Annotated in this window: 54 protein-coding genes and 3 pseudogenes (1 of these 57 only partly in view); 21 read left to right on the forward strand and 36 right to left on the reverse strand. The window is 61.9% G+C overall.

Annotated features, from left to right (window positions below; all coding sequences use genetic code 11):
- The 5 genes from KG698_RS00005 to flhA all read right to left on the reverse strand — a co-directional run.
- The coding region (locus tag KG698_RS00005; protein WP_213683539.1) for a hypothetical protein at positions 1-398 on the reverse strand (398 nt) is incomplete at its 3' end.
- A gap of 9 nt (positions 399-407) precedes the next feature.
- Positions 408-1,130: a sigma-70 family RNA polymerase sigma factor gene (locus KG698_RS00010; RefSeq protein ID WP_213683540.1), complete on the reverse strand. Its 723-nt coding sequence runs from the start codon at positions 1,128-1,130 to the stop codon at positions 408-410.
- Complete coding sequence (locus KG698_RS00015; protein WP_213683541.1) at positions 1,130-1,930, reverse strand: P-loop NTPase; 801 nt, start codon at positions 1,928-1,930, stop codon at positions 1,130-1,132. Before KG698_RS00015 ends, KG698_RS00010 begins: the two co-directional genes overlap by 1 nt.
- A gap of 35 nt (positions 1,931-1,965) precedes the next feature.
- Complete coding sequence (locus tag KG698_RS00020; RefSeq protein ID WP_213683542.1) at positions 1,966-3,282, reverse strand: hypothetical protein; 1,317 nt, start codon at positions 3,280-3,282, stop codon at positions 1,966-1,968.
- Position 3,283: 1 nt separating this feature from the next.
- Positions 3,284-5,413 carry a flagellar biosynthesis protein FlhA gene (flhA, locus tag KG698_RS00025; RefSeq protein ID WP_213683543.1) on the reverse strand — a complete coding sequence of 710 codons (2,130 nt, stop codon included), beginning with the start codon at positions 5,411-5,413 and terminating at the stop codon, positions 3,284-3,286.
- A gap of 278 nt (positions 5,414-5,691) precedes the next feature.
- Between flhA and KG698_RS00030 the strand changes: the two genes are divergently transcribed.
- The 5 genes from KG698_RS00030 to KG698_RS00050 are packed head-to-tail and all read left to right on the forward strand — an operon-like array spanning position 5,692 to position 8,764.
- A complete protein-coding gene (locus KG698_RS00030) occupies positions 5,692-6,261 on the forward strand; it encodes an LPP20 family lipoprotein (RefSeq protein WP_367113998.1) in 570 nt (189 codons plus the stop codon).
- 11 nt (positions 6,262-6,272) lie between these two features.
- Entirely contained in the window at positions 6,273-7,400 is a 1,128-nt protein-coding gene (locus tag KG698_RS00035) for a flagellar assembly protein T N-terminal domain-containing protein (RefSeq protein ID WP_213683544.1), read from the forward strand.
- Positions 7,401-7,411: 11 nt separating this feature from the next.
- Positions 7,412-8,116: a flagellar basal body P-ring formation chaperone FlgA gene (flgA, locus tag KG698_RS00040; protein ID WP_213683545.1), complete on the forward strand. Its 705-nt coding sequence runs from the start codon at positions 7,412-7,414 to the stop codon at positions 8,114-8,116.
- Between the two features lie 35 nt (positions 8,117-8,151).
- Positions 8,152-8,451, forward strand: a complete 300-nt coding sequence (gene flgM / locus KG698_RS00045; RefSeq protein WP_213683546.1) for a flagellar biosynthesis anti-sigma factor FlgM — start codon at positions 8,152-8,154, stop codon at positions 8,449-8,451.
- A 7-nt stretch (positions 8,452-8,458) separates the two neighbouring features.
- Positions 8,459-8,764: a hypothetical protein gene (locus KG698_RS00050; RefSeq protein ID WP_213683547.1), complete on the forward strand. Its 306-nt coding sequence runs from the start codon at positions 8,459-8,461 to the stop codon at positions 8,762-8,764.
- Positions 8,765-8,958: 194 nt separating this feature from the next.
- Here the strand turns inward: KG698_RS00050 and KG698_RS00055 are convergent, their stop codons facing one another.
- The 3 genes from KG698_RS00055 to KG698_RS00065 form a co-directional block, all read right to left on the reverse strand.
- A complete protein-coding gene (locus KG698_RS00055) occupies positions 8,959-9,609 on the reverse strand; it encodes a sel1 repeat family protein (RefSeq protein ID WP_213683548.1) in 651 nt (216 codons plus the stop codon).
- The gene (locus KG698_RS00060) at positions 9,606-9,995 is read right to left on the reverse strand and encodes a hypothetical protein (protein WP_213683549.1); all 390 of its coding nucleotides are present in this window, start codon (positions 9,993-9,995) and stop codon (positions 9,606-9,608) included. The genes KG698_RS00055 and KG698_RS00060 overlap by 4 nt, the downstream gene beginning before the upstream one ends.
- A gap of 104 nt (positions 9,996-10,099) precedes the next feature.
- Complete coding sequence (locus KG698_RS00065) at positions 10,100-10,603, reverse strand: DUF1566 domain-containing protein (RefSeq protein WP_213683550.1); 504 nt, start codon at positions 10,601-10,603, stop codon at positions 10,100-10,102.
- A gap of 196 nt (positions 10,604-10,799) precedes the next feature.
- Between KG698_RS00065 and KG698_RS00070 the strand changes: the two genes are divergently transcribed.
- The 3 genes from KG698_RS00070 to fliD all read left to right on the forward strand — a co-directional run bounded on the left by KG698_RS00070 (position 10,800) and on the right by fliD (position 14,516).
- Complete coding sequence (locus tag KG698_RS00070) at positions 10,800-11,561, forward strand: MotA/TolQ/ExbB proton channel family protein (protein ID WP_213683551.1); 762 nt, start codon at positions 10,800-10,802, stop codon at positions 11,559-11,561.
- Positions 11,562-11,594: 33 nt separating this feature from the next.
- Positions 11,595-12,830, forward strand: coding sequence for a flagellar motor protein MotB (locus KG698_RS00075; protein WP_213683552.1), 1,236 nt, complete (start codon positions 11,595-11,597; stop codon positions 12,828-12,830).
- A gap of 72 nt (positions 12,831-12,902) precedes the next feature.
- Positions 12,903-14,516, forward strand: coding sequence for a flagellar filament capping protein FliD (gene fliD, locus KG698_RS00080; RefSeq protein ID WP_213683553.1), 1,614 nt, complete (start codon positions 12,903-12,905; stop codon positions 14,514-14,516).
- A gap of 7 nt (positions 14,517-14,523) precedes the next feature.
- Here fliD and KG698_RS00085 read toward each other — a convergent pair whose 3' ends face one another.
- Entirely contained in the window at positions 14,524-15,573 is a 1,050-nt protein-coding gene (locus tag KG698_RS00085; protein WP_300982721.1) for a sigma-54-dependent Fis family transcriptional regulator, read from the reverse strand.
- Positions 15,574-15,589: 16 nt separating this feature from the next.
- Here KG698_RS00085 and KG698_RS15370 point away from each other — a divergent pair, with 16 nt between their 5' ends.
- The 7 genes and pseudogenes from KG698_RS15370 (at position 15,590) to KG698_RS00115 (ending at position 22,860) form a co-directional block, all read left to right on the forward strand.
- Positions 15,590-15,724 (forward strand): hypothetical protein, encoded by a 135-nt coding sequence (locus KG698_RS15370; RefSeq protein ID WP_300982722.1) that lies wholly within the window; start codon positions 15,590-15,592, stop codon positions 15,722-15,724.
- Positions 15,725-16,330: 606 nt separating this feature from the next.
- Entirely contained in the window at positions 16,331-17,917 is a 1,587-nt protein-coding gene (locus tag KG698_RS00090) for an ABC transporter substrate-binding protein (RefSeq protein WP_300982723.1), read from the forward strand.
- A gap of 82 nt (positions 17,918-17,999) precedes the next feature.
- A complete protein-coding gene (locus KG698_RS00095) occupies positions 18,000-18,986 on the forward strand; it encodes an ABC transporter permease (protein ID WP_213683555.1) in 987 nt (328 codons plus the stop codon).
- A gap of 10 nt (positions 18,987-18,996) precedes the next feature.
- Positions 18,997-19,930 (forward strand): annotated as a pseudogene (locus KG698_RS00100) (ABC transporter permease).
- Positions 19,930-20,915: pseudogene (locus KG698_RS00105) on the forward strand (ABC transporter ATP-binding protein). The pseudogenes KG698_RS00100 and KG698_RS00105 overlap by 1 nt, the downstream one beginning before the upstream one ends.
- Positions 20,908-21,904: pseudogene (locus KG698_RS00110) on the forward strand (ABC transporter ATP-binding protein). The pseudogenes KG698_RS00105 and KG698_RS00110 overlap by 8 nt, the downstream one beginning before the upstream one ends.
- A gap of 179 nt (positions 21,905-22,083) precedes the next feature.
- Positions 22,084-22,860 carry a hypothetical protein gene (locus tag KG698_RS00115; protein WP_213683556.1) on the forward strand — a complete coding sequence of 259 codons (777 nt, stop codon included), beginning with the start codon at positions 22,084-22,086 and terminating at the stop codon, positions 22,858-22,860.
- On the opposite strand, the gene KG698_RS00120 is transcribed toward KG698_RS00115, so the two are convergent.
- Genes KG698_RS00120 through KG698_RS00140 form a run of 5 tightly spaced genes read right to left on the reverse strand, consistent with a single transcriptional unit; the run spans position 22,861 to position 27,888 of the window.
- Entirely contained in the window at positions 22,861-23,865 is a 1,005-nt protein-coding gene (locus tag KG698_RS00120) for an Ldh family oxidoreductase (RefSeq protein WP_213683557.1), read from the reverse strand. It lies immediately after the preceding gene.
- A gap of 5 nt (positions 23,866-23,870) precedes the next feature.
- The gene (locus tag KG698_RS00125) at positions 23,871-24,548 is read right to left on the reverse strand and encodes a DUF3726 domain-containing protein (protein WP_213683558.1); all 678 of its coding nucleotides are present in this window, start codon (positions 24,546-24,548) and stop codon (positions 23,871-23,873) included.
- Positions 24,545-26,245, reverse strand: a complete 1,701-nt coding sequence (locus tag KG698_RS00130) for a hypothetical protein (RefSeq protein ID WP_213684235.1) — start codon at positions 26,243-26,245, stop codon at positions 24,545-24,547. The genes KG698_RS00125 and KG698_RS00130 overlap by 4 nt, the downstream gene beginning before the upstream one ends.
- Positions 26,246-26,255: 10 nt before the next feature.
- On the reverse strand, positions 26,256-27,239 hold the full coding sequence (locus KG698_RS00135) for a membrane dipeptidase (protein ID WP_213683559.1): 984 nt from the start codon (positions 27,237-27,239) through the stop codon (positions 26,256-26,258).
- A 55-nt stretch (positions 27,240-27,294) separates the two neighbouring features.
- A complete protein-coding gene (locus tag KG698_RS00140; RefSeq protein ID WP_213683560.1) occupies positions 27,295-27,888 on the reverse strand; it encodes an HPF/RaiA family ribosome-associated protein in 594 nt (197 codons plus the stop codon).
- A 133-nt stretch (positions 27,889-28,021) separates the two neighbouring features.
- Here KG698_RS00140 and modA point away from each other — a divergent pair, with 133 nt between their 5' ends.
- From modA to modC, 3 genes are read left to right on the forward strand one after another with little or no spacing between them, the layout of a single operon-like run.
- Positions 28,022-28,828: a molybdate ABC transporter substrate-binding protein gene (gene modA, locus KG698_RS00145; RefSeq protein WP_213683561.1), complete on the forward strand. Its 807-nt coding sequence runs from the start codon at positions 28,022-28,024 to the stop codon at positions 28,826-28,828.
- 3 nt (positions 28,829-28,831) lie between these two features.
- On the forward strand, positions 28,832-29,527 hold the full coding sequence (gene modB, locus KG698_RS00150; protein ID WP_213683562.1) for a molybdate ABC transporter permease subunit: 696 nt from the start codon (positions 28,832-28,834) through the stop codon (positions 29,525-29,527).
- A complete protein-coding gene (gene modC / locus KG698_RS00155; protein ID WP_213683563.1) occupies positions 29,527-30,618 on the forward strand; it encodes a molybdenum ABC transporter ATP-binding protein in 1,092 nt (363 codons plus the stop codon). The genes modB and modC overlap by 1 nt, the downstream gene beginning before the upstream one ends.
- 21 nt (positions 30,619-30,639) lie before the next feature.
- Here modC and KG698_RS00160 read toward each other — a convergent pair whose 3' ends face one another.
- The 10 genes from KG698_RS00160 to KG698_RS00205 all read right to left on the reverse strand — a co-directional run bounded on the left by KG698_RS00160 (position 30,640) and on the right by KG698_RS00205 (position 42,607).
- The gene (locus KG698_RS00160; RefSeq protein WP_213683564.1) at positions 30,640-32,937 is read right to left on the reverse strand and encodes a DEAD/DEAH box helicase; all 2,298 of its coding nucleotides are present in this window, start codon (positions 32,935-32,937) and stop codon (positions 30,640-30,642) included.
- A gap of 90 nt (positions 32,938-33,027) precedes the next feature.
- Positions 33,028-33,978, reverse strand: a complete 951-nt coding sequence (locus KG698_RS00165; RefSeq protein ID WP_213683565.1) for an alpha/beta fold hydrolase — start codon at positions 33,976-33,978, stop codon at positions 33,028-33,030.
- Entirely contained in the window at positions 33,975-34,970 is a 996-nt protein-coding gene (locus KG698_RS00170; protein WP_213684236.1) for an NAD(P)H-quinone oxidoreductase, read from the reverse strand. The genes KG698_RS00165 and KG698_RS00170 overlap by 4 nt, the downstream gene beginning before the upstream one ends.
- An 81-nt stretch (positions 34,971-35,051) precedes the next feature.
- Positions 35,052-36,104 (reverse strand): TRAP transporter substrate-binding protein, encoded by a 1,053-nt coding sequence (locus tag KG698_RS00175; protein WP_213683566.1) that lies wholly within the window; start codon positions 36,102-36,104, stop codon positions 35,052-35,054.
- Positions 36,105-36,142: 38 nt separating this feature from the next.
- Positions 36,143-37,447, reverse strand: coding sequence for a TRAP transporter large permease subunit (locus KG698_RS00180; RefSeq protein WP_213683567.1), 1,305 nt, complete (start codon positions 37,445-37,447; stop codon positions 36,143-36,145).
- A complete protein-coding gene (locus KG698_RS00185; RefSeq protein ID WP_213683568.1) occupies positions 37,444-37,980 on the reverse strand; it encodes a TRAP transporter small permease subunit in 537 nt (178 codons plus the stop codon). Before KG698_RS00185 ends, KG698_RS00180 begins: the two co-directional genes overlap by 4 nt.
- Positions 37,977-39,017, reverse strand: coding sequence for a phosphotransferase family protein (locus KG698_RS00190; RefSeq protein WP_213683569.1), 1,041 nt, complete (start codon positions 39,015-39,017; stop codon positions 37,977-37,979). Before KG698_RS00190 ends, KG698_RS00185 begins: the two co-directional genes overlap by 4 nt.
- Entirely contained in the window at positions 39,014-40,597 is a 1,584-nt protein-coding gene (locus KG698_RS00195; protein ID WP_213683570.1) for an AMP-binding protein, read from the reverse strand. Before KG698_RS00195 ends, KG698_RS00190 begins: the two co-directional genes overlap by 4 nt.
- A 23-nt stretch (positions 40,598-40,620) precedes the next feature.
- A complete protein-coding gene (locus KG698_RS00200; protein WP_213683571.1) occupies positions 40,621-41,829 on the reverse strand; it encodes an acyl-CoA dehydrogenase family protein in 1,209 nt (402 codons plus the stop codon).
- 10 nt (positions 41,830-41,839) lie between these two features.
- A complete protein-coding gene (locus KG698_RS00205; protein ID WP_213684237.1) occupies positions 41,840-42,607 on the reverse strand; it encodes an SDR family oxidoreductase in 768 nt (255 codons plus the stop codon).
- 103 nt (positions 42,608-42,710) lie between these two features.
- On the opposite strand from KG698_RS00205, the gene KG698_RS00210 reads away from it, so the two are divergent.
- A complete protein-coding gene (locus tag KG698_RS00210) occupies positions 42,711-43,481 on the forward strand; it encodes a TetR/AcrR family transcriptional regulator (protein WP_300982728.1) in 771 nt (256 codons plus the stop codon).
- A gap of 5 nt (positions 43,482-43,486) precedes the next feature.
- Here the strand turns inward: KG698_RS00210 and KG698_RS00215 are convergent, their stop codons facing one another.
- From KG698_RS00215 to KG698_RS00255, 9 genes are all read right to left on the reverse strand, one after another.
- The gene (locus tag KG698_RS00215; protein ID WP_300982729.1) at positions 43,487-44,224 is read right to left on the reverse strand and encodes an SDR family oxidoreductase; all 738 of its coding nucleotides are present in this window, start codon (positions 44,222-44,224) and stop codon (positions 43,487-43,489) included.
- Positions 44,208-45,143, reverse strand: a complete 936-nt coding sequence (locus KG698_RS00220) for a 3-keto-5-aminohexanoate cleavage protein (protein ID WP_213683572.1) — start codon at positions 45,141-45,143, stop codon at positions 44,208-44,210. Before KG698_RS00220 ends, KG698_RS00215 begins: the two co-directional genes overlap by 17 nt.
- Positions 45,144-45,164: 21 nt before the next feature.
- Positions 45,165-46,112 (reverse strand): 3-hydroxyacyl-CoA dehydrogenase, encoded by a 948-nt coding sequence (locus KG698_RS00225; protein WP_213683573.1) that lies wholly within the window; start codon positions 46,110-46,112, stop codon positions 45,165-45,167.
- Positions 46,112-46,891: an SDR family oxidoreductase gene (locus tag KG698_RS00230; protein WP_213683574.1), complete on the reverse strand. Its 780-nt coding sequence runs from the start codon at positions 46,889-46,891 to the stop codon at positions 46,112-46,114. Before KG698_RS00230 ends, KG698_RS00225 begins: the two co-directional genes overlap by 1 nt.
- 337 nt (positions 46,892-47,228) lie before the next feature.
- Positions 47,229-47,528 (reverse strand): hypothetical protein, encoded by a 300-nt coding sequence (locus KG698_RS00235; protein WP_213683575.1) that lies wholly within the window; start codon positions 47,526-47,528, stop codon positions 47,229-47,231.
- 232 nt (positions 47,529-47,760) lie between these two features.
- Positions 47,761-48,636 carry a glycoside hydrolase family 26 protein gene (locus tag KG698_RS00240; protein WP_300982852.1) on the reverse strand — a complete coding sequence of 292 codons (876 nt, stop codon included), beginning with the start codon at positions 48,634-48,636 and terminating at the stop codon, positions 47,761-47,763.
- A gap of 70 nt (positions 48,637-48,706) precedes the next feature.
- Positions 48,707-50,533, reverse strand: coding sequence for a glycosyltransferase family 2 protein (locus KG698_RS00245; RefSeq protein ID WP_300982731.1), 1,827 nt, complete (start codon positions 50,531-50,533; stop codon positions 48,707-48,709).
- Positions 50,517-51,515, reverse strand: coding sequence for a UDP-glucose 4-epimerase GalE (gene galE / locus KG698_RS00250; RefSeq protein WP_213683577.1), 999 nt, complete (start codon positions 51,513-51,515; stop codon positions 50,517-50,519). Before galE ends, KG698_RS00245 begins: the two co-directional genes overlap by 17 nt.
- Positions 51,512-52,492 carry a UDP-glucuronic acid decarboxylase family protein gene (locus KG698_RS00255; RefSeq protein ID WP_213684241.1) on the reverse strand — a complete coding sequence of 327 codons (981 nt, stop codon included), beginning with the start codon at positions 52,490-52,492 and terminating at the stop codon, positions 51,512-51,514. Before KG698_RS00255 ends, galE begins: the two co-directional genes overlap by 4 nt.
- A 417-nt stretch (positions 52,493-52,909) precedes the next feature.
- On the opposite strand from KG698_RS00255, the gene KG698_RS00260 reads away from it, so the two are divergent.
- Positions 52,910-53,635 (forward strand): class II aldolase and adducin N-terminal domain-containing protein, encoded by a 726-nt coding sequence (locus KG698_RS00260; RefSeq protein ID WP_213683578.1) that lies wholly within the window; start codon positions 52,910-52,912, stop codon positions 53,633-53,635.
- Here KG698_RS00260 and KG698_RS00265 read toward each other — a convergent pair.
- Genes KG698_RS00265 through KG698_RS00275 form a run of 3 tightly spaced genes read right to left on the reverse strand, consistent with a single transcriptional unit; the run spans position 53,632 to position 56,665 of the window.
- Positions 53,632-54,660 carry an extracellular solute-binding protein gene (locus KG698_RS00265; protein WP_213683579.1) on the reverse strand — a complete coding sequence of 343 codons (1,029 nt, stop codon included), beginning with the start codon at positions 54,658-54,660 and terminating at the stop codon, positions 53,632-53,634. The two genes, KG698_RS00260 and KG698_RS00265, sit on opposite strands and share 4 nt — an antisense overlap.
- On the reverse strand, positions 54,630-56,000 hold the full coding sequence (locus KG698_RS00270; protein WP_213683580.1) for a sensor histidine kinase N-terminal domain-containing protein: 1,371 nt from the start codon (positions 55,998-56,000) through the stop codon (positions 54,630-54,632). The genes KG698_RS00265 and KG698_RS00270 overlap by 31 nt, the downstream gene beginning before the upstream one ends.
- The gene (locus KG698_RS00275) at positions 55,997-56,665 is read right to left on the reverse strand and encodes a response regulator transcription factor (protein ID WP_213683581.1); all 669 of its coding nucleotides are present in this window, start codon (positions 56,663-56,665) and stop codon (positions 55,997-55,999) included. Before KG698_RS00275 ends, KG698_RS00270 begins: the two co-directional genes overlap by 4 nt.
- Before the next feature lie 116 nt (positions 56,666-56,781).
- Here KG698_RS00275 and KG698_RS00280 point away from each other — a divergent pair, with 116 nt between their 5' ends.
- A protein-coding gene (locus tag KG698_RS00280) for a tripartite tricarboxylate transporter substrate binding protein (protein ID WP_213683582.1) crosses the window boundary here: on the forward strand, positions 56,782-56,880 show its 5' end (the start). It continues 882 nt past the right edge of the window; the window shows 99 of its 981 coding nt (coding positions 1-99); the start codon lies at positions 56,782-56,784; its stop codon lies off the right edge, out of view.

Genomic DNA, 56,880 nt, shown 5'->3' on the forward strand with positions numbered 1-56,880 from the left:
AGATCAAGGATGCCTACCCGCGAAGGGTAGGGAACAAGAAAATCACCATGTCCATTGGTTTCGATCTCGTCTTCGAGGGCGACGACAATGGCGATGGGGCGGGCCGGCTCGGCGCGTAGATTGTTGAGAAACACCTCAAAGCTTGCGCGTGACACCGAGATTTCGGCGCGCATGATCGGTCGATTGAGGGGGATTTCCACATGCCCGATGGTTGCGCGTCCCATGATGTCGACCGGAATAAGCCTGATCTGACAATTGCTGCGCGCGATATTCGTCAATTCGCAGCTTAGCTCGATCTCGGCCCGTGCCTCGGCCCCGATCAGCCGCAATTCGGCACTTTGCAAAAACATCTGGAGGCAAGACAGCCGTTCACGCGATGCGCTAGGATCAAGCCCCATATTTTTTCCTCAGTCCTGTGTATCGCCTGTCAGCTCTGCCAAGCGGTGTCGCAAGGTGCTGATCGCGGCTTTCTTGATCTGCGAGATACGGCCGGTGGTCACTTCAAGGATTTCAGCGATTTCGTAGATGTTGCATTCTTCGACATAATAAAGCTGGATGACCAGCGCCTCGCGCTCGCTCAGGCTTTCGAGCGCCTTGCGCAAGGCGGCGCGCAGCTCGGTTTTGTTGATCTCGTCTTCGGGATTACCCGCGTCGCTGAAGAACCAGACCGAAAACTCGTCATGGACCTCTTCGATTGATTGCAGCGTGTTGGCCTGAAATGCTTGGCGCCAATGCTCATATTCTTCGACCGTCATTTCCAGCTCTTCGGCGATCTCGACCGATGTGGGGCGGCGCTGTAGGCGGCGTTCCAATGCAAGCGTGGCGCGATTGACCTTTTGGCGGTTGATGATCGTTGTGCGGCACAGGTTCGAGGCGCGCCGCAAATGGTCGGCGATAGACCCTCGGATCTTTATCCCGGCATAGGCGGCGAATGTCGCACCTTCTTGGCGTTCATATTTCTGCGCGGCATTCACTAGCCCAATATACCCCGCTTGGATCAGATCCTCGACCTCAACTGCGCCACGCACCCGCCCATGGAAATGATAGGCGATTTTGCGCACTTGCTCCATCTGACCGGCGATCAAATCATGCGGTGATGGCCGCTGCTCGGGATAATGGGCGCGTAACATCAGCTTTCTTTCTCCATGGTGTCCAAGAAGAAACGGATCCCGCTCGATTTGTTCACGGGCGCTTTTAGCAGTTTCTGCGCAATCGACCGAAATGCCTCTGCCTCGACGCCTTTGGCATCTGCGGGATTGGCCATAAGGGGGCGGCGGGCCACGACCGAGCGGCGCAGTGGTAAAGACATGGGCAAATGCCCCAAATAGGTCAACTCAACATCGAGAAACCGAAGCGCGATGGCCAAAAAATGATCGAAATGGCGCTGTGCCTCTTGGGCACTACTTGCCATGTTGACAACAACCGAGAAGCTACGCACCCCATGTTCAAGATGCGCCGCCTTCACGATGGTATAGGCATCCATGAAACTTGTGGGCTCGCCAACAACAACAAGCACGACACGATCAGCCGCAGCAACGAACGAAAGCGTCGCGTCACTTGCACCTGCGGGCGTATCGACAATCAGGTAATCTGTCTCATCGCTCAGGGATTCAAGATTACGGATCAGTTGCAGCCGTTCGTTTTTCTTGAGGTCCAGCAGATCAAGCGCCGCAGAGCCCCCTGACAAGATATTGACCCCATGCGCGCTGGTTGAAAGCGCGTCATTGGCTGACCCATCGGCCAGCAAGGTCTTGTCGATCCGTGGGCGCAGGTTTTGGCCCATCAAGATATGGGCATTGGCCGTGCCGAAATCCGCATCAAGCAGCGTCACCCGTGAACCGAGTTGCCGCAAGACAAGTGCAAGATTGACAGAAATGCTGGTTTTTCCGACCCCGCCTTTGCCGCTTGCGATTGCGATGGATTGCGCCATTTGGTTCCTTTCGCGCGAGCTGCGCCTTGGGCCTGTCAATTACCGTCTGCAAGCAGGCCGGTCAGGAACTCGGTCATCATCTCTTCGGTCGCTGGTGCCATTGTCTCGATCAGCGCGCATGTCCCCGAGAGCCATGCGATTTCCGTGCCACATTCAGCTATAGTAGAAGCCTCCGCTGGCGACAATTCGCATTCATCGAGCTTTGTCAAAGCGATCTTTGGGTCAAGGTCTTTGTATTGCGCAAGCTGGGCGCGCACGCGCGCAGGGCTGCTCCCAACGGGCAGCGCGATAATTACCGCAACCTCTGCATGCCCGATCTGCGCGCGCAACTCAGCCAGCTTTTGGCGCAATGTTTCGGGCTCAAGGTTCGTGTCGATGACACGCGTGCCATGCGATTTCAAAATTTGGCTGGGCGTGAATTGCTCGGGCTGCCAGTTTTCATGGCCGACAGACAGCATCCGGGCATAAATCGACAACGGCGCATTGGCGAATGATGGCGTTTCCGAAAGCGAGATAAGCGCCACGTCACGGCTTGTTTCGGTCTCGCGCATGAGGGCCGCGATCTTGCCAGCAAGAACGGTCTTTCCCGCGCCGCTTGGCCCCACAACCACCACGACCGGCGCGCGAAGGCTGGCAAGCGGGTCGGGTGCCACCAAGGTTTTGGTCATCGCGGTCACAAATTGTGACATCCGCTCAGGTGCGGTGCGGCTTGGCGCAAGGCGATCAATGATTGCCGCCGAAAAGCCAGCTTGCTCAAACGGATCGCGCGCGCCTTCGCCTTGGTGTTGCTGGGGTGTCACCCGCGCTTCAAGCCGGGCCAAACGCTCTGCGATGTCGTGCAACACCGGGTGCAGCGCCGCATTTGGTTCTGCGGCGGGGGTGGGGGGTGTCTGCGGTACCGGCGTGGCATCGATGCTGATCGCGTCAAGTTGCAGACGCTCGAAAAGGCTGGTGCCGATACTATTCCCGCCCGCGTCGTTGATCGGGTCGTCCGCCGATGTGGCTTGCGGCGACCGGACGCGCGTTTGCGGCATGGTCACGATGGTCGCGCTGTGGCTTGGTCCTAGATCAGAGGTGCTTTTCTGCGGTGTTTCGTCATCCACGCGCGCGGGTGGAAAAAGCGATGTCGCCCCGCCGGCTTGCATGAACTGCTCAGAGATTGCATCGGCAAAACTGACAGTTGTGGTGCGTTTGCGCTGTGGCAAGATCTGTGCGGGTTCGTTGGTCGCCAAAATCTCGACTTGGCCATCGCGTGTGTGCGTCGCAACGATATAGGCGTTGTCGCCCAGTTGCCGGATCACTTCATCCATTGCAAGGGCGCTATCGGGCGCCAACACAGTAACGGTGGGCATGTCAGTTCACCTTTTCTTTTTCAAGGTTTTGGCCTGACGGAAGGCCATTAAAGTCACCAATGGTCGCCACCACTTCAACGGTGCGGTTTTCGGGAAGTTCGGTAAACCCAAGGATCACCACCTGTGGGACATGCACGCGCACGAAATCGGCCAAGTGACGGCGGATCGGTGGGGCAACAACCAAGATGCTGGGGCGGTTTTCATTGACCAAGCGCTCACTAATCTCGTTGAGCGACTGCAAAAGCGTCTTGGCAAGGCCGCCGTCCAGCACCAGCCCGTCATCACCGCTTTGGCGCAAGGTGCGTAGCATAAGCTGCTCGAAATCAGGCGACAGGGTGATCACGGGCATCGTCTGACCAAGTGAGGTCAATTGTTGGATCAAGAGCGGCACCAGACTTGGGCGCAGGGCCTCGGACATCGCGACGGGGCTTTTGACATTCGCGACCATGCCGGAAAGACCTTCAAGGATCTTTCGCAAATCGGCGATTGGGATGCGCTCAACAAGCAAAAGGCGCAACACCTCGGTCAGCACATGCAAAGGCACCAGTTTCGGCACGATGGATTGCACCAGCTGCGGATTGCGCTTGGCCAGATTGTCGAGCATGGCCTGAACGTCATCTTGGCCGATCAGGTCGGCGGCGTGCTTTGTCAGCAATTGGCTCATATGGGTCGCAATGACCGAGATCGGCTCAATCACCACATAATCATTCGCCTCGGCCTGTGATTGCTGCGCGGGGCGGATCCAGATCGCTTCGACCCCGAAAGAGGGATCGCGCACCTTGATCCCGTCAAGATCGACGGTCGAGCCTTCGCCGGGCAAAGCAAGCTTGCGGTCAGGATAAACGATATCCTCGCCCACGATCGTATGGCCGATACGGATGCGATATTGGTTTGGCGGCAGCGCAAGATCGTCGCGAATACGCACGCTTGGCACGACAAAACCCAGCGCCTTGGACACTTCGCGCCGGATCGAGGTGATGCGCGACACAAGCGGTCCGGCCTTGTCCTCATCAACAAGCGAGATCAACCCATAGCCCAGTTGCAAGGACACCGGCGAATAATCGGTGACATCCTCAAGGGTGACGACATCGCCCGAAATTGGTGCGGCGGTATCTTCCTCGGCCTCGGTTTCATCCGCCTCATTCGTTTCCGATCTGATCGCGAAATAGGCCGCAGCCGCTGCACCAGCAGCAAACATGAGAAACAGCTCATTGGGCATGCCGGGCACCAGACCCAAAACGCCCAACACGGCGGCGGTTGGGATCCATGCGCGCGACAAATGCACCTGCCGCGAGATGTGCTGGGCCATATTGCTCTTGGATGATACCCGCGTCACGATGATGGCGGTGGCAATCGACAACAGCAAAGAGGGGATCTGTGCGACAAGCCCATCGCCGATGGACAAAAGAATATAGGCCTGCGCCGCATCGGCGACCGCCATATTGTGCTGCACGATCCCAATGATCAGCCCGCCCACGATATTGATCGCAAGGATCAAGATACCGGCAATCGCATCGCCTTTGACGAATTTCGAGGCACCATCCATCGAGCCGTAAAAATCGGCCTCCTCTGCGACCTCGCGCCGCCGGAGCGTGGCTTCCTCGGCGCTTAAGACCCCGGCGTTCAGATCGGCATCGATGGCCATCTGCTTGCCCGGCATAGCGTCAAGGGTAAAGCGGGCGGCAACCTCTGACACACGGCCAGCACCTTTGGTAATCACGACCAGGTTGATGATCGTCAGAATGATAAAGACGAAGATACCAACCGCGTAATTGCCCGCGACCACGAATTCCCCAAAGGCCTTGATGATCTGACCGGCAGCGTCAGGCCCGGTATGGCCTTCGCTCAGAACGATCCGGGTCGAGGCCACATTCAATGCCAACCGCAGAACCGTGGCAATCAGCAATAGGTTCGGAAAAGACGAGAAATCCAGCGGCCGATACGTGTGCATCGTCACCATCAAGATCAAAAGCGACAAAAGAATATTCAGCACAAAGAAACTGTCGAGCAAGAAAACCGGCAATGGCAAAACCATCATCGCGACCAGTACAAGAATACCGATCGGCAAAACCGAACCGCCTAATGCGTCGCGTGCACCCGTCAATAAACGGGCGGGCGATGTCAGATCCATGACGCTGTCTCCGCGTCAAAAGGCTGACTTTGGGCCGTTTGTCCAAGGCCGAAAGTCGCATTCTTAACTGCGTTTTCGGCGATCAGTGCGGTTTTCATGCGGGCCAAGCCTCTCGTATGGGCATGATTGCTGCACAAACAAAGCAAGACTCGTGCCAAACGGAATTCTCAGTGCTTTGGCGCGGGATGGCATGATCTGTGCAAACCCCGCTGGGCAATCTGCGGCTGGGTACAATGCTTGGTCCATGATCCTCATTTTCGCGACAGGAGGCCCTATTCGTGACTTTGTTTTCCCGGCCGCTGATGGCTCATCTGGTCATCGTCGTGTCCATACTGACGCTTGCGTCATGCGACACGATCCAACGGGTCACAGGCCAGCCGGTCTCTGGCCAACAAGTCCCCGGACCCGGCGCGATGTCGACCGTGCCTACGCCTCCGTCCAGCGCCGCGGCGACAACCCGTGAGCTTGCGACCGTTGAACAGGTGCTCGACAATCTAGATCAGGTGCGCATCGAGGTGCCGTCAATCCGCGGGATGGGCTATGCCGTGGTTTCGGCGCAGCCCGGCAATAACCTGAACCACCGCCGCCTGAACGCCATTCGCGTCGCGCGGATGGAGGCGATGCGCAATCTGACCGAACAGATCCACGGTGTGCGCATCGATGCTGTTACGACAATCGGCGAGGCCGTTTTGCAAAGCGACACGATGCGCAGCAGCGTGACCGGCATGTTGCGCGGTGCGCGCACGGTGCATATCCAGCCAAGGGGCTCGGACACCTATGAGGTCTTGCTCGAGGTTGATCGCGATATGATCGACCAGATGCTCAAGGCCGCGCGGCGCGGAGCGTGAGGGGCAGGGTGATGCGTGTCTTGGCTCTGATCGGATCTGTGGCCTTTGCGTTCTGCCTTGGGGCAGGGGCCTCGACGGCCTTAGCCCAGAATATGACGGTCGAGGTCACGGGACAGGCCGCCGAAAGCGGGCTAGGGCGGGCGACAACCCGGTTGCGCGCCCTTGAAGCTGCCTTGGTCGAGGCCGCAATCATGGGCGGCGCTGATGTCACCGGCTACTCGGCCGCCTCCAATGGCATCTTGGTATCCGACCGGCTGATTTTACGTCCTGCATCACGCATCCTTGATTATACGATCCTGTCGGAAACAGAGGTGGGTGGCTTTTACCGCGTGCAGCTGCGCGCGGTGGTCGGCGATCCGCCGGTGGCCATCGTCGATAGTTGCGCGCGCAGGTCTGAGCTTGACATCATCACCTATCCGCTTCGGCTTCGGATCGACCCGATGACCCCAGCTTGGGTCGAGACTTTGGGCCCAGAACTGCGCGATAGCATCGATGCCGCAATCAGGTCGCGGCCAAGCGTCAGCCTGACCCGGTCCAATGATACGGGCACCATGCCGGGGCGCAGCGCGCAGGTTGGCCTTGATATGGATTATGCCGCGCTCACCAGCGGGGCCACCGCCAGCCAGCGCGCACCGGCCGGTTCCTTGGCCTATCATGCCGATATCGCGCTGCGGATGCAGGGGCAAAATGCGCTGACGCTGGTGCTTGGCTCACGGCTGATTGACACCGGCACAAATACCGAGCGTGCGCGCAGCACCTATGAGCAAACCGTCCGCCTCAGCGCGGGCTTGCCACTGCGCGCGCTGAACGTTTTGGCGTCGCGTGATCGCAGCGCGATTGTCCAAAAACTCCTCGATGGGATCGATGCGCATATCGCGGGCATGATCGATACTTATGCCTGCCGCCCGCTGGAAGGTGTTTTGGCGCTGTCCGGTGATCGGCTGACACTTCCTTTCGGTGCCAAGGACGGCCTGACGCGGCATCATCTTGCCTTCTCCGAAGGGCAGGCCACACCCTACATCTTGTTCGAGATCGAAAGCCTTGCCGATCATTCGGCGGTACTGCGCCCGATTGACCGAAACCGCACGGCACGCGCATTGGCTGGAACGCGGGTTAGCTTTATGCAGGTGGCGAAATGACCCGTGCGCTGATGACATTCATATTTGTCATGCTGCTTGGCGGCCCGGTGCAGGCCGATCAGCCCGCGCCCCTGACGGGGGCCGAGATTGCCGCCCGCGTGCGCGCGACCTTGATCGAAAACGGCCAAGAGGGCGTGCCGATTTTGGCCGAACAGCGCCGCTATTACCCCTGCGAAGTCGATCTTACCATTGGGCCACGACGCGAAGGCAGATGGGACGCCGTCGATGTCGCCTGTCCGGGCCAGGTTCCATGGTCAATTGTTGTGCGCACCTCGGCAGAAGTGCCCGCAGGTTTCAGCTTTGGTGGGCGCGAAACCAGTAGCGAAACGACAAGCGTGGTGGTATTCACGCGGACCGTGCGCCGCGACGAGGTGATCACGGCTGATAAACTTGAGGTGATCGAGATGGTGCGCACGCCAGCATCGGGAACCTTCGCTGAGATCGCGCCCTTGGTCGGGCGCAGGATGGTGCAAACGCTTGGTGCAGGTGTCCCTGTGCGCGAGCGGCATCTTGAAATGGAATGGGCTGTGCGCGAAGGTGAGCCTGTTGTGATTGAGTCGGTATCAGGCGAGATGGTCATTTCCATGGCCGGTATCGCGCTTGAAGACGGGCAAATCGGTGATTTCATCGAGGTGCAAAACCTCCGGTCCCGCAAAACTTTGAATGGGATCGTGGGCGACGGAAAAAAAATTGTCGTTTCCCCTAACATGAACTGAACCTGCGTCGTTAGTAGACATGTCAGGAGGCTGTCATGATTGATTTCATCAATAACTCGGTTAGACCGAAAGTCCCAGTCGGGGGGTCGCAAGGCGGCACTTCGGCATCACAGGCAAAGCCACCACAAGCGGCGCTGCCGACCCAAGTGAGCACGGATGCTGAGGTAAATGTCCTCGGCGCTAAATCCATGGTCGCAGACCTTGCCAAATCGCCGCCAATCGATCTTGAGGCGGTGGGCAAGATCAAGGAAGCCATTTCGCGCGGGGCCTACCCTGTCGATCTCGACAAGGTGGCTGAGAAACTCATGGAAAGTTTCATCGCTTCGCGGGGATGAGCAGACCATGAATGCAGATTTGAACCATGGCCAGACCACGGCCCAAGAGATCCTCAAGACGCTACAAAGCAGCTTGTCGGAAATCTTGGAAAACCTTGGGGATCCGGGTGCATTAGCCCCGGTCATGAGCAAGCTGACAGAGCTTGTTGATGAGGTCTTGCCACGCCTTTCGGGGCTGGAAATGGGGCCAGAAGAAAAGGCCCAGATGGTTCAGATGCAAATGCAGATTGCCGAGATGGAACGCCACCTACAAATGCGTGGAAGCATTTTATCGGGCTTTTCGCTCCATTTGAAGGACATGGTCCAAGGCTAAAGGCGGTTTGCGCAAAGCCAATTGGCGCGCGTGTCGGACAAATTTATGCTGTTCTTCTAGCTGCTTTCGGGCGGCTCGTTTTCGTTTTGTGGCGTCATGTTTTCTTATGCTGTTGCGCCGCGACGGGGCGCGTAACAGCATCACTGCCTTACATGTGGTTTGCCGCCTGCATGGTTCAAATTATCGGCCCCGATTTACTGGCTTTGCGCCGCCTCAGGCATGCTATGTCCCGCCGGTGCCAACGCGAAGGGTAGCCCTGCAAAGGTATCGGCCGCTTCGATCTGAACATCGATCAGATCTTCGGGTTCGATCTCGCCGGCCATGCTGTCGCGGCCCTCGCCACAGCGGTTTTCCCCTAATGCGTAGCAGATGGAAAACCAAATATAGGCCAAACGCGTATCAGGCTCAGCCATCAGTTCCGCATAGACCCGCGCCAGTTTGCGAGGGGCATCGCGCTCACCATCGGCGGCTTGCGCGGAAAGGCGGTCAAGCAGGCGCGCAATAACCGCCTCACGCGCGCCAAGCGGTAGGCTGTCCATCAGCTCTGCCACCATATCTTGCGCATAGGCACCGTCAGATAGCAGCGCCAGCGCACTCCAATAAAGCGCCTCGACATGGTTTTGTGGCCGACCACGGCCCTGGCGCAATAACACCGCAAGGTTGAACTGCGCGTCTGGGATATCAGCCTCGGCAAGGGGTTCAAAGAGCGCAATGGCAAGGCCAAAGTCGCGGTCGCGCACGGCCTGTGTCGCGGCGTCAAATTGCGCGTCTTCGTCAATACCCTGTGCTATTGCGGCACCGGCTGTCAGGCAAAACACGACAAAGGCGGCAGCAAGCCTGCTCATTTCCCCGCCATCATGACGAGTTGCAGGTAAAGCACCCGTATCCGGAACTTGGATTTCGGCTGGCTTTCGAACACGATGATCTTGGGCCGATCCTTAGAGCCCTTGTCGAGCTCGATCGCCATATTGTCGGGCAAAAACACCCCTGCTTGCTCAAGGGTCTTTTTCGGGTCTGTTGCAAAGGCGTCCCCGAAAGATTGGTCAATCCACATCCGCGCCAGCGCGCGCCCGAGGATATCGGGAAGGTATTTGCGCACCTCTTCGCGGTCATGCAGATGGACATCGTCGCGCACAAGCCGCAGCGGATCGGTGATCGTGGTATTTTTGCGCGCGATGGCCACTTCGCCACGCGAAACGGGCACCAATGCGGTCGATGTACTTCCCGCCATCTCGGCTTACCTTGCTCTGTGCGGTTTCACACCGCGGTTTGGCTGCTCTAATGCATCAACGGTTGTCACCCGCGATTGTTTATGCCCGCGCGTTGTATTCGGTCTCATAGTTGCCCCGCCGATGAGCTATCGCGCACCAAACGCACCATCATCCGTTGTGACGGAAAGAACCGACCATAGCGATCCCCCGTCATGAAACTGACAGTCCAAATGTTCTTAGGCGACCAAAAATTCTTTTCTCCGGTCCAGTATGGCTCTGACATGGTGTTTGGAAATAGCTGAACGTCAATTTTTGGCGGCGCGCATTCGGCACAGACCAGGCTTTCAAGCTCTTCAAGCTTAGGTAGGCGCCAGCCATCCCCAAGTTGCGCGATGGCCTGTTCAATGACTTCTGCAATTTCGTCGTGGTTAAGGCGAACGGCTTCACCCCAACATGTCTTTTGTTCTTCGTCCCAACGTTGCCCAACGCTGCAACGCATCCACTCGATCCGTAGCGAGAGATCCTTTACAAGATGCTCGCGCTCATAATATTGTGCGATGGCAAACGGTGATGCAATCAACGTAATGACCGTCGCCGCCCATACCCGGCCGATGATACGTCTAAACATAGAATCGTCCCTCAGTAGCTATCATAATTGTTCCAGAACCGCATAGGTGGGTCAATCGGGCCTTTCGACCTCGCTGATCGCAGATGGAAACACGAGCGCGCTAAAAAATCTTAGACCATGCAGGATTATCGCCCCAGATGGTACGGTTCTTGAAAAGGAAACGGTAGTCCCAAGTCGTTTCAAAAGGGTACACTGAATGGAACTCGGTTCATTGATCGGCCTCATTGGGGCAATTGGCATGATTGTCGGCGCCATGATTTCAGGCGGTGGCATCGGCCCATTTATTGATATTCCCTCCATTTTGATCGTTTTTGGCGGGACATTTTTTGCCGCGATGTACACCGCACCGCTTGGCACCTATTTGGGCAGCTTTGGCGCAATGGCCAAGGCCTTCTTGCCGCCGATCAAGAAAATGGACCAGCTCATCACCCGCATGGTCGAGCTTGCCGCCGTCGCGCGCAAGGATGGCATGATGGCGCTAGAAGGGCAGCAGGTTCCCGACAAATTCTTTGAAAAAGGCCTGCAAATGTTGGTGGACGGGGCCGATGAAAACAAGCTCGTCAGCCAGTTGAACCAAGAGATCAAATCGATGAAGGTCCGGCACGAAGCCAACCAGGGCTGCGTGAAGGCATGGATCGATATTGCGCCCGCGATGGGTATGATCGGCACGTTGATCGGCCTCGTGCTCATGCTGGGCAATATGGCTGACCCCAAAGCGATTGGTCCGGCGATGGCGGTGGCCTTGTTGACGACTCTTTATGGCGCGTTCATCGCCAACGTGCTGTTCATGCCGATGCTGACCAAGCTTGAGAATTTCACCGCCTATGAGGTCCGGTATCGCGAAATGGTGATCACGGGGCTTCGTGGCATCGCCCGCAGTGAAAGCCCGCGCAACATCCAAGATCAGATGGCGGCAAACCTACCGCCAAAGATGCAGGCAAAGCTAGACGCAGCCTAAGATCAGGGTTTGCGCCGCACGGGGATTTGAAACATGGCCGAAGCAATCGTTGCGGTTGAAGAGCCGGAGGAAGAGGAATGCCCAAAGTGTCCACCCGTGGGCGCGCCGGCATGGATGTCGACATTTGCTGACATGGCAACGCTATTGATGGCGTTCTTCGTGCTCATCTTGTCGTTTGCTGAATTCAACACCCCGAAATTCAAGCAGATCTCCGGCTCGTTGAACAATGCCTTTGGCGTGCAGCGCGTTATTCCTGTGGTCGAACAGCCCAAGGGAACGACCGTCATCTCGATGGAGTTCAGCCCATCGCCAAGCCCGTCTGTCACCAATGAGATGACCCAGCAAACCACCGAGCTTGAACGCCCCGAGCTTGAGGTCAAAACCGAAGAAGAAGTCGCACCAGAGGGTGGCGATGACGGGCAGGACGGCACGTCCGAAGGCTCGGGTGGCCAGCAAGAGACCACCCCCGAAGAGCAATCCGGCGCGCAATCTGATACGCTTGATGCCACGGAACTGGCCCGCGCCCTTGATCAGGCAATCCAATCCGGCGAAGTCTCGGTCGAGATGGCAGGCGAGAATGTCGTGATTAACTTCCCCTCCGAAGACACAGCCCAGAAAGATCTGCCCAGCTTGATCGAGGAAACATTGCAAGCGCTGGCCGAGGCGCGCCAAGCCAGTGGCAAGGCCGACAGCGAGGTTCTGTTCGGAGGGCTTGAACAACAGCTCGCCGAACTTGCAGCTGCCGCGCAACAACCTGACACCAGCCTTGGCCAAGCCGAGCTTGAGCGGCTTGAACAGCAACAGGCCGAAGCGCAGGCCAGTGCAGAAAGGGCCTCGATTGCCAAGGACATGCTCACCGTCGCCCTGCGTCAAGAGCTTGGCGAAGGGTTGGTCGAGGTCGAACAGGTCGAGGGCAAGGTTGTGGTCACGGTTGGTGCAGGCGGGGCTTTCCCCTCCGGTTCCGCTGATCTGACGGCGGCAGCGCGCGATATCATGAGCCGCATCGCCTTTGCCGCGATGGACGATGAAAGCACCATCGTCGTGGCTGGCCATACCGACGATGTGCCGATCAGCGGCGTTTTCCGCGATAATTGGGATCTTGCCGCCGCGCGTTCGGCCAGCGTGGTGCAATCGATAGAAGCCACGGGGTTGGTGCAACCCGGGCGGATGCAAGCCGTCAGCTTTGGCGAAACCCAGCCCGTAGACACCAATGACACCGCCGAGGGCCGTGAACGCAATCGCCGGATCGAGATTTCGATCGAATACTGACATGCGCTTGCCGGTAACAATGCACCGCTCTGTGTCGTTTAGGGAAGTAGGCCTGCAAAAGGAAAAAGGCGGATGGCGGTAGATTATCTCAGCACGCTGAACAGCCAAGGGTCGGGGCTGAACATCACCCAGCTGGTGCAAAGCTTGACTGCCGCCGAGATTGAGCCCAAACGCGCCCAGCTATCGTCCCAGAAAGAAGAGATCGAATTGTCGATTTCCGAGATGGGCAAATTGCAAGCGGGCATGGAGACATTGCGCAGCGCGCTCTCGGTGGAGTCTGCCGGTCTTGCCTTTGATGTCGCGTCTTCCTCCGCCGCTGTGGGGGTCGAAATCTCGGACATCGACGCGCTCGAAAACCGCACCGCCTCGGTCGAGGTCACAGCGCTTGCGCAGGGGCAGGTGCTTGAATTCACGAATTTTTCAACCGCCGACCAAATCCTTGGTGCCGGCAGCCTTGAGATTGATTTTGGAAGCTGGTCTGATGTTCCGGCCTTCACCGCATCAAGCCGCACTGCCGTGACGATCACGCTTTCGGCGACCGACGGACTTGATGATCTTGCCACTAAACTCTCGGCGGTGACAGGTCTTTCGGCGCAGGTCATCGCAAAGGGTGATGGTAAATTTTCACTGGCTGTCTTGACAGATACCGGGGCCGCGAGTGCGATACTCATCACGGCCAGCGATCCACTTGATGATTTCGACACGACGAATAACGCCAACCAGATCGTCGCGGCAAGCGATGCAGCGCTCAGTGTCGATGGCATCGCTGTCACGCGGAGCTCAAACACCATCGATGATCTTTTGCCGGGGCTGACCCTGTCGCTCACGGCAACAACCGCAAGCCCGGTCACAGTTGTGGCGCTTGAAGATCCCGACCTTGCCGAGGCAGAGATGCGCGCCTTTGTCGATGCGCTCAATACCACCGGGGCAATGTTGCGCGAGGCGTCCAAACGCGGGATCAACGGCGCAAGCAGCGGGCCGCTTGTCTCAGACCCAACCGTGGCGGCCCTCAAGCGAAGCTTTGCGGCCTTGACAACGACACCGCTTGACGGGTTCGGTGATGACGCAATCTACCTATCCAACCTCGGCGTCCGGACCGAGCGCGACGGCTCTCTCTCGCTTGATAGCGATGTGTTTCAAGCTGTGATGGCCAGCGATCCCGCCCAATACCGAGCGATCTTTCAATCCTTGAACCAATCCTCGTCCGAGGGGGTAAGCGTAAATCTTGCAAGCTTTGCCGCGCCGCCGGCGGGCGCATATGCTTTTGAATTCACCGATGCCAATACAGCAACGCTCAATGGCGAAACGCTTATTCAACGCACAGTTGATGGCGTGCCTGAGTTCTACAAGATCACTGGCGATTTCGCGGGGGTAAGCTTGCGCGTGACCGATAGCAGCCCGATGAGCGCGATGGTCTATTTCGGTGAAAGCCTGATCGATCGGGTCCGCGATTTCGTTGAACAAAGCCTTGCTACGGATGGTGACATCGCCCTGCGCACAAGCCGGTTTGAGACAGATATGCGCGACAAGGAAGAATCGCTCGACGATCTCGTCCTTAGCGAAACCCGGATCAACGACCGCTACATGGTCAAGTTCGGCGCGATGGAAAGCATTGTGACACAGCTCAAGAGTACCGGCAGTTACCTGACCTCGATGCTTGATGCATGGAACAAGGCGGGCGAATAAGCGCGCGTTAGCCCAAGTTTGGCCGTTCAATCATCAGCTTCTTCATCTTCTCGATCAAGGTCGTCCGGCGGAGCTTCAACGCGTCGGCGGCGTGACTGACCAGCCCATCCTTGGCGGCAAGGGCCGCTTCGATCAACACAACCTCGACATCGCGGATGAAGCCGCGCAAATCGATCTCGTCATTATGGCGAAACCACAAGCGGAAGTCCTCAGGGCTGGGGAGTGCGGCTTGGGTGATCGTCTCGGGCAATTCCGCAACCTCACCGCCAAAAGTTGCCGCCGCCTCCCATAGTGCGTCATTCTCTGCTTGTGCGTTTGCCTCGGGCAGGCGCAAGCGCAGCAAGTTTTCGACCACATTGCGCCCCGAGATCTCTTGGCCAGCAAACAAAACAAAGGCACGTTCAAGAACATTGCGTAATTCGCGGACATTTCCGGGCCATTCATGACCCTTGAGCGCTTCGACCGCCGCCGGGCTAAAGCGCGGGGCCAAAGCGCCCGGCTGTCGCTCTAGATAGCTCACCATCAGCGCTTCAAGCAGAGCGGGGATATCCTCGCGCCGCTCTGACAAAGGCGGCACTTTGATTGGAAAGGTTGCCAAACGATAGTAAAGATCGGCGCGAAAGCGGCCATCTTCGACCATCCGTTCAACATTTTGATGCGTGGCGCAGATCAGCCGCAGATCAAGCTTGATCTCGCGGTTGCCCCCGATGCGCTGGATGCAGTGGTTTTCAAGTGTGCGCAGCAGTTTTGATTGCAGCGCCAAAGGCATATCACCGATCTCGTCAAGAAACAGTGTGCCGCCGTTCGACATCTCAAAGCGACCCATGCGCGCACGATCTGCGCCGGTAAATGCACCTTTCTCGTAGCCAAACAACTCGGATTCCAAAAGCTCGGCAGGAATGGCAGCGCAGTTGATTGCCACAAAGGGGCCGGAGCGTAAGCTTTGACGGTGGATATCTTGCGCAACAATATCTTTGCCCACGCCCGTCTCACCGCTCAACATCACGGTGGCCAGCGACGGGCCCACGATTTTAACCAGCCGTTTGAGTTCAACCATGCGCGGTGAATCGCCAATGATCAAACTCACCAAAGGCTGCGCATTGCTGCGCGAAGAAGATGCCGTGTCGTTCACAACGGTTTCAAATCTCATCTTACCTCGCCGCCCCGGTTGTCCGGCCGTTAAATACACCGTTCACGCTCGGGTGTGATTTTCGTGATGTCACGTAAATACCGAAATTATGTTAGGTCATGGTATGAAAAATCAATGACGAACAGCAGAATAGTCGCGAGCGCTCATCTGCTGCGCCGAAATAACCTAGATTAATTCTCGAAAAGATAATTTACCAACTAAGGATATAATCTATATTCGTTAGATTGATTTTAGCGTGATGCTTGCGCCGACTGCTCCCATTATGCCCGAATTGGCTCAAAATAGAATTTGACCCAGGGCTGCGCAGTTAAGCGTGATTACACACATAACTGGCGATGTGGATTAGCGCCAAAGTGCGATAAGAAGATGCGGTTGACTCATCATTCCGACCGCAAGGTTGCGCTCCGTCATTGGTCGCGCAGCACCTCACCGGCGTGGACATCAACACAGCGCTGCACGGGTGTGGCAAGGGGCAGGGGCGTTGCTCATCGGCGGAAATCTGTCCCGCGTGACCGCCGCTTCGCGGTGGAATTGATCGGTGATTGACCCTTGAAGCCGGGTCTTTTACCACATGATCAAAGAGCTTGTTTCGCACCACCTTGCCGTGCAGCATGCTGTGGCAAGATAAGCCGATACTGCCGACTGATCCAAAGGGAGACGATCAATGACTTCATTTCTGACGACCGCGCCGCGCCGCTTGATGGTGTCTGCGCTTGCGCTGACGCTTGTTGCCAGTGCCAGCCATGCCGAAACCCTTCGTTGGGCCCGCGTGGCCGACGCGCTGACGCTTGACCCGCATAGCCAGAACGAGGGGCCGACCTCGACCCTTCTGCACCACATGTACGAGACGCTGGTGCGCCGCGATACCGATGGCTCGCTCAAGCCGCGTCTGGCGACCGAATGGTCGATCCATGCCGATGATCCGACGATTTGGGTCTTGAAGCTGCGCGAAGGCGTGACCTTCCACGACGGCAGCGCCTTCACCGCCGAGGATGTGGTCTTCTCGATGGACCGCGTGCGCCATGAAAGCTCGGGCTTCCGCGCGCTGCATTCCGCCGTGACCGGTGCGACTGCGATCGACGACTACACCGTGCATATCCAGATGGCAGGCCCTTCGCCGCTTTATGTACAAAACCTGACCAACTTCTTCATCATGGATAGCGGCTGGGCCGCCGCCAATGCTGTGGAAGTGCCGCAGAATTTCGCCGCAGGCGAAGAGAATTTCGCCGTGCGCAACGCCAATGGCACAGGCCCTTACCGCCTTGTGTCGCGCGACCCCGAAGTGCGCACGGTGCTGGCGCATTTTGACGGCCATTGGGATGCAGACCCGCAAGTGACCGAGATCATCTATACCCCGATCGCCGAGGCCGCGACCCGTGTGGCCGCGCTTTTGTCGGGCGAGGTGGATGTGGTCCAAGACGTGCCTGTGCAAGATATCGCGCGTCTGGAACAGACAGCGGGCATCACGGTGGCCACCGGCCCGGAAAACCGCAATATCTTCTTCAGCTATGATCAGGCATCGCCCAAGCTGATCAGCGCCAATGTCGAAGATAACCCCTTCTCGCACCCCGAAATCCGCGAAGCCATGTCACTGGCCCTTGATCGCGACGCGATCCAGCAGGTGGTGATGCGCGGCCAGTCGCAGCCCTCGGCCGCGCCGCTTCCGCCCTTCGTCAACGGCTGGCGCGAGGATCTGCACGCCTATGGCGCGCCTGATTACGACCGGGCCAACACGCTTGTGCGCGGCATCTATCCCGATGGTTTCTCGGTCGATCTGCATTGCCCCAACGACCGCTACCTCAACGACGAAGCGATCTGTCAGGCTTTCGTCGGCATGCTGGGCAGGATCGGCATTAGCGCCAACCTGATCTCGCAGACCCGCTCGCAGCATTTCCCGCTGATCGAGCGTTGGGAGACCGACTTCTACCTGCTCGGCTGGGGTGTGCCGACCTTTGACAGCGCCTATGTCTTCAACTTCCTCGTGCATGGCCGCGAAGAAGGCTACGGCAGCTACAATGGCGCGCGCTACGACAACCCCGAGGTCAACGCGATGATCGAGTCGCTGGCCACCATGACCGATCTGGAGGCCCGCGATGCCACTATCGCGCAAATCTGGGACAAGGTGATGGAAGATCGCGTTTTCCTGAACGTGCATAACCAGCTTTTGGCCTATGCCGTGCGCGATGGCATCAACCTGCCGGTTCATCCCGAGAACCAGCCGTCGATGGCCGATGTGACCTTCACGCGCTGATCTGGCGCCAAACTTGCGGCCCGCATGGGAACCCCCATGCGGGCCGTTTTCTTCACACACAGGCCATCAACAGGGGCATCGCATGCTTGCCTATATCATCCGCCGGATCGTGCAGTCGGTCCTTGTGATGCTGGCCGTGGCGCTCGTGTCTTTCGCGCTGTTTCGCTATGTGGGCGATCCGATCTATGCGATGGTCGGCCAAGAAACATCGCTCGAGGATCGTGCCGCGCTGCGCGAAAACCTTGGCCTGAATGATCCTTTTGTTGTCCAATTCGCCCGTTTCGTGGGCAATGCCGCGCAAGGCGAGTTTGGCATTTCCTACCGTCTGCAACAGCCGGTGATGGAGTTGATCCTGTCGCGCCTGCCTGCGACGTTGGAATTGGCGCTGATCTCGGGGTTGGCGGCCTTTGTCTTCGGGGTAGGGGCAGGGGTCTATACCGCGCTTCATCGGCGTGGTGCGCTGTCGACGGCGATCATGACCGTGTCCCTCATCGGTGTGTCGCTGCCCACCTTTCTGATCGGTGTGCTTTTGATCTGGATTTTCGCGGTCGAGTTGCAATGGCTGCCCTCATTCGGGCGGGGTGACACGGTGGCGTTGCCTTGGGGCTGGGAAACCGGGTTTTTGACGCAATCGGGCCGTGCTTCGCTCATCTTGCCCGCGATCACGCTGGGGCTTTACCAGATGACGCTGATCATGCGTCTGGTGCGCGCCGAAATGCTCGAGGTTTTGCGCACCGACTATATCAAATTCGCCCGCGCGCGTGGCCTCAGCAACCGCGCGGTGCATTTCGGCCATGCGCTCAAAAACACCATGGTGCCCGTGATCACCATCACCGGGCTGCAACTGGGCTCGATCATCGCTTTCGCCATCATCACCGAGACCGTGTTTCAATGGCCGGGCGTCGGTGCCTTGTTCATCAACTCCGTGCGTGTCGTCGATGTGCCGGTGATGTCGGCCTATCTGGTGCTGATCGCGCTGATTTTCGTCATCATCAACCTGATCGTCGATCTGCTATATTATGCGGTCGATCCCCGCCTGCGCGTCGAGCGCGGCGGTGTGCGGCACTGAGGGGGGCGTTATGCAAGATACCAAGCCACGCGGCCGCCTTTTCCGCATCTGGGACAGCGATGTCGCGGCCTCGTTCCGCCGCTCGCCGGTGGCGATCATCTCGGGTCTTGTGGCGCTGGTGATCGTGCTGGCGGCCATTTTTGCGCCGTGGATCGCGCCCACCAACCCTTATGACCCCTCCAGCCTGAACCTGATGGATGGCTTCACGCCCCCGATGCAGCCCAACGCCTTTACCGGCAGCACCTATCTGATGGGCACCGACAATCAGGGCCGCGATGTGTTCTCGACCATCCTTTACGGTGCGCGCATTTCGCTTTTCGTGGGGGTCTCTGCGGTGCTCTTGGCGATGGTCTTGGGCATCAGCGCGGGTCTGGTGGCGGGTTATCGCGGCGGTTGGGTCGATGCGGTCTTGATGCGGGTTGCCGATGTGCAGCTCTCCTTCCCCTCGATCCTGATCGCGCTTTTGATCTTTGGCGTGGCGCGCGGCATCATCCCCCCCACCCAGCGCGAGGCGATGGCGATCTGGGTCTTGATCGTGGCCATCGGGCTCAGTGATTGGGTGCAATTCGCGCGCGTCGTGCGCGGTGCGACCATGGTGGAAAAGGGCAAGGAATATGTCCAAGCCGCCCGCGTGATCGGTGTCACGCCCCTTGCGCATCTTGATCCGCCACATCTTGCCCAATGTGATGGGCCCGGTGCTGGTGATTGCCACGATCAGCGTGGCGCTTGCCATCATCGCCGAGGCGACGCTGTCCTTTCTTGGCGTGGGCGTGCCGCCGACCCAGCCCAGCCTTGGCACGCTGATCCGCATCGGCCAGCAATTCCTGTTCTCGGGCGAATGGTGGATCTTGCTGTTCCCTGCGTTGACGCTGTTGGCGCTGGCCTTGTCGGTCAACATGCTCGGCGATTGGCTGCGCGATGCGCTGAACCCGAGGTTGCGCTGATGACCAAGCCATTGCTGTCCGTCCGTGATCTTGTTGTCGAATTCCCCACAAGGCGCGGCACACTGCGCGCGCTTGATGGGGTGTCGTTTGACATCGCCCCTGGCGAGGTTTTGGGGATGGTGGGCGAGATCCGGGGCGGGCAAATCCATCACCGGGGCCGCCATCATCGGCCTGATCGAGCCGCCCGGTCGCATCGCGGGGGGCGAGGTCTGGCTCGGGGATGATGCGTATCGACCAGCTTTCGCCCGAAGCCATGCGCCGTGTGCGCGGCCGCCGGATCGGCATGGTGTTCCAAGACCCGCTGACCAGCCTCAACCCGCTCTACACCATCGCCCAGCAACTGACCGAGACGATCCGTACCCATATGGATGTCTCCGAGAAAGAAGCGCGCGCGCGCGCCATCGCACTCTTGGATCGGGTGGGCATTCCCGCCGCCGCGCGCCGGATCGATGATTACCCGCATCATTTCTCCGGCGGTATGCGCCAGCGCGTGGTGATTGCCTTGGCCCTCGCCGCCGAGCCGGAACTGGTCATCGCCGATGAGCCGACGACAGCGCTTGATGTCTCGGTGCAGGCGCAGATTATCGATGTGCTGAAAGAGATCTGCGCCGAACGGGGGGCTGCAGTGATGCTGATCACCCATGATATGGGCGTGATCGCGGAAACCGCCGACCGTGTCGCGGTGCTTTACGCGGGCCGCATGGCCGAGATCGGGCCGGTGCGCGATGTAATTCTGCACGCGCGCCACCCCTATACCGCTGGGCTGATGGGCTCGATCCCGACGCTGGAACAGATGTCCGACCGCTTGGTGCAGATCCCCGGTGCCATGCCGCGTTTGGATGCGATCCCTGCGGGCTGCGCCTTCAACCCGCGCTGCATGCAGGTCATGGATCGCTGCTTGCGCGACCGCCCCGGCCTCACGCCCGTCGCCCCGCAGCACGAAGCCGCCTGTTGGCTGTTGGAGACGGAACAGCACCATGGCTGAACCCTTTTTGACGGTCACGGGCCTGACCCGCCGCTTCGATGTCTCCAAACCTTGGCTGAACCGCGTGCTAGAGCGTGAAGAGCGTCAATTCCTGACCGCCACGGCGGATGTCAGCTTTGCCATCAACAAGGGCGAGACCTTTGCCTTGGTGGGCGAGTCCGGTTCTGGCAAATCGACCATCGCCAAGATGATCGTGGGGCTATTGACCCCAAGCGCGGGCCAGATCGCGATTGAGGGGCAGGCGATGGACCCCGCCGACCCCATCGCCATGCGCGCGCTGCGCCGTCGGATGCAGATGATCTTTCAAGACCCCTTCGCCAGCCTCAACCCCCGTTGGCGCGTGGGCGATATCATCGCGGAACCGATCCGCACCTTGGGCCTGATGCCACGGGGCGATGTGGGCCGCGAGGTGGCGACGGCTGTTGGATCTGGTGGGGCTGTCAGCCGCCGATGCCGGCAAATTCCCGCACGAATTTTCGGGCGGCCAGCGCCAGCGCATCGCGATTGCCCGCGCACTGTCCTCACGGCCCGAATTCATCGTCTGTGACGAGCCGACATCCGCGCTCGATGTCTCGGTGCAGGCGCAAATCCTCAACCTGATGCGCGATCTGCAAGATGAGTTCAAACTGACCTATCTGCTGATCTCGCATGATCTGTCGGTGGTGCGGCACATGTCGAACCGGATCGGCGTGCTTTATCTGGGCCGCTTGGTCGAGGTGGCCGATGCCAAGCGGCTGTTTCACGAACCCCAGCACCCCTATACGCGGATGCTGCTTGATGCGGTGCCCGATCTGGCGCTCTCGGGGCGTCGGCGTACATCGGTCAGCGGTGAAATCCCGAACCCGATCTCGCCCCCTGCGGGCTGTGCCTTTCACCCGCGCTGCCCATTGGTCAGGGCTGAGTGCAAACTCGCGGTGCCCGTGCTGCGCGCCACGCCGACAGGGCAGGCGGCCTGTATCTTGGCCGGTATGACGCAGGTCGTGTCGTAAACGTTGGCCCTTTGTGCCGCGCCGCGCGCTACGCCCATCCTGCCCATGGCGTGCAACGCCGGTTCCATCAAACCGCGCGCAAATCGCAAGATCGCCTTGCGCCTAGAGTGGATGTCATTATCCTAAGTGCGTGATCTGTCGAAAGACAAGGATCATGGTTCCCAAGTGATGATGGCGTGATGGAAATTAATCTTACCTTCGAGCGCCCCGAGGATGGGCCCAGCTCTGGGCCGGTATCCGTGGGTTGGTTTTTGACCAGCGATAAGCAGGCCGTGCTCTATGACCCGCCCGAGCGTGTATCGTTTCGCCAAACCAATCGCGCCCATGCCAAATCTGCGGGTCGCTGCCCCGGTGTGGTGCAGCTTGAAAGCCGCTATTTCATGGTGAAATGCCCCTTTGACCTGCACCTTGGCTTTTCGCGCGATGCCGATGGCAAGGCGCGGCTGGTCAACCGGGCGGGCAATACAAGCACGATCCGCGCCAACAAGCTTGCCGATGCCGTGGTCTTGGTGAACGAGGCCGAGTGGCGCTTTCCCGACCGCCCGACCCTCCAGCTTGTGCTGCCATACTGCTTCATCGCCGATGAGATGGTCTATCTCACCCAGCTGTCCCCCTTCCTCCACTACCGCAAAGAGCCATTGCCCGGCACAATCTTTGGCGGTCGCTTTCCGATCAATATCTGGCCACGCGCCTTGATGTGGGGCTTTGAATGGCATGAGCCGCAAAAGGATATCATCCTGCGCCGTGGCGAGCCGCTGTTTTATTGCCAGTTCGAAACCAATGATCCCGCCCGCCCCATCCAACTGGTCGCAGCCGAGCGCACACCAGAGCTGAAGACATATCTCGAGCAGATCGGCGGCGTGGTGAATTACGTCAACCAGACCTTCGGCCTTTTCGACGCCGCCGAGGCGCTGCGCCCCAAGCGCTTGCTTCAGCGCAAAGAGCCTAAGGGTTGATCACAGCGCGCGGATCTTGTCCAAGGTTGCCACGCTGACCGCCACGCCCATGGTCTGGGCGCGCGCGCGCGCCTTGGCGCGTCCATCACCGGGGAGCCTTGCCCCGGCCATGCCCCGGATCTCGCCGGTCAGCCGTGCGATGCGCGCGGCAAAGGCCCCGCCCGAGCTGGTTTCCGCATCAATCGCGATAAAAACTTGGCCCGTGCGCGGTGGCCCACCCGCCGTGCCGGAAAAGGGGCTTGCATCCATGCCAAGATTTGCCCCGGTCATGGCCGCAGCCATGGTTTCGACCAAAAGCGCAAGGCCCACACCCTTGTAGCCGCCCGATGGTGCCATCGAACCCTTCAGCGCAACCTCCGGATCGGTGGTGGGGTTGCCATCCGCATCCAGCCCCCATCCTTCGGGGATGGGGCGGCCCTCTCGGGCATGTTTCATGATCTCGGATTTGGCGATGGTGCTGGCACTTTGGTCGATCAAGAGCGCCGCGCCACCCGCCCCGTCGGGTGCGGCAAGCGAGATCGGATTGGTCCCGACCACGGGGCGCGTGCCCCCCGATGGCGCAATGGAGGCAGGCGCATTGGTAAAGCCAAGCGCCAAGAACCCCGCATGGGCCAGCGTCAGCGTATGCACCCCCAAGACCCCGCAGTTATAGGAATTCGACACGGCAAGTGCCGCGATACCTTGAGCGCGCGCTGCAGGGATCAAGGCCTCAAAACCCGCCGCGATTGCAACATGGGCAAAGCCCGTGGCCGCATCGGCCAGTACAAGCCCCGGTTTGGGCTGGGTGATGATCGGGCGCGCGGTGCCATCGACCTTGCCGCAGCGCAGATGCTCGCAATAGATCGGGATATAGGCCAGACCGTGGCTGGCGACGCCATCGGCCTCGGTCTGGGCGGTGGCGCGCGCGAGGGCGGTTGCCGCTTTCCCATTGGCACCTGCACGGGTCAAAGCGCGGTAGGCGAGCGCTTCGATCTCGCCCAAGCTCAATGTCTCGGTCTGGCCCATGTGTCTTATCCTTCTGTCTTTGGTCTTGCTGCGTCTGGGCTGGGCTTTGCCTCGCCCGCGCCTGACAATCGGCGCGCCTCGGTCTCGGGGGCAAAGGTGCGCTCAGCAAGCCGGTTCAGGCTTGCATAGGCTGATAATGGGCAATGCGCGCGGTGCGGCTGTAAGGCCGCGGCGGCATGCTCTGTGTCGCTTGGCCCCCATGCTACCCAATCGGCCAGCCTTTGCGCGGGGGCAGGGACGTTATGTGCATCAAGCGCCCCTCTTGCCGTCAGGGCAAACCGGCTTTCGCCCCATGTCACGGCGTAACCTTGCCGATGGCGGCGCGCGATATCGGCCAGATAGGGCAGTAAAAGCAGCGGGGCCAAGACAGGGCCGATGCGCCCCATCGCGCCCGGCGCATTTGCATGGTCAGACAGCGCGGTCCCAAGCGCGATGGGGCAAAGAGGTGCCGCGCCGTGATGGACCAAGCCCCCCTTTTCTTCCCATGCCGGGGCCAGGGCCGCATCCGCCATGCCGTCTGTTTGGGCCAAGAGATCGGCGGCCAATGCCATCGCGGCCAAGCCTGACCCCTCCAGCCAGCGCAGGGCGCGGCCAAATTCCTCGGCCATGCCCCACGTCCGCCCGGCACCGCGCGCGGCCTTGCGCAGCAAAGCCTCGGCCTCGCCCAGCGATAATGCGATCACGCCGATGCCTCGCGCGGCGGATAGGCCCAATCATCCTCGGGCAGATCATGCAATTCATGCGGGAAAGGCGCGCCGCGAAACATGTTGATCCGCACCCAGCGATCCGAGCGGGGATCGAAATAGCCCGCGCCGAAAAACGACAGCTTGGCGCGCAGCATGTCGATGGGCATCAGATTGGCCCCGATGGTGTTGTCGCGGATTTCGGCATAGGAGTGGCGTGCGGCGATCTGGGCGCGTCTGACGCTATGACGATGTTCGGGATGGGCCAGCAAGACCCCCGCGATAGGCGCATCCTCGGGTAGATCGCGCAAGGCCACCTCGAGGCGCATCGCATCGCGCCCGGGGGCAAGCGGCTGTTCATAAGCGCTTAAATCCTCGTGCAATGTCTCACCCAAGCGCGGCTCTTGCTTTGCGGCCGAAACATACCATGTGCGCGCCTGCGCCTCGGCCGCCTGCCAATCAAGATCGCGCGCCCAGCCATAGACATCGCCCAAGATCGCGCGCAGCCGGCCCACCGACATCGCGCCGTCGATGGTGAAACCCGCGTCCTCGTCGGCGGCCATGCAGCAGGCCAGCCCATCGACCAGATCGCCATGCGGCTCCAGCAAGAGCGAAACCAACATTTCCTGCCCTTCCTCGTGCAGATGCGCAGCGCCCCAGCGCCACAGCGCGTCCCAGCCCAGCGGTGTGGCCAGATCGGCGCCCTCCAGATGCGCGGCCAAGCGCCCCAGATCCTCGGTCAGATCGGCCAGTCGCGCGATCTGGACCGGATGGTCCGACTGCCACAGCGCCACGGCGCGCCGCGCGCGCGCAAGAATGGCAGAAAAGCGGGCGATGCGGGCCGGGTCGGGCAGGGCGATGGCGCGCACGCGGGCCAATGCCTCTTCTCGGGCCATGATCCAATTGTTGAACAAGATCGGATGGCTGATCAAGAAAGGCGCCATGCCAAGCCCAGTGGAATTGCCAATCCCGATCATGCGGCGCAGATCAGGCGCAATCACGGTCGCAGTCTTGGGCGCGCGTTTACGGGCCATTTCCTCGACCAGATCCAGCACGAAGGCACGGATCAGCCAAACGGTCAGCATTTCGACCTGAAAGGGCGGGGTGAACTCGGGTCGCATCGCAATCGTCTCGCGGTCGGCGGCCCCAAGCTTGCCCGAGCCATAAACCGCCGTGGTGCGCATCACATAGCCCACGCCCGCGACCAGATCGGCATCGGGCTGATGCCCTGCCGCCAGCGCCGTAACAACATGATCGAATAGCCGCACCGAGCGGTTGGCGCGCGAGACCGACAATTCGCGCGCGCTGACACGGCCCGCTTCCTGCAGCGGGATTTCTGCGCCCAGCCGGGCGATATCGGACGCCTCGGGGATGCCGTCGAACAGGGTAAAGGTCGCATCCCATGCGGTGGCGATGACCCGGTCGCTGCGCGCTTCGGGTGGCAGATCATGACCAAAAGCAACAAGGCTATAGGCGCGGTCGGGGCCATGCATCGTATAGACCGCCACCCCCACGCCGCGCGCGTCGATGTCGAAGTGCCGCCGCTCATAGCGCCAGCCCTCTTGGCGCAGGCGGCGCAAGAGCACGCGCATGAACGAGAGCCGCGATTGATGGAACGAGCCCAAGCGCGACAGCCGCATCACCGTCTCGGGCGCGCGGCGGGCGATTGTGACCTCTGGTGTGGTGGCTGTCTCCATCATGATGCGCCTACCCCCCAATGGGCCCGAAGCTGTCATCGAAGAACCGCAGCCAATTGCCGCCCATCAGCGCGTCAACCTCGGCGCTGTCGAAACCCGTCTCGCGCAAGCCTTTCGCCAGCCCCGGAAAATCGCGGTTGTCGCAGAACCATGTGGGTTGCGGCGGAAAGCCGGGGGCGCTGGCGCTGCCTTCGCCGTAATCCACGCCCTTGGTCCAGCGGCCCGTGCGCATCCATTCCACCACGCGGTCAGGCTGGTTCTGGCACAAATCTGAGCCGATGCCGAAATGCGCGATGCCATAGGTCTCGACCATACGCGCGATCATGGTGCAGAAATCGGCCAAGCTGCAATCGCTGCCGCCCTTCAGGTGATGAGGGTAGAGCGAAAAGCCCATCATGCCGCCCGCTTCGGTCACCGCGCGGATCACCGGGTCGCGCTTGTTGCGCAGCGCGGGGTGCCAGTCATGCGGGTTGGCATGCGTGATGGCGATGGGGCGGGTGGAATGTGCGGCGGCCTCGATGGTCGAGCGGTCGGCTGAATGGCTCATGTCGACGACCATGCCCAGGCGGTTCATCTCGGCGATGACTTCGCGGCCCATGCGGGTCAGCCCGGCATCCTCGGCCTCATAGCAACCCGTCGCCAGCAGCGATTGGTTGTTGTAGCTGAGTTGCATGAAGCGCAGGCCCAGCCGGTGCCAGATCTCGACCAGCCCTATGTCATCCTCGATCGGGCTTGGGTTTTGCGCACCGAAAAAGATCGCCGTACGCCCCTCGGCGCGGGCGCGGCGCACATCATCGCCGGTCATGCCCTGAAAGATCAGATCGGGGTGATCGGCAAACCAGCGGTTCCAGCGTTCGAGGTTCAAAATCGTTTCGCGGAATGTCTCGTGATAGGCGATGGTGACATGAATGGCGTCAAGCCCGCCCTCGCGCATCTGGCGAAAGATCTCGGGCGACCAGTTGGCATATTGCAGACAGTCGATGCGATAGCTCATAGCCCGCAGTTTGGGCGAGAGGGGCCGCCACCGCAAGGCCGTTGTCGCGACCCCGCTAGCGGCTTCTGGGCTTGGTCGCGGGATCGTAGGACAGGGCGGTGATGGGGCGCACGGTGCTGGCATGCGGGCCGATCACGCTGTCATCGCCGCCCACGACAAGGGCCACCTTGTCATGCAGGCGCAGATCGCCGAACGCGCCGTCCACAAGGCTGTTCTTGTGAAAATAGATCAAGCGGTTGTCGGTGGCGAGGATCTGGCCGAACTCGCGCGCCAGATCAAGTTGCACGATCTCGCCTTGCAAGGTGGCGCCATGAGATTTGACCTCGCCCTTGGCGGTGTCTTTCCAATGCCGCAGCGCCACCTCCATTGCGGCGAAGGCCTCGCGCAGCGTGACGCGCAGATGCTCGTGGCGCGCGGCCTTGTCTTGACCGCGGCGCACCACCAGCGCCCGGCCCGGCACGCGCAGTTCGATGGTGACGGAAAACAGATTGCCCGTCTGGTGGCGCTGATGGGGTGCGCGGATCTGGACATGGGCGCTGATGATCCCGTCGTAGATTTTTTCGAGATGGGCGATCTTGTCGGCGATCAGATCCTTGATCTCGTCGCTGGGGGCGACATGGGTGAAGGCGATTTCAAGCGGTATCTGCACGGGCGGGCCTGCCGAGTCTGGTGGCGTCTGTCGGCCCCAAGATGGGCGGGCGCGCCGAGATCCGCCTTGACGCCGCGCAAGATCGGCGCGCGCGCGACTTGCCACGGATCACGCTCTGGCGGCATAAGGCATCATGCCCTGCACGAACGCCAAGCCAAGACGCATCGCCGCCACCCTGCGCAGGGCTTTGGCAGGCCTTGCCCTGTTCTTGGCCGCAACCGCGCCCTTGGGGGCCGAAACCGGCCCGGTGCATCTGTTCGCCGCAGCCAGCCTGACCACGGCGCTGGCCGAGATCGAACCGGGTTTCGAGGCCGCGACGGGGCATGATCTGGTCCTTTCGCTTGCCGGGTCATCGGCGCTGGCCCAACAGATCCGCCAAGGCGCGCCTGCCGATATCTTCATCTCGGCCAGCACCGATTGGATGGATCTCATCGCGGCCGAGGGGCTGATCGAACCCGGTGGGCGTTTTGATCTTTTGGGCAACACGCTTGTGCTGATCGCCCATGGCCGTGCGGCCGCCCCGGTCGAGATCGGGCCGGGCTTTGATCTGGCCGCGCGTCTTGGTGATGGGCGTTTGGCGATGGCACTGGTCGATGCGGTGCCTGCGGGTATCTATGGCAAGGCCGCGCTGGAACACTTCGGCCTGTGGGACGGGGTCGCTGACCGCGTGGCACAAACCGACAATGTGCGCGCGGCTTTGGCGCTGGTCGCCTTGGGTGAGGCCCCCTATGGTATCGTCTATGCCACCGATGCAAATGCTGCGGACAATGTCACCATCATCGCCACCTTTCCCCCCGAAAGTCACCCGGCCATCGTCTATCCGTTGGCCCGTCTGGCCGGGCGCGACGGCACGGGCGTGGCGGCCTTAGTGGCCTATCTGCAAGGCGATGCGGCGCGCGCGGCCTTTGTGCGGCAAGGTTTTGCCGTCTTGGGCGATTAGATCATGACCGATTGGCTTGGCCCCGCCGAATGGCAAGCCGTCGCGCTGTCGCTGCGCGTGTCGCTTTGGGCAACGCTGTGCAGCCTACCATTTGGCATCTTCGTGGCCTATGCGCTGGCGCGCTGGTCCTTTCCGGGCAAGCAGATCATCAACGGGCTGGTGCATCTGCCCTTGATCTTGCCGCCCGTGGTCACGGGATACCTGCTGTTGTTGAGTTTCGGCACGCGCGGGCCAATCGGGTCTTTCTTGGCTGATTGGGGGATCGTCTTTGCCTTTCGCTGGTCAGGCGCGGCGCTGGCCGCGGCGATCATGGCCTTTCCCTTGATGGTGCGCGCCATCCGCCTGTCGATCGAGGCAGTAGATCCCAAGCTGGAACAAGCCGCCGCCACCTTGGGCGCGGCACCGGCTTGGGTTTTCTTGACTGTCACCTTGCCAATGGCGCTGCCCGGTATCGTGGCAGGCACGATCCTCGCCTTTGCCAAGGCGATGGGAGAGTTCGGGGCGACGATCACTTTCGTTTCCAACATCCCCGGCGAGACACGGACCATCCCCTCGGCGATCTACGCCTTCTTGCAGGTTCCCGGCGGCGAGGGGGCGGCCACGCGGCTTGTCATCGTGGCGGTGGTGCTGGCGATGGCCGCACTTGTCGTCTCGGAATGGCTGGCGCGGCGGGTCGCGCGACGGGTCGGGGGGGCGTGATGCTGTCGGTATCGCTTGGGCATGATTTCGGGGGCTTCGGGCTTGATGTGCAGTTTCAGGCGCCCCCGGGTGTGACGGTGCTGTTCGGGCGCTCGGGTTCGGGCAAGACCAGCATCGTGAACGCGGTGGCGGGGTTGCTTGCGCCCGACCGGGGGCGGATCGCGCTGGGCGATTGGGTGCTGCTTGACACGGCCCAAGCCATCCGCTTGCGCCCCCACAAGCGCCGCTTGGGCTATATCTTTCAAGAAGGGCGACTGTTTCCGCACCTCAGCGTGCGCCAGAACCTTGCCTATGGCGCATGGTTTGCCCCCCGATCCGCCCCGCGCGTCGATCAGGGGCGCATCGTCGAGATGCTGGGGATCGGCCCCCTTCTCGACCGGCGGCCCGGTGCGCTTTCCGGGGGTGAAAAGCAGCGCGTGGCCATCGGGCGGGCGCTTTTGTCGGCACCAAAGCTCATCTTGGCAGATGAGCCGCTGGCCGCGCTGGACGAGGCGCGCAAGGCCGAGATCTTGCCCTATCTCGAACGGCTGCGCGATGAGGTGAATATCCCCATCCTTTACGTCAGCCATTCCGCCTCCGAGGTGGCGCGGCTGGCCAGTAGCGTGGTCGCCATCGCGGCAGGTCGCGTGGTGGCGCAAGGCCCGGCAGAGCAGGTCTTGGGCGATCCCGCGATCCTGCCCGCCGGTGCGCGCGAGGCGGGCGCGCTGATCACTGCGCGCGTGGTGCGCCATCATGATGATGGGCTGAGCGAGCTTGAGGCCAATGGCATCGCGCTTTTCTTGCCGCAATTGGCCCATACCCCCGGCACGCAACTGCGTCTGCGGATCGCCGCGCATGATGTGATCTTGTCGCGTAACCGCCCCGAGGGGTTGTCGGCGCTCAATATCTTACCGGGTCTTGTGCAAGACATCCGTGCGGGCACGGGGCCGGGGGCGATCGTGGCGATTGATACCGCCGCCGGTCGCGTGTTGGCGCGCGTCACGCGCCGTTCTGCTACGGCCCTTGGGCTTGCCCCCGGCGTGGGGGTGCATGCCATCGTAAAATCGGTCTCGGTTGCGCCTGCCGATGTTGGGGGAACGGCGGGCAACTAGGCTGGCCGCCCAGCTTTGCCCTTAAGGTTTGCCTTTGCCGCCACCCTTGCCACCGCGTGCAGGCGGACCACCGGGACCAGTGCGGCCCGCGGGCTTGCCGCTGCGCGGTTTGCCGGGGCCGCCGGGCTTGCCACCGGGGCGGCTCATGCGCTGCGAAGGGTCGGCGGCATTGGGCCGCGCGCGCGGCGTGCTAGGTCCATCCGCTGCCGCAGGCTTGGCATCCCCGCGATAGGGTTTGCCCGCGCCCGGCTTGGACCAAGGTTTATCTCCGGGCTTACCATTGGGCTTACCACTGGGCTTGCCGCCGGGTTTCCCCTCGGTTCTGCCACCCGGTTTCCCATCGGGCTTGCCGCCGGGTTTGCCAAAGCGCTTTGCCGGGTCGGATGCGCCCTGCCTTGGGCCAGCTTTGTCGTCACCGCGATAGGGCTTGCCACCACTGGGCTTGCCGCCGGGTTTACCGCTGCGCGGCTTGCCTTCGTTGGGCTTGTCCATGCGGGGGGCCGCGTCACGCGGCGCATCACGCGGGGCTGCCCGCTTTGCGGGCGCGCGGTCGGGATCATATTTTGGTTTCTGCGCGGGCTTTGCATCCGGCACAGCGACATCAGCCGGTTTGGGTGCTGCCGGCGCGATCACCGGTTCCAGCGCTTGGGTCGGGCGTGGTGCAACGGGTTCAGCCACAGATGTGCTGTCCGCCTCTACAGCTGGCCGTGCCGCTTTGGGCGCGGCTGCACGCACGGGGCGGTTTTGCGGCGCGCCACCTTGCTGTTTGGCGGTAATGCCATCTTCCAGCATCCCATCCGCGCCAAGACGCGCCGTAAGGCCCGCAGCGGCAGCCTCGGCGATTTCGACCAAAGTTTGGTCTTCTTCGACCCGGATCTTGCCGATCTGCGCCTTGTCGAGATTGCCCGCCCGACACAAAAGCGGCAAAAGCCAGCGCGCCTCGGCGCGCTGGGCGCGGCCGACGGACAGCGCGAACCAGACCGAGGGGCCGAAGGCCTGACGCTCAGGCCGCGCGCCCGGTGCGGCAGGTGCGCCCAGATCCTCGGGCGCGGACAACCCGGCGCGGTAAAGCCGCAAACAGGCGGCTGCGATCTGTTCCGGGCTATGCGTCGCCATCAGCTTGGCGGCAAAGGCCGCTTCATTCTCGTTCGGCGCATTGGTCCAAAGCGGATTATCCAAAAGCCGCGTCTCGTCCAGCGCCAAGATCTCGTCCGCCGTGGGGGCGAAGGTCCATTCCGCTTGGATCTTGGCCCATTTGAGCAGCCGCGAGGCCTTGTTGGTCATCTTGTCGGGCACGATCATCGCCGAGATGCCCTTGCGCCCCGCGCGCCCCGTGCGCCCCGAGCGGTGCAAAAGCGCCTCGGTATTGGTGGGCAGATCGGCATGGATCACCAGATCAAGCTTGGGCAGGTCGATACCACGCGCCGCCACATCGGTGGCCACGCAAACCCGCGCGCGCCCATCGCGCATCGCTTGCAAGGCATGGCTGCGCTCATCTTGGCTCAACTCACCCGAGAGGCTCACGACCGACAGCCCGCGATTGGCAAAGCGCGCGGCCAAACGCGCGACCGTGGCGCGGGTATTGGCGAACACGATGGCGGTCGGCGCATCGTGAAAGCGCAGCAGGTTGATGATCCCGTTCTCGGCATCTTGGGCCGCGACTTGGACCACCTGATAGCTGATGTCGGCATGCTGGCTGCCGCGCGACAGCGTGGTGACGCGCACCGCGTCGCGCTGGAACTGCTTGGCAAGCTCGGCAATCGCGGGCGGCACAGTGGCCGAGAACAAGAGCGTGCGCCGCTCGGATGGGGCGGCCCCCAGCATGAATTCCAGATCTTCGCGAAAGCCCAAATCGAGCATCTCGTCGGCCTCATCCAGCACGATGGCGCGGATATCGGACAGATCAAGCACCCGGCGCATGATATGGTCGCGCAAGCGCCCCGGCGTGCCGACGACGATATGCGCGCCACGTTCCAGCGCGCGGCGTTCTTCGCGGGCATCCATGCCGCCGATGCACGAGACAACCCGCGCGCCTGCCTTGCCGTAAAGCCAAGCCAATTCGCGCTGCACCTGCATCGCCAATTCGCGCGTCGGTGCGATCACCAGCGCCAAGGGTGCTGCGGGCGGGCCAAGGCGGCTTTCCTCGCCCATCAGCGTCGGTGCGATGGCAAGGCCAAAGCCGACCGTCTTGCCCGAACCCGTCTGCGCCGAGACCAACAGGTCGGCCTCCGCCAATTCTGGGGCGGTAACGGCTTGCTGGACATCTGTCAGCACGTCGAACCCGCGTTCGGCGAGGGCTTCGGTCAGGGTCGTGATCATCAGGAGGAGGTCCGTTCGGAAATTCACGCAAAAGGCGTGGGTCGCGCCCCCGTTAGGCGATCTGCGCGCCCATGTCGAGGATTTGCTGCATCATTTGCCATGCGTCCTGTGCAAGAACGCATTGACCGCATCGAAGAGCGCGGGCGCGCGGGTCTCGGCATTGATGAAATGCGTGCCGCCCGCGATCTCGACGTAAGTGCGGTCAGCCGCCCCCAGCCTGTCGAACAGCGCCAAGCTGTCGCTGCGGGTCGCGGTCGGGTCTTGCGCGCCCCGGATCAATAGCGTGGGGCAGGTGATGGCGGCAGGGTCATGGATGGGCCGCCCGTTGAAGCATTCCCACAGATCGAGAAATGTGCCGTTCGGCACCCGGAAATGATCGCCCACGCCGCCATCATCGGCGATGGAGGAGGCGACCATCGCGCGCAGAACCGCCTCATCGCGCCAATCGGCACCTTGGGGCAGCTGCGCATCCCAGCGCGCCCTTGTGTCGGCCAGATCGACATGGCGATAAGGGCCGAAATCGCGGTGGCGGGTCCGATCCGTGGGATCGGCCATAACGGCGATCCAGTCGTCGTTCACCTCGGCATAGATGGGGGCGTAAAGCGCCAGCGCGCTGACCTTGCCTGCGCCGGGGCCAATGACATAGCGCGAGGTCGTCAGCGTCCCCCAAGACCAGCCGACCACCGCCACCTGTGCGCCCCCGTGGCGCGCGGCGATCCAATCGACCGCATCCCCGATATCGGCGATGGCTTCATCGCCTGTGGCGTAAGCCCGCCCCTCGGGAAAGGCGTCGGGCTTGGACAGCCCATAGCCGCGAATGTCGATGGCATAGGCGGAGAACCCTGCATCGGCGGCCACCTGCAACCAGTTTAGCCCGGGATAGGGGATATCGAACAGCCGCCCCGAGAAGGTCGCGCCATGCACGAACAAGACCGGCGGGCCGTGGTCGCCGCGCTGGCGCAACACCAGCTCAAGGCCCGGCGTCCCGCGTGAGGCGATACGATGCCGGGCCGAGATGTCATGGGCGCGCCAATCGCTCATGCACCGGCGACCTTTAGGATGATCTTGCCGATATTGGCGGCGCTCTCCATCCGTGCGTGGGCCTTTGCCGCATCGGCAAGGTCAAAGGTGCTGTCCATCACCGGCGCAATCGCGCCGTTTTCCAGATGCGGCCAGACCTCGGCCTCCAAAGCGCGCGCGATGGTGGCCTTGGCTTCATGGGATTGCGGCCGCAGTGTCGAGCCGGTGATCGTCAAGCGCCGTGTCATCACCTGCATCATGTCGAGCGTGACCTTGGAACCTTGCAGATAGGCGATCTGCACCAGCCGCCCATCCATCGCCAAAGCATCAAGGTTACGCGCGATATAGTCGCCGCCGACCATGTCGAGGATCAGATCGGCCCCGCCTTCGGCACGCATGGCGGCGACGAAATCTGTTTCGCGGTAGTCAAAGGCTTTCTCGGCCCCCAGCCTTTCGCAAGCCGCGCATTTCACGGGGTTGCCAGCCGTTGCAAAGACGCGCGCACCGCGCAGGCGGGCCAGTTGGATCGCGGTCGTCCCGATCCCCGAGGCACCGCCATGCACCAAGAAGCGCTCGCCCGCTTTCAGCCCGCCGCGCATGAAGACATTGGTCCAGACGGTGTAGAAGGTCTCGCACAGGCCCGCCGCTGCCTCCAGCGTCATGCCCTTTGGCACGGGCAGCGCGTGATCGGCGGCGGTGACGGCATATTCGGCATAGCCCCCACCCGGCAACAGCGCGCAGACCGCATCGCCGACTTTCCAGCGTGTGACATTGGCACCCACGGCTGCGACATGGCCCGATGCCTCAAGCCCGGGCAGGGGCGAGGCGTCTTTGGGCGGTGCGTAATTGCCCGCGCGCTGCAAGGCGTCGGGGCGGTTCACACCGGCATAGGCGATCTGGATCAGGATTTGATCATCCCCCGGTACCGGCACAGGTGCGGTCGCGGGGACCAGAACTTCGGGTCCACCAAATCGCGAGATCTCGACCACGGTCATTTTGCTGGGCAGGGTCATATCTTTCTCATCCATTCCGTCATTTCCTGAGGCAAGGGCCGGCGAACCGGCCCTTGCTGTGTTTGCTCTTACGCCCTGCGATCAGGCGCGGCCAGTGGTGCGCAGGAACTCGTGCAGCATCTCGCCCAATCGACCGCAATAGGTCGGGTCTTGTGCCGAGAAATCATCGACGACCGACAGCGATGCCGTACGCAATGCAGCCAGTGCATCATCATCGATGGTGACCAATTCGCCGCCACGTGCATTGACGAATTCTTGCTTGAAGGTCAGGTCGCGATAGAGGAAATGCGCCGCCGCCTCGGCCGAGGTTGCGCGCACGATCTCGGACACGGTGGCGCGGATATCCTCGCCCACCGCATTCCAAGCATCAAGCCCAACCATGACTTCGCCGTTCAGATGGCCAAGCAGATCGGGTTCCATGATGTATTTACACACTTCTTGGAAGTTCATGCCCCAAGCCGTCGAGGTCGAGCCCCAATGCGCGCCATCCACAACGCCGGACTGAAGCGCTTGGTAAAGTTCGCCGCCGGGGATGGCGACGGGCGATGCGCCCATCTTGGCCAGCACAAGACCAGCCGCACCCGTCGAGCGCACGGGCCAGCCCGCGAAATCGGCGGTGGTGCGCAGCGGGCGGTTGCCCCACAGCGTCAGACCCGAATAAGAGACGGGGCCAACCTGATAGACACCCTGCTCGGCATAGGCTTCGCGGATGATGTCGAGGCCGCCCATCTCGTAGTAGAAGATGTCTTGCTCTTCGTGGCGGTCCCAGACGCCGATATGGCCGTTCAGGTGACCAGCGGCAGGCACGCGCCCGATCCAGTAGGCGGGGTAGATGAAGGCGCTTTCCAACAGCCCGCGACGCACGGCGTTGAGCACCTCGCCCGTCGGCACAAGGCTTTCGGGGGCATGCGGCTCGACGGTCAATTCGCCGCCTGTGGCCGCTGTGATGCGGTTACAGAACTTTACGAAGACATCTTCGTAATACCAGTTGCCGGTGGGCCAATGCGTCTGCATCCGCCAAACCGTTTTGGTTTGCGCAATCGCCGCCGGTGCCGCGAGTGTTACCCCCGCCGCAGCGCCAGCCGACGCGGCGAAAAAGCCGCGGCGTGAAAGTGGTTGGATCTTCTTGGTCATGGTCTTCTCCTCCTCTGGTGGATAGTCCCCCCGGCGCCTCAACGCGCGGGGATGGCGGTGAAGCTGGTCACAAGCTCGGGGAACAGGAAAAGCGCAGCCCCCGTGGCCAGCATCAGGAAAAAGAACGGAAAGATCGCCTTGTAGATTTCAAGGATCGGCGTCTCCGGGCTGAGTGTCTTGAGATAGAATAGGTTGTAGCCAAAGGGCGGCGAGATATAGCCGATGCACAGGTTCAGCTGGAACAAGATGCAAAACCAGATCGGGTCGTAGCCCAGTGTCATGACGATCGGGAAAAAGATCGGCAGCACCAAAAGGATGATCCCGACCGGATCAAGGAACATCCCCAAGACCAGCGTGATCAGCTGCATCAGCAAGATCATCATCCAAGGTTCGATCTCGAGCCCAAGCAAAAAGCTTTGCATAAAGCGCGTGCCACCGCCGCCGCCATAGACCGCGACAAAGGCCGATGCGCCAAACACGATCCAGATCACCATCCCCGTCATCGCGGCGGTGTCGTGGCTGACCTTGCGCATATAGGCCAAAGTCAACTCGCCCCGGATCGCGACCGAGATCACGACGGCCAGCGCGCCCACGGCTGCGGCCTCGGTCGGTGTGGCGATGCCCGCGAAGATCGAGACCAGCACAGACAGAATGACCATCAGTGGCAAGATCACCGCACGCAGTGATTTCAGCCGCTCGCGCATCGGTGCGGTCTGGGCGGCGGGCGGGGCCAATTCGGGGCGCATGCGGCTTCGGATCGCGATATAGGCCATGAACATTGCCAAAAGCAGCAAGCCTGCGGCCAGACCGCCCATGAATAGCCGACCGACCGATTGGCCTGTCTGCATCCCGATCAAGATCAGCGTGATCGAGGGCGGGATCAAAATCCCCAAAGTTCCCGAGGCACCGATGGTGCCAAGCACGAACCGCCGATCATAGCCGCGCTGCGCCATGGCGGGCATGCCCACAAGGCCCGTGGTCACGGTCGAGGCCGCACAGCTTCCCGTCATCGCCGACAGCGTCGCGGCAAAGCCCGAGGTGCCGATCAGCAAGCCGCCGGGCATCCGCCCCGACCACAGATAAAAGGATTGATAAAGGTCTTCGGCGATCTTTGAGCGCGCAAGCGCCACACCGATGAAGACGAAAAGCGGGATGGCCGACAAAAGGATCGACCACATCGAGCCGAACATGGTCGACACGATGGTGAACATGCCATTTGGCCCGAACATCAACAGCCCGAACACCACCGCCGTACCGCCAAGCGCAAAGGACAACGACACGCCCAGCAAGATTGCCACCAATAGCATGCCGAACATGCCGATTGTCAAAAGCTCAGGGGTCATTGTGCAGCGCTCCCCAGGGTGGCGGCACGGCCCAGATCGGCCGCTGGATTGATGAACAGGATGAGCGAGCGGATCATCTCGATGACGCCTTGCAAGGTAATGAGTGCAACACCGACGAACATGGCCAGCTTGATTGGCCACATCGGATGGCGCAGCGCGCTTTCATCGACCTCGTTAAAGCGCCAGCTATCTTCAAAGAACCAGAACGCCTCCCAACTTAGCACCGCGCCCCAGATCACCAGAAAGGCGAAATTGACGAAGTCGAGTGCTGCGCGCCGCCGTGGCCCGCCGGTGTTGAGCAACAGATCGACGCGCACATGGTCGCCCCGGATCAGCGTGTAGGCACCCACCAGCACGAAATAGGCACCGAAGATGCGCTGGGTATAACCATGCGCCCAAAGCGTGGGCTGGCCAAAGATGTAGCGCGCGACCACCTCGTAGCAGAGCACGACGATGCCTGCCCAGATCAAAAGGCTGACGGCCTTTCCGACGCCGGTGTTCAGCGTATCGACCGCTTTGAAAAGCAGCTTCATCTTCCCCTCCCTGAAATGTCTTGTGCCGCGATGACCTCGCCTGCGCGTGCAGCGAAGCGCTGGGCCAGTGGCCCCAGCGTTGCGGCCTCCGCCGAGGCGGCTGAGCCTGCCCTTGCGCGGTCGGCAATGCCCACGAAGATCACCGCAAAGCGAAACAGCGCAAAGGCGATGTGAAAAGGCAAAAGCGGCCCAGTCGGTGCGGCATGGGCGAAATACTCTGCCACAAAGCCATCGCGCGTCGGAATGCCCGCCGCCTGCCAATCGCTGCCCAAAAGCCCCGCATATTCATCGGTGCTTGAGTGCCACGGGATCGCGCAAAACCCCAAATCGGCCAGCGGATGGCCAAGCGTCGACAATTCCCAATCCAAGACGCCGATCACGCGCGGCTCGGTCTTGTGCCACATCATGTTGCCGATGCGGAAATCGCCATGCGCGATGGACACCGCCCCATCCTCGGGCGGCATATGGGCGGGTAGCCATTCAACCAGATGATCAAGTGCGGCGATACGCGGACCGGGCGAGTCCACATATTGCTTGGTCCAGCGCGCGATCTGGCGGGCGAAATAGTTGCCGGGCTTGCCGAAATCGGACAGCCCCACAGCCTCGGGCCGCACCGCATGCAGTCGCGCCAGAACGCGGGCCATATCCAGATACATCGCGCGGCGATCGGCCGGCGTCACGCCGGGCAGAGCGGTGTCGGAAAACACCCGCCCCTCCAACCGCTCCATAACGTAGAAGGGTGTGCCAAGGATGGTTGCATCCTCTTCCAACCACAGCACCCGCGGGACGGGGACATCGGTGTCCCACAGCGCGCGCATGACGCGAAACTCGCGCTCCACGGCATGGGCGCCCGGCAGGATCGGGCCATCGGGTTTTTTGCGCAGCACCAAGCGCGCGCTCCCCCAATCGACGAACCATGTCGGGTTCGATTGCCCACCGCCGATCCGTGTCAGATGCGGTGCTGTTGGGCCGGGCAGCCGGGCCTTGAGCCAGCCGGTCAACGCGGCGACATCGATCTCGGGGTTGGGTTGCGTCATACGCCCCCCTCGGCTGCAAGGGTTTTGGCCGCAGTTTCACGCAGCATGAACTTCTGGATCTTGCCCGTCGCCGTGCGGGGCAGGGGGGCAAAGACAAAGCGCCGGGGGCGTTTGTATCCTGCAAGGTTTTCCTTGCAGAAATCGGCCAACGCGTCGGCGGTCAGTTCGACACCTTGGCGCGGCTCGACAAAGGCCCAAGGCGTTTCGCCCCATTTCGGATCGGGGGCAGCAACGACAGCGGCCAACAGCACATCGGGGTGGCGGTGCAGCACCGTTTCCACCTCAAGGCTCGAGACATTCTCGCCGCCGGTGATGATGATATCCTTGGCGCGGTCGCGGATCTGGATCTGACCGTCGGGATGGACCACGGCCAGATCGCCCGAGCGGAACATGCCGCCCGCAAAGGCCGCTTCGGTCGCCTCCGCGTTGCGGAAATAGCCCGCCATGATGGTGTTTCCGGCCAGAACGATCTCGCCCATCGTCCCGCCATCAGCAGGCACATCTTGGCCGTTCTCATCGACCACGCGCGCGCGCCCCGCCGTGGGGTGGCGACGCCCTTGGCGCGCCATCAGCGCCGCGCGCGTGTCGATATCGGCCGCAGGGTCGCTTGGGTCGTTGATCGTGGCGGGGCCATAGCTTTCGGTCAGCCCATACATATGGCTGAGGTCAAAGCCGAGCTTAGACAACCCCGACAAGAGCGCGGGCGTGGGCGCGGCCCCACCGGTCGTGACCTTGACCCGCACAGGCGGCGGTTCCTTGGCATGGTCAAGCAGCATGTAAAGCACCACGGGCGCGCAGCTGAGATGCGTGACCGCATGGCGGCTGATTTCCGACAAGATTAGCGCCGGATCGACCCGGTCAAGACAGACATGAAGCCCACCCGCCGCCGTGACGGCCCAAGCCTGACACCAGCCGTTGCAGTGAAACAGCGGCAAGGCCCACAGGTAGCGGCTGTCGGCGGTCAGGCCCAGCGCCAGCACATTGCCCATCGCATTCAGATATGCGCCGCGATGGGTATAGACGACGCCCTTGGGCTTGCCGGTCGTGCCGGAGGTATAGTTGAGCGTGATCGCCTGCGCCTCATCCGTGATGGCGGCGGTCAGGTCCAGATCGGGGATAGGCCCGGTGAACCAATCTATCCCGTCGCCCGCGCCGGGCGCGCTACACAGCACCATTTGGGGCAGGGGCGCATCAGCGGGATCGGGCAGATAGGCGGCCTCGGCCACCAACAGCTTGGCCCCCGCATGGTCGAGGATATAGCCCAGCTCACCGCTTGCCAGCCGGATGTTGAGCGTGTTCAGCACCGCCCCCAGCGCAGGTACCGCGAAATGGGCGGCCAGCATTTCAGGCCGGTTGCCCAACGCGACCGAGACGACATCGCCGGGGCCGATCCCTTGGGCGCGCAACGCCCCCGCCATGCGGGCAACGATTGCGCCGAATTCAGCGTAAGACCAAACATGTTCGCGCCACGCCACAGCCGGGCGTGCCCCGTGGCATTCCAGCGTCCGGTCGAGTAGGTCAAGCGGCGTCAGCGGCCGGAAATTCGCCGCGCGCGGTGCAAGATGCGGATCGCTGAACATGGCTACCTCCCCTTGCCCTGTTCTCAATCCGCCGCGACGGGCCAGCGCCAGAAATCATGGCGCTCGTCGGCGAGATGGCGGTTTAGCACCATCTGGTGGACCTCATCCGCGCCATCGACAAGGCGGGCTTGGCGGGCGTAGCGATAGATCCATTCCAGCACGGTATCTTGCGAATAGCCGCGCGCGCCGTTGATCTGGATCGCCACATCGGCGGCCTTGTGCAAAAGGTTGGCGACATGGATTTTCGCCATCGAGACCTCTTTCTTGGCAAAGCCGCCGCGATCCAGTTCCCACGCGGCTTTCATCACCAAAAGCCGCCCGATCTCGATCCCCATCGCCAGATCGCCCAGCTTGATCTGGATGCTTTCGCGGTCGGCCAGCCGCACGCCAAAGCCGTGGCGGTTCTCGGCATAGTCGCGCGCGATCTCGGTGCAGCGCTTGGCAAGCCCCAGCCAGCGCATGCAATGCGTCAGACGCGCAGGGCCAAGGCGGATTTGCGTGACCTTCAGCCCCAGACCCTCGCCCATCAGCACGCGGTCAGCGGGCAGTTCGAGGCCGTCGAACACCAATTCGCAATGCCCGCCATGCTCCTCCGGGCCCATGATCGGGATGCGGCGCTCGATATGCCAGCCGGGCTCGTCGCGGTCGAACAAGAACGCGGTCAACCCCCGGCGCGGATCGTCCGAGGTGCGCGCCATCAAGATGAAATGCTGCGCCTCTGCCGCCCCGGTGATGTACCATTTGCGGCCATGGATGACATAGCTGTCGCCCTTTTTTGTCGCCGTGGTCAGCATCATGCCGGGGTCTGACCCGCCGCCCGGATGCGGCTCGGTCATGGCGAAAGCCGAGCGCACATCGCCCGCCACGATGGGGGCGAGCCAACGGGCCTTTTGTGCCTCGGTCCCGATCTTTTCCAGCACCATCATATTGCCATCATCAGGTGCGGCCGAGTTGAAGACGACAGGCCCAAAGATCGAGCGGTTCATCTCCTCATAACAGACGGCCATGCCCATCTTGCCCAAGCCCTGACCGCCCGTCTCTGGGGCCAGTTGCAGGCACCACAGACCTTCGGCCTTGGCCTTTTGGCGCAGCGCGTCCAAGGGCGCGTGGGCGATATTGTCATGCGCGTCCCAATTGGCGCGATCCGCCTCCACAGGCATCACCGCGTCATCGACGAAACGCGCGATCCTTGCGCGGAAATCTTCGATGCGTGGGGAAATGGTGAAATCCATGGGGCGTCCTTTAGAGTGATGAAATCAAATGGCCGCCATCGACCACGATCTCGGTTCCGGTCATGAAACCGCTGAGGTCCGAGGCCAGCAGCAAAAACGCGCCATCCAGATCGGCGGGCTGGCCGATCCGGCGCTGTGGCACGCGGCGGATCAAGGTTTGGCCTGCCTCGGTCGAAAAGAAATCGCGGTTAATCTCGGTCTCGATATAGCCGGGGCAGAGCGCATTCACGCGGATGCCATGACGCGCCCATTCCAACGCCAAACTGCGGCTGAGTTGCACCAGCCCCGCCTTGGATGCGGCATAGGCCGCGACTTGGCCCGCGACGCGAAAGCCCAAGATCGAGGCGATGTTGATGATCGTGCCGGGGCGCCCGGCATCGGCCATAGCCTGCGCCGTTGCGCGTGCAACAAAAAAGGGGCCCTTAAGGTTGGTGTCGATCACCCGGTCAATGGTGGCATCATCATGCGCCAGTGCCGTGGCCGTGGCTGCCGTGCCTGCATTATTGACGACGATATCGAAAACTTGGCCCGACAGCTTGGCCGCCACATCCGCGCCGTCTGCCACATCCAGCGCCAGCGCATGGGCCACACCGCCCGCATCCGTGATCTCGGCACAAAGCGCTGCGACCTTATCACTGCGCCGCGCGGCCAGTGTGACCGTGACACCTTGGGCGGCCAAAAGTCGCGCGAAATGGGCCCCAAGCCCCGAGGATGCGCCGGTCACAAGCGCTGTTTTTCCGGACAATCCCGGCCATAGGGGTAGGGGTGAAGCGGTCACGTTCGTCAAGGCCTCCCATCCTTATCGAGCGAGCGTTCGGTAGATATTGGTAGACAGCGACCGCGATTATGGCAACAGATTCCTGAACCGCGGAGATGGAAAGATGACCAACCCGACCCAAAGGGCCGCACAACTGGCCAGCGCCCCGATCTGGCCGCCGATGACCGACCAGATGCCCACGGTCGCGCAACTGTGCCAATCCATCCTTGCCCGCCACCAAGATACGATCAGCGTGCGCAAGCCCAGTATCGCCCTGCCGCGCCTGCAAAGGATATTGGAGGCGGCGATTGATTTGTCCAACAAGGGCGGGTTTCAGGCCATGTCGCTGCGCGATCTCTCGCGTGAGACGGGAATGTCGGCAGGCGGGCTTTATGCCTATTTCGACAGCAAGACGACGCTGTTGAAAATGATCTTGGCCGAGGTGGCCGATCTGGTGCAGCGCATCCTGTCGAACCCGCCCGCGGATGTGACGCGTGACCCCGTCACCCATCTGCGCTGGTTGATCGACACCCATCTGCGCATGACGGAGGCGCTTTTGGCGTGGTTCACCTTTGCCTTTATGGAGGCAAAGAATTTCCCCCCCGCCGAGCGCCGCATGGCGGTGGATAGCGAGATGCTGACCGAAAGCTTTTTCTCGGCCGTGATCCTGCGCGGTATTGAAGGCGGTGCATTTCGCCCCGATACCTCGCCGCTTTTGCCCGCGCTGATCAAGCCGCTCTTGCAGGAGTGGTATGTCAAACGCGCCAAGTATCGCCGCCGGGGGATCACGCTCGATGCCTACAGCGCGGAGGTGCAGCAGGTTGTGCTGCGCGCCTGCCTGCCCGAGCGGGGTGGGGCAGCCCTTGCGCCGATGACACGCGCGCCGATTGGCTGAACCTTCTACCGCCCGCCCGAGATATCGACGATGGTGCCGGTGACATAGCTTGCGCGTGCCGACAAAAGCCACAGCACCGTATCGGCGACCTCATCCGCCGTGCCGATGCGTGCCAAAGGCACCTCGCCGCGTTTCTGGACCAGCCTGTCGCCTAAACCCGCTGCGGCGTGGATCTCTGTGTCGATCAAGCCCGGCGCCACGGCGTTCACCCGGATGCCCTTCGGCCCTAATTCGCGCGCCAAACCCTTTGTCATCGCGTTGATCGCCCCCTTGGAGGCTGCGTAATGCACCCATTCGCCGCCGCCGCCCAGTTCCGCCGCCCGGCTCGACATCAGCACCATCGCGCTGCCTGTGCCCATCCGCCGCGCGCCTTCTTGCACGGTCAGGAAGCTGCCGATCAGATTGGTGTCGATCACGCGGATCAGATCGGCGAGCGATAGATCGGTGATCTTGCTTGCAGGCCCGGTGATGCCCGCATTGGCGAAAAGCCCCGTCGCGGGGCCAAAGGCGGCTTGGCAAAGATCGAAGAGCCGGGCAGGGGTCGCGGGATCGGTGACATCGGCGCATAGCGCGCGAACCTGCCCACCGAGTTCCGCGCAAAGCGCATCGGCGGCGGCTGTGTTGCTGGCATAGGAAAACACCACCGGCCGGCCCAAAGCGACAAGCGCGCGCACGGTTGCCGCCCCGATCCCCCGGCTGCCACCCGTGACGATGACCGGCCCAAGATCAGAAGGCGACACCATCCGCCCCCTTCAGATCAAGCATCTGGCGCGCCTCATCCGGGCTTGCGACCTCAAGGCTGAGCCCGGCAAGGATCTCGCGCACCTTGCGGACTTGGTCGGCATTGCTTTCGGCCAATTGCCCCGGCCCGATCCAAAGCGAATCCTCAAGCCCGACGCGCACATTGCCCCCTTGGGCTGCGGCCTGTGCGGCAACCGGCATTTGGTTGCGCCCAGCACCCAAGACCGACCAGACGTAGGCATCGCCAAATAGCCTGTCGGCGGTGCGCTTCATATGCGCCACATCTTCGGGATGTGCACCGATCCCGCCCAACAGGCCAAAGACCGTCTGCACCAAGAATGGCGCCTTGACGAGCCCACGATCCACGAAATGCGCAAGGTTATAGAGATGGCTCGTGTCGTAGCATTCGAACTCGAACCTTGTGTGGTTGGCGTTCCCGATGCGCAGAATATGCTCGATATCGGCAAAGGTGTTTTTGAAGACCAGATCGCGGCTGTTTTCCAGATGCGCGCGTTCCCAGTCGTGGCGAAACTCCTTGAAGCGGTCGAGCATCGGGTAAAGACCGAAATTCATCGACCCCATGTTGAGCGAGGCGACTTCGGGCTTGAGTTCCGCCGCAGGCCGCATGCGCTCGGCCACGGTCATATGCGGTGAGCCGCCGGTGGTCAGGTTCAACACCGCGCCGGTCGCTTGCTTGAGTTGCGGCAGAAAGGCGCGAAAGGCGTCGGGGTCTTGCGTGGGCCGCCCGGTTTCGGGGTCGCGCGCATGCAGATGCAGGATGGTGGCGCCCGCCTCGGCGGCCTTCAGCCCATCGGCGATGATCTCTTGCGGTGTCACCGGCAGATGCGGTGACATTGAGGGCGTGTGGATCGCGCCTGTCACGGCGCAAGAGATGATGACTTTGCGGGTCTTTGCGGCCATGTCTTGGTCCCTTTCGGCGGGTCAATCTTGCGGTGTTTCGCGGCGGAAATGCGCCATGAGCGCCATCAGGCGGCGGTCGCGACGGGTCTGCGCCTTGGGCAGATCGGCCAGCGGCAGGGCGGCACGGCGCGCGGCCTCGACCCGATCCAGCGTCTCACCCTCCCAATCGGGCAGGGTGGTCTGGCCCGCACCGATGATGCGATACATCGGCCCATAGCGCGCCACGTAATCGCGCACACCGCCCGGCGCGTTCAGATCGATCGCCTCGAACGGGCCGCAGAGCGACCAGCGCGGGGCGAGGCCGTCGCGGATGCCGGTATCGATATCCTCAGGGGTCGCGATCCCATCGGCCACAAGGCGCATCGCCTCTTGCAAGAGCGCGCCTTGCAAGCGGTTCATGATAAAGCCGTCGATTTCGCGCGCCATGCGGATGGGTTTTTGCCCGATCCCCGCCATGGTGGCGGCGCAGCGGTCCATCGCTTGCGCATCGGTCCATGGAGCAGGCACGATTTCCACCGCGGGGATCAGGCTGGGCGGGTTGATCGGATGGGCAACCAAACAGCGCGCGCGGCCTGTCAGCGTTTCGGTAAAGCTGGAGGGCAAAAGCGCCGAAGTAGAGCTTGCCAAGATCGCATCAGGCAAGGAGGCCGCATCAAGCGCGGCAAAGACCGCGCGCTTGACATCGACATTTTCTGACACGTTTTCTTGAATATGCAGCGCGTCCTTCACGCAAGACTTTAAGTCCGGGGTAAGCGTCACCCGCCCCGCCACCTGTGCGGGTGTTTGCCCGTCCAAAAGCCCCGCAGCCTGCATATCGGTGGCGATCTCGCTCACGCGGGCAAGGGCTGCTTGCGCGGCGCGCGCATCTTGATCCCAGAGCGTCACGCGATGGCCCGCGCGGGCAAAACCAAAGGCCCAAGCCGATCCGATCAGCCCCGCGCCGATCACCGCGATGGGGGTATTCTCCATCACAATGCCTCCACACCGGCGCAGACGCTCAGCGCCTGACCCGTGATATTTGCCCCGCCGGGCGACGAAAGAAACAAGCACATCGCTGCGATATCTTCGGGCGCGACCATCCGGCGAAGGGCGACTTTCTCAAGGTTCTGCTTTTCGGTCTCAGCATAGCTTTGGCCAATCTGCTGGGCGCGCGCGGCGATCACGCGCTCGATCCGGGGGCCTTTGACGATGCCGGGCAAGATCGCGTTGGCGCGGACGCCCTGCGGCCCAAGCTCGACCGCAAGGCTTTTGATCAGGCCAACGACACCCCATTTCGAGGCTGCATAGGGGCTGCGCAGGGCAAAACCCAAGCGCCCCGCGACCGAGGAGAGGGCGATAAAGCTGCCCCGGCTTGCGATCAGATCGGGGGCAGCGTAGCGCGCGGCGAGATAGACGCCACGCAAATTCACCTCGAGCGTGCGGTCCCAAGCGGCCTCGTCCACATCATTGATGCTGGCCGTCGGACCAGCGATCCCGGCATTGGCGATCACCACATCGCACCCGCCCATATCGGCGCGCGCGGCATCGAAAAAGGCGCGCGATTGCTCGGGGTCGGCGGCATCGCATAGCATGGCCGCAAACCCCGCCGCGCGTGCCGCATCAACAGCGGCCGGGTCGATATCACAAAGATGGACATGCGCGCCTGCCTGATGGAAGCCGGTGGCGATGACCTTTCCGATCCCTGCGGCACCTGCGGTAATCACTACGCGGAGCCCTTTGGGCGGTGTCAGCGATTGCAAGATGGTCATAAGCCGGCCTCATATCTTGGGTGTGTGGTTGCGGTCTGCCCCGCGCGCGCGATCAGGGCCGCGCGGATATCCGGTGCGGCATTGGCGATGATTGCATCGTCCGCCACGACCGCATCACGCATCGCGTTGGACAAGCCCCATGGTCAGGATGATCAGACATCTGCGATCAGACCGGCTAGCAGCCGGTCATCGATCTGCTGTTGCAGGCTGTCGCGCTGAAGCGGCGGCCTCTGCGCCATCTCGGCCATGACGAGGTTGTCGTGCATATCCCCCTCGGAGCGTCACCTTTGATCTGCGCTCGCAGTAAGGGTCAGCCTATAACCTCTGTCAACGCCGATTACCGCGCGACGCAGTGCGACATCTGACCAGAACCGGCGGCGCTGCAGATATAGCTGCCCTGGCCGGGTGCGGCGGTTGCGCGGTGCGCGGGTTGGCTGCTGGCGGCGGGCGTCGCGCGTTTTGCTCGCCAATCAAACCGCATGGGGGCCGTTGTCGGCACCTGCGGCACGGCTGGTGCAGCGCGCGCTGCTTGTTGTGTGACGATCTGGGGTGAATGGGCCGCCAAGGGAGGTGTCACAATGGCCAAGGCCAAGCTGAAACTGGCGGCACCGATGGCGCTGCGCATAAGTTTTATCATGATGATCGACCCCTTTCCCCAATCTCGCGCCATGGTCACGGCGCGGGGGGGCAAGGCCCGCTGCGCGACCAGCGCAGGGCAAAATTGGGTATTGCATTGACGCGGGTCAATACAGGGGTCGTTGGGGTTATGTGGCGACTGTGGACAGGCTAAGCACAACACGCACAATCGCAGCCCAGATCAAGACCTTAGATTGAACGCACCTATCGGCAGGAAGCCGCCAATGGCGATGTCAGCTTGCGATTGTCACCACCCGGTCACCAATCCGCCAATCGGGGCGACCGAACCCTTGTGGCCAGTCATAGACCTCGGGGTAGTTGAAATAGACCACGCCGACCAAGGCCGGGAACTGTGCCGCAAGGCTGCGCACCTGATTGTCCCAATCCGCGACATAGGCCGCATCACCGCTATAGCCCAGTTCCGCCACCACGATGGGCTTGCCAAAGCCGACCGCGCCGTCATAGCGGGGGGCGAAAACCTCGGCAAAGCTGCGGTCACGGTTATAGTAGGCGCGGTCCCATGCCTGAAGGCCAAAGACGCTTAGCCCCGTCAGATCGACATAGTCATCGCCGGGGTAATAGGCGGTCATCCCTTCATGACCCAAGGGCGACCACATCAGGTTGATCCCAGGCACCGTGTCGCGTGCGATACCCATCATCCGGCGATAAGCGGCGATAAAGTCTTGGGGTTGCCAGCCGGCCCAGATGAACTGACCATCATTATCATCCATCTCTTGGCCCCAGCGCAGGGTCACGGGGCTTTCCAATGCGGCCAGCACCTCGCAGACAGAGCGCATCGTGGCATCATAATCGCCCGCCGCGATCCCAGCGCGCAACGCGCCCGGGGTGTTGCGCTCGCTGCGCGACCATGTCCAAGGCTCAAGCGTCACCAAAAGCGCGCGGTCACGTGCCAGCGCATAGCGGTCAGCATCGAAAAGCGAATTTATGGCCACATCCTCCCACGGCAAAAAGATGTGTTCGATGTTGAAATCCGTCTCATTGGCGAAATCGCCTGCCGGATCATAGGCCCCAAAGGGGATCAGCCCCGGCGGCACCGAACCGGGCGAGGGGCGCAGCGCCACGGCCATGCCAGCACCGGCGGCCAACATGCCCATCACGACCGTGCGGCGTTGGAGAGAGAACGGCATCATGCGAGGGGGAAGCATTTCGTAACTCCTTTTATGGTAAAAGTGGTTTGTTCCACAGATCCGGTGCAACAAAACGAATGCGCGCGGCGCCCACTGCGCTCCCGCTGGCCGCACCCGAGACGATGAACTCGGCCCGCGTCAGCGCATTCAGATCGGTGCCAAGTGTCAGCGCATGCACAGACTGTGGTCCGCGGAGCACGACGGCGAAGATCAGCAGAACAGCACCCAGCCCCGCGGTGCCCAGATGCGGCCGCATCTCGCGCCACCAAGGCTGTTTTGCGCGGGCTTGCCCGTTTTCGCGGATATGGCCTATCACGGCGATCCACAGGATGGCGGCATAGAAAAACCCGTTTAGCGCTGATAACAGGTAGAACCCCGCCGCTTGGCTGACCTGTCCAAAGATCAGCACCGGCGACACGGCCCCCAGTAACAGCACGGCATAGACCGCGATCACCTTGTAGGGCAGGGGTGCCGCCGCTGCCTCACCCTTGGGTGTGATACGAAAATCGACGAAACGCCCGGTGATCCGGTCGCGGACAGCCATCAGGCATCCCCATGCGACCCAAGGCCATTGCACCAGCAAGAACAGCGCCTTTTCCCATGCGATCACGCGCGCATCATGGGGCCGGAAAAACCCATCGCGCCGCATGGCCCATGCGAAAGCCGTGATCGCGCCCACCGTCGGCAGGGCATGGCCCAAGAATTGTGCATAGGTGACATCGGCATAGGGCTGATCGAACCACAGCGCCGCGATGGGCAGCACGTAGATCAGCGCCGCACTCAGCGCCATCATCGGGTAAAGCCCTTGGCAAAACAGGAATTGAAACCGTAGCCGCCACGGCAAGGCACGCAGGTAGCGCGGCGTATGGGTCAAGAGCAGCGCCACAAGGCTACGTGACCATTGGAATTCCTGCGTCACCATATCGGTCAGCGTGCGCGGCCCGTCGCCGATGGCGATCGCCTCCATCGCATGCACGCCGCGCCAGCCGCCCGCGTTCAAGATCATCGAGGTGGAATGATCCTCGGCCAGTTCCGGGCCAAGCCCGCCGACCGCCTTTAGCGCTTTGGTGCGCACTGCGTAATGCGAGCCGATGCACATGGGCGCAAGCTGGCCGGTATAGCCAAGCTGAAACACACCATGAAACGCCGCCTCTGATTGCAGGCGCGCGCGCGCGGCCCAGCTCTTGTCGGCATTGGCCGCACAGATCGAGGGCGCGCTGACATAGCCAACGGCTGGGTCGGCAAAGGGGCGGACCATCTCGCGCAGATAGCCCGGTTGCGGCACATGATCGGCGTCGAGCTGCGCCACAACGTCGTAATCGCGATAGCCCCAGTGGTCGTAGAAATAGGCAAGGTTGCCTTCCTTGCAACGGGTCCGGCGCGGCCAGGCGGCATTGTGGTAGCGCGCATCATCCTTGCGGGTTGAGATCTTGACCCCATGGCGCGCGCACCAAGCGCGTGTCAGATCGTCGGGGTCTTCATCGGCCAGCCATGTGTCATGCGGGTAATCTTGCGCCAGCATGGCGTTCAAAGTGGGGATGAGTACCGACAAGGGTTCCGACGGTGTCTTGGTCACCACCATGGCCACCCGGAAAGCGCATGGTTTGGGGTCGGGGGCGGCGCTGCGCTTGGCCCCCAAGAACACCGCGACAAAGTAAAGCTGCAAGCCATAGATCCAGCCCAAAGCCAGCGTCGACAGCGCATAGCCTGTGGGGCTGGCTACATGGGTTGGATCAAGCCACCATAGCCAGAACCACGCCACACATGCCCCCCACAGCCCTGTAAGGCCCAAGTAACGCGCCCGCATCCCCCCGCTCAGCACCGGGGCAAGCATCGTAGGGTCAAGCCGTCGCTGCATGGCGCACCTCATGGCCGAACCAAGGGGCGGCATGGGCGATGATCGTGTCGATCTCGCTTTGCCGCGTGACAAAGCCCAATCGCGCCGCCGCAAGCCTTGGGTCGGCAACAAGGGCCGCCGGATCGCCCGCCCGGCGCGGCGCGGTCACATAGGGGACCGCGCGCCCGGTCACGCGCTGGACCGCGCTCATCACCTCAAGCACCGAAGTTCCGCGCCCGCTGCCCAGATTGAGGGTCAAGGGCGCCCCCGCGTGCAACACATGGCGCAAGGCCATGACATGGGCGCGGGCCAGATCATCGACATGGATGTAGTCGCGGATGCAGCTCCCATCAGGCGTGTCGTAATCCGTGCCAAAGATCGACAACGGCGCGCCGTGTCCCGCCGCCGCCATCAAGGCCAGCGGGATAAGATGTGTCTCGGGGCTATGGACCTCGCCCAGATCGCCATCGGGGTCGGCACCGGCGGCGTTGAAGTAGCGCAAGATCGCGCGGCGCAGCCCATAGGCTGTGGCTTGTTCGATCAGCATCCGCTCGCCGACCAGCTTGGTGAAGCCGTAAGGGTTGATCGGGGCTTGCGGCGCATCCTCGCGGATCGGCGCGGCGCTGGCCGTGCCATAGGTGGCGCAGCTTGAAGAAAACACCACCGCCTTGATGCTATTTTTGCGGCACGCATCAAGCAAAGCGATCATGCCGCCGATATTATTGTCGTGATAGCTGCCCGGGTCGGTGACGGATTGCCCGACATAGGCCGAGGCCGCGAAGTGCATCACCGCCGCGATCTCATGTTGCGCCATCGCCGCGCCAAGTGCTGCACGGTCGCGCAGATCGGCAAAAATCGCCGGACCCCAGCGCACATGCGCCGCGTGCCCGGTTGAAAGGTTGTCATAAACCACGGGGCGAAACCCCGCCGCGGCCAGTGCCTTGCAGCAATGCGCGCCGATGAACCCGGCCCCACCTGTGACAAGGATCGCAGGCCCACTCATGACAGGGCCGTTGCGCGCTGTTGCTCAGGGGCTTGCGCGAAATGCGCGATCATCCGGTCGAGCCCGTCATGCAAGCTGACCGTCGGCTGCCAGCCCAAAAGCGTATGGGCCAAGGTGATGTCGGGGCGGCGCTGCTTGGGGTCATCTTGCAGCGCATCAAGGAACCGCAACCGCGAGGGCGAGCCCGTCTTGTCCAGCACCATCTCGGCCAGTTCCAGCACGGTGAATTCGCGCGGATTGCCGAGATTGACCGGACCATTGATCCCGTCATCGCTGTTCATCAGCCGGATCAGCCCATCGATCAGATCATCGACATAGCAAAATGACCGCGTCTGCCGCCCTGTGCCATAGACGGTGATATCGTCCCCCGCGAGCGCTTGGACCACGAAATTCGACACCACGCGCCCGTCTTGCGCATCCATGCGTGGCCCATAGGTGTTGAAAATCCGCGCGATCCGCGTCTCTAGCCCATGCGCCCTTGCGTATTCATAAAACAGCGTTTCTGCGCCGCGCTTGCCCTCGTCATAGCAGGCGCGTGGCCCATAGGTGTTGACCGCGCCGAAATAGCTTTCGGGTTGCGGCGACATCTCGGGGTCGCCGTAAACCTCTGAGGTGGAGGCTTGCAAAATCCGCGCTGTTTTCCGCTTGGCCAATTCCAGCATGTTATGCGCCCCGTCGATCGAGGTGCGGAACGTATGAACAGGATCAATCTGGTACTTCGGCGGCGAGGCAGGGCAGGCGAGATTATAGATCGCGCTCACATCTTCGCTGATCTCGATGGGCATGATGATGTCATGTTCGATCAAGCTAAAGCGCCCCGTGGCGTGCAGATGCGCGACATTTGCTCGGTTGCCTGTCGAGAGATTGTCGATGGCGATCACGCGCGCGCCACCTGCGATCAGCCGGGTGCACAGATGCGAACCGAGAAATCCCGCCCCCCCCGTCACGATTGTGACGGCATCGGGCGCGCGCGCCATGAAGGCCGGTAGGTTCATGGGTGCGGCCGTGACGGTCATCGGCAATATTGACATCGCGTGTCTCCTGACATTCTGGGCCTTGGGCCGTTTGATCATGCCTGCCTTGGCTTTGGCCAAAGCGAGGCCAAACGCGCTTTTGGGGGCGCGGATCGTAACCTGACTGGGATTGGACAAAGGCAGCAGAACTCTCAGCCTATGGTGGCGAAGTGGGGCGGCGATTCATTGACGGTGGTCATCTTATTGATCTGTCGCCTGTGGCGGGCGGATTGAGAGGCCAAAAACGGGATCAAGCCATTGAAAGAAAGTTACTATCTAAAGTTTTGGCGACTCGAGATCATCGCTCAAAGGTTGTGCCAAGGAACTGGACGGGGCGTGATCGGCCCGCTAGCCTGCACGCAAATGGGAAGGGATACGACGATGAATCATGCCGATACCCGCGCCGATCTGGCGGCTGCGTTTCGCCTCACTGCACGCGAGGGGATGCATGAGGGGGTGGCCAATCATTTCTCGATGGCGGTCAATGATGAGGGGACGCAATTCCTGATCAATCCGCGGCGTCATTTCAGCCGCATCCGCGCCTCGGACCTCTGGGTGATCGACGCCAATAATCCCGAAAGCGCCAAGGGCGAGGATGCGCCCGATCCCACCGCTTGGGGGCTGCATGCCAGCCTGCACCGCCATGTGCCGCATGCGCGCTGCGCGATGCATGTGCATTCCACCTACGCCACGGTTCTGGCCAGCCTTGCCGATAGCCGCCTGCCACCCATCGATCAAAGTTCGGCGATGTTTTTCAACCGTATCGTGATCGACGAGAATTATGGCGGCCTTGCGATGGAGGAGGAGGGAACGCGCTGCGCGCGCATGTTCCAAGACCCCTCGATCCGCACCATGGTGATGGGCAACCACGGCGTGCTTTTCATCGGTGAAACGGTCGCCGAAACCTTTATGCGGATGTATTATTTCGAGCGGGCGGCGCGCACCTACATCATCGCGCTGTCCACGGGGCGGGACTTGCGCGAGCTCTCACCCGAGGTGGCCGAGATCACTGCCCGCCAGCAAGAGGGCGACCCGCAGGCCGAGGCCGATTTCATGCGTGGCATGCGTATGGTGCTGGATGCCGAAAACCCCGATTACAAGCATTAACGCTGTTCCATCGCGTTTTCCCACTCCGCCAGAAAGGTGCGCCGGTTGAGCGGATCAAGGTAGACCATCAGCGCGGGACCAAGCCGGATCGGGCTGAACCCCGCCCCATCGGCCCCGCCCGTCTCGCCCAAGGGCGGCAGGGGCCAGTCATCCGCCGTGGCGCGCACGCCCGTTTCCAACAGCAGATCGATTAGCGCGCCTGCGGCCTCGACCTGCTCGGCGTTGCGCGGGATGATCGCGGTGCGCAGCATGATGTTCTCAAAATCCTCCATCCGCAGGATTTGCACCCGCCCACCGGAATCGCGCGCCAAACGCTCGGCGGCGTAGCTGCCCAAGACGTTATAGGCCATAGCCAGCCGCCCCGCCGCCACATCGTCGATCATCTGCCCCGAGCAGCAATATAGCTTTGGGTCAAGCCGCCCCATCACTTCGACCAGCCGCCAATAGACATCGGTTGAACGTGTCTCTTTGGTGGCAAAAAGATAGCCCAGACCGCTTTCGCGGACATCATAGGTACCCACAGCCCCGTGGAACCGCGCGGGGTTGTCGCGCAACAGCGCGATCAGCTCTTGCCGTGTTGCAGGCAGTGGCAGCCCTGCGATCCGCTCGCCATTGACCACGACCACCGCGCGTTCGGCGCTGAAGGCAAAGATCAAATCGCGCCAGCGCGCCCAATCGGGCAGATCGGCGGTCATAGCCGAGCGATAGCTGCGCGCAAAGCCGTCATTGGCCAGTTGAAATTGCAAATCCATCGCCGAGGACAAGGCCAGATCAAAGGGCGCGCCATCGCGGATCGCGGCATATAGATCGGTCGATGAGGTGACGGTATAGGCGATGCTGATGTCGGGGCGCTGGGTCTGAAAAGCTCGCAAATATGGCTCGAATACGGCCAAGTCGGCGGTCGAGATGACGCGCAACACCACTGGCCCGGTGCCGGGGTAGAAACGCTCCTCCTCGACCTCATAGGCGAGAATGGCCCCAGTCCATGACAGGATCACGCCAAGGGCAAAACCAAGGATACGCATGCACCCCTCCCGTTCTCTGCATGTTGTAATGCCAGATGCCCGCCATGGGCTGCGACCACATCACGCGCGATGGTCAACCCCAGACCCGAGCCCACGATGCCGCCGGTATTGGCCCCACGCCGAAAGCGTTCGGTCAAGGCTTCGACAGGGCCATCGCCAAGGCCCGGCCCCTGATCTGTGATGGTGATCTGGCCCATGGCCCCCAGCTTGGACACCGTGATGCTGACGGTCGTATCCTCGGGCGAGTATTTGATCGCATTATCCAAAACATTGCGCAGTGCGCTATCGAGCAGCACCGCATCCCCCGCCACCTTTGCGGGTGCAAGGTTGAGCTGCAGATGGATATCGCGCAAGGCGGCTGTCGCCTCGAGCGTGGCGGCGGTTTGGCGGGCAAGATCTGCCAGATCGATGGGATCGCGCGCCAGATCGTCGGCGCGAAAGGCGACCGTGGCATGATCCAGCAATTGCCCCGCCGAGCGCGAGCTTTCATCGACGGCCCGGATAATGCCGCGTAGGCGCTGGCGCTCGGTCTCGTCGCTGACGCTGTGCAGCGCGATCTCGGCTTGGGTGCGCACGGTGGCCAAGGGCGTGCGCACGCGGTGTGCTGCCTCGGCGATGAAATCCTCGGACCGGCGGATGGATTGGCCCAAACGGTCCATCAAGCGGTTGAGCGCGGTCATCAAGGGGGCAAGCTCGGCCGGTGCCGCACGGCGCAGAGGGCGCAGATCGGATGGCCCGCGCCGCGAGACGGCGGCCGCGATCTCGTTCAATGGGCGGAGCGAAGTGCGCGCGGCAATCGCCGACAGCGCCACAGCCACGACGAAGAACGCGACCGACAAAACGGCGGCCAGCCGCGACAACTCGGCGGCGATTTGATCCACGCCTTGGCGTGTCTGGGCGACGGTGACGATCACCGGTATGGGCTGCGCACCCGCCAAGACCACCCGCAGGACCGAGGCCATGCGGATCACCTCGTCCGAATAAAGGCCGGTGGCGAAATCGACCTGACCCGGTGCCAAACCCTGATCGGGGGGCGGCAGATCGGCATAGCCTGTCAACAAGTCACCCGCCGCCGTCACGCGGTAAAACACCCGGTCCTCGCCGATGGCGTCGAGCATGGAAAAGGCGGAGTAGGGTAGTTCCAGCCGCACCTCGCCCTGTTCGCTGCGCAAGGTCTCGGCGATGGTGATGGCCGAGGCGGCCAAGACATTGTCCTGGGTCCGTTCGGCCGCTTGGCGTGCCAGCCCGGTGACCATCCCCCAACTGAGCAGCGACAACAGCGCCGCAACCCCCGCCAGAAGCAGGGTCAATCGCCGCCCGATGGAGCCGCGTGGGATCACGGCGCACCCGTCTCGATTCGGTAGCCCAAGCCGCGCACCGTCTCGATCTTCAGGCCGACTGTTTCGATCCGGCGGCGCAACCTGCCCACATAAACCTCGATGGCGTTTTCGGTCACAGCGGCGTCATAGGAAAACAGCCGATCCATCAGATGCGCCTTGGACAAGATCTGGCCGGGATGGCGGGCGAAAACCTCAAGCATGCGGATCTCGCGGTTTTTCAGCTCCAACACCATCTCGCCGCGCGACAGCGTGCCAGAGAGCGGATCGAACTGACAGCCACCGAGCGTGATCTGGTTGCGCGCGGCCCCGCCGCGACGGCGCAGCACCGCGCGGCAACGCGCCTCTAACTCTGAGAAATCAAAAGGTTTCGTGATGTAATCATCGGCCCCTTGATCGAGCGCGCCGACCCTGTCCGAGACTTGGCTGCGCGCGGTCAGCACGATCACGGGAGTTTCGATTTTTGTGCGGCTGCGCGCGAGGAATTCGCGGCCATCCCCATCGGGCAGCATCACATCGAGCAAGATCAGGTCGTAAAGGGCTGCGGCCAAACAATCCTCGGCCTCGGCCAATGTTGCGGCGTGATCGACGGCATGGCCATCCAGCACAAGGCGGCTGATCAGCGCCTCGGCCAGTTCCAGATTATCCTCGACCAACAGGTAGCGCATCGCCGCCCGAACCCCCATTTGCCCCCATCGCCCAAGCTGTCAGGCTTCTGTCAGCTTTTCGTGTTGGATTGGCACCATGGGCGGCGGAGGACCGCCTGTCAAACGGGAGGATGACCATGAACACCTATGGGTGGACGCGCCGCGCCATGTTGGCCGCGGCAACCGCAACGCTGGCCTTTTCGGGCATGGCGAAAGCAGATCAAATGATGGGCCAA

Origin of the sequence: Roseicyclus sp. (genome assembly GCF_018402035.1) — a bacterium.
Classification (GTDB): Bacteria; Pseudomonadota; Alphaproteobacteria; order Rhodobacterales; family Rhodobacteraceae; genus Roseicyclus.

Bases quoted from the DNA above. Each gene is read 5' to 3' on its own strand.
- KG698_RS00010 (WP_213683540.1), bottom strand. From the start codon at position 1,130: ATGTTACGCGCCCATTATCCCGAGCAGCGGCCATCACCGCATGATTTG.
- KG698_RS00015 (WP_213683541.1), bottom strand. From the start codon at position 1,930: ATGGCGCAATCCATCGCAATCGCAAGCGGCAAAGGCGGGGTCGGAAAA.
- KG698_RS00020 (WP_213683542.1), bottom strand. From the start codon at position 3,282: ATGCCCACCGTTACTGTGTTGGCGCCCGATAGCGCCCTTGCAATGGAT.
- flhA (WP_213683543.1), bottom strand. From the start codon at position 5,413: ATGGATCTGACATCGCCCGCCCGTTTATTGACGGGTGCACGCGACGCA.
- KG698_RS00035 (WP_213683544.1), top strand. From the start codon at position 6,273: ATGCGTGTCTTGGCTCTGATCGGATCTGTGGCCTTTGCGTTCTGCCTT.
- flgA (WP_213683545.1), top strand. From the start codon at position 7,412: ATGACATTCATATTTGTCATGCTGCTTGGCGGCCCGGTGCAGGCCGAT.
- flgM (WP_213683546.1), top strand. From the start codon at position 8,152: ATGATTGATTTCATCAATAACTCGGTTAGACCGAAAGTCCCAGTCGGG.
- KG698_RS00050 (WP_213683547.1), top strand. From the start codon at position 8,459: ATGAATGCAGATTTGAACCATGGCCAGACCACGGCCCAAGAGATCCTC.
- KG698_RS00055 (WP_213683548.1), bottom strand. From the start codon at position 9,609: ATGAGCAGGCTTGCTGCCGCCTTTGTCGTGTTTTGCCTGACAGCCGGT.
- KG698_RS00060 (WP_213683549.1), bottom strand. From the start codon at position 9,995: ATGGCGGGAAGTACATCGACCGCATTGGTGCCCGTTTCGCGTGGCGAA.
- KG698_RS00065 (WP_213683550.1), bottom strand. From the start codon at position 10,603: ATGTTTAGACGTATCATCGGCCGGGTATGGGCGGCGACGGTCATTACG.
- KG698_RS00070 (WP_213683551.1), top strand. From the start codon at position 10,800: ATGGAACTCGGTTCATTGATCGGCCTCATTGGGGCAATTGGCATGATT.
- KG698_RS00075 (WP_213683552.1), top strand. From the start codon at position 11,595: ATGGCCGAAGCAATCGTTGCGGTTGAAGAGCCGGAGGAAGAGGAATGC.
- fliD (WP_213683553.1), top strand. From the start codon at position 12,903: ATGGCGGTAGATTATCTCAGCACGCTGAACAGCCAAGGGTCGGGGCTG.
- KG698_RS00085 (WP_300982721.1), bottom strand. From the start codon at position 15,573: ATGGTTGAACTCAAACGGCTGGTTAAAATCGTGGGCCCGTCGCTGGCC.
- KG698_RS15370 (WP_300982722.1), top strand. From the start codon at position 15,590: ATGATCAAACTCACCAAAGGCTGCGCATTGCTGCGCGAAGAAGATGCC.
- KG698_RS00090 (WP_300982723.1), top strand. From the start codon at position 16,331: ATGACTTCATTTCTGACGACCGCGCCGCGCCGCTTGATGGTGTCTGCG.
- KG698_RS00095 (WP_213683555.1), top strand. From the start codon at position 18,000: ATGCTTGCCTATATCATCCGCCGGATCGTGCAGTCGGTCCTTGTGATG.
- KG698_RS00115 (WP_213683556.1), top strand. From the start codon at position 22,084: ATGGAAATTAATCTTACCTTCGAGCGCCCCGAGGATGGGCCCAGCTCT.
- KG698_RS00120 (WP_213683557.1), bottom strand. From the start codon at position 23,865: ATGGGCCAGACCGAGACATTGAGCTTGGGCGAGATCGAAGCGCTCGCC.
- KG698_RS00130 (WP_213684235.1), bottom strand. From the start codon at position 26,245: ATGGAGACAGCCACCACACCAGAGGTCACAATCGCCCGCCGCGCGCCC.
- KG698_RS00135 (WP_213683559.1), bottom strand. From the start codon at position 27,239: ATGAGCTATCGCATCGACTGTCTGCAATATGCCAACTGGTCGCCCGAG.
- modA (WP_213683561.1), top strand. From the start codon at position 28,022: ATGCCCTGCACGAACGCCAAGCCAAGACGCATCGCCGCCACCCTGCGC.
- modB (WP_213683562.1), top strand. From the start codon at position 28,832: ATGACCGATTGGCTTGGCCCCGCCGAATGGCAAGCCGTCGCGCTGTCG.
- modC (WP_213683563.1), top strand. From the start codon at position 29,527: ATGCTGTCGGTATCGCTTGGGCATGATTTCGGGGGCTTCGGGCTTGAT.
- KG698_RS00160 (WP_213683564.1), bottom strand. From the start codon at position 32,937: ATGATCACGACCCTGACCGAAGCCCTCGCCGAACGCGGGTTCGACGTG.
- KG698_RS00165 (WP_213683565.1), bottom strand. From the start codon at position 33,978: ATGAGCGATTGGCGCGCCCATGACATCTCGGCCCGGCATCGTATCGCC.
- KG698_RS00170 (WP_213684236.1), bottom strand. From the start codon at position 34,970: ATGACCCTGCCCAGCAAAATGACCGTGGTCGAGATCTCGCGATTTGGT.
- KG698_RS00175 (WP_213683566.1), bottom strand. From the start codon at position 36,104: ATGACCAAGAAGATCCAACCACTTTCACGCCGCGGCTTTTTCGCCGCG.
- KG698_RS00180 (WP_213683567.1), bottom strand. From the start codon at position 37,447: ATGACCCCTGAGCTTTTGACAATCGGCATGTTCGGCATGCTATTGGTG.
- KG698_RS00185 (WP_213683568.1), bottom strand. From the start codon at position 37,980: ATGAAGCTGCTTTTCAAAGCGGTCGATACGCTGAACACCGGCGTCGGA.
- KG698_RS00190 (WP_213683569.1), bottom strand. From the start codon at position 39,017: ATGACGCAACCCAACCCCGAGATCGATGTCGCCGCGTTGACCGGCTGG.
- KG698_RS00195 (WP_213683570.1), bottom strand. From the start codon at position 40,597: ATGTTCAGCGATCCGCATCTTGCACCGCGCGCGGCGAATTTCCGGCCG.
- KG698_RS00200 (WP_213683571.1), bottom strand. From the start codon at position 41,829: ATGGATTTCACCATTTCCCCACGCATCGAAGATTTCCGCGCAAGGATC.
- KG698_RS00210 (WP_300982728.1), top strand. From the start codon at position 42,711: ATGACCAACCCGACCCAAAGGGCCGCACAACTGGCCAGCGCCCCGATC.
- KG698_RS00215 (WP_300982729.1), bottom strand. From the start codon at position 44,224: ATGGTGTCGCCTTCTGATCTTGGGCCGGTCATCGTCACGGGTGGCAGC.
- KG698_RS00220 (WP_213683572.1), bottom strand. From the start codon at position 45,143: ATGGCCGCAAAGACCCGCAAAGTCATCATCTCTTGCGCCGTGACAGGC.
- KG698_RS00225 (WP_213683573.1), bottom strand. From the start codon at position 46,112: ATGGAGAATACCCCCATCGCGGTGATCGGCGCGGGGCTGATCGGATCG.
- KG698_RS00230 (WP_213683574.1), bottom strand. From the start codon at position 46,891: ATGACCATCTTGCAATCGCTGACACCGCCCAAAGGGCTCCGCGTAGTG.
- KG698_RS00235 (WP_213683575.1), bottom strand. From the start codon at position 47,528: ATGATAAAACTTATGCGCAGCGCCATCGGTGCCGCCAGTTTCAGCTTG.
- KG698_RS00240 (WP_300982852.1), bottom strand. From the start codon at position 48,636: ATGTTGGCCGCCGGTGCTGGCATGGCCGTGGCGCTGCGCCCCTCGCCC.
- KG698_RS00245 (WP_300982731.1), bottom strand. From the start codon at position 50,533: ATGCAGCGACGGCTTGACCCTACGATGCTTGCCCCGGTGCTGAGCGGG.
- galE (WP_213683577.1), bottom strand. From the start codon at position 51,515: ATGAGTGGGCCTGCGATCCTTGTCACAGGTGGGGCCGGGTTCATCGGC.
- KG698_RS00255 (WP_213684241.1), bottom strand. From the start codon at position 52,492: ATGGCGCGCGCGCCCGATGCCGTCACAATCGTGACGGGGGGGGCGGGA.
- KG698_RS00260 (WP_213683578.1), top strand. From the start codon at position 52,910: ATGAATCATGCCGATACCCGCGCCGATCTGGCGGCTGCGTTTCGCCTC.
- KG698_RS00265 (WP_213683579.1), bottom strand. From the start codon at position 54,660: ATGCGTATCCTTGGTTTTGCCCTTGGCGTGATCCTGTCATGGACTGGG.
- KG698_RS00275 (WP_213683581.1), bottom strand. From the start codon at position 56,665: ATGCGCTACCTGTTGGTCGAGGATAATCTGGAACTGGCCGAGGCGCTG.